The organism is Stutzerimonas xanthomarina DSM 18231 (assembly GCF_900129835.1).
GTDB classification, from domain to species: Bacteria; Pseudomonadota; Gammaproteobacteria; order Pseudomonadales; family Pseudomonadaceae; genus Stutzerimonas; species Stutzerimonas xanthomarina.
The window spans coordinates 1-56,734 of the sequence record NZ_FQXA01000010.1 but is presented as its reverse complement, the minus strand read 5'-3'; the positions used below and the strand labels follow the sequence as shown (position 1 = coordinate 56,734).

Genomic DNA, 56,734 nt, shown 5'->3' with positions numbered 1-56,734 from the left:
ACCTCTTCCTGGAACAGCGCACCGTCGATGGCGACGTGGCGAATGTTCGGGTTGAGCACGGCCATCAGATTGAGCGCCTGTACCACGTCCGGGCAATTCTGGCAGGACAGCGAGAAGTAGGTTTCGAAGTTGTACTCGCCGTCGAGGTCTTTGATCTGCTCGATGATCTCACGCGCAGTCTTCGACGGATGACCGCCTACTTGGAGCAAGGCCAGTACCAGCGAGGTGAATTCGTGACCCATCGGGATGCCGGCGAAACGCAGGCTGATATTGCCACCGATGCGGTTGAGTGCGAACGAAGGCCTGCGCACATCCTTGCCGTCGGTACGCAGGGTGATCTTGTCGCTCAGGCTGGTAATGTCTTCCAGCAGGCTGAGCATTTCCTGGGATTTTTCGCGGTCATCGAGGGACGCGACGATCTCGAACGGCTGGGTGACCTTTTCCAGGTAGGTTTTCAGTTGCGCTTTGAGATTGGTGTCCAACATGAGCAGCGATCCCCAACTTGCAGAATTCAGTTAATAAAACGCCCGGACGGTTGGCGCCCAGGCGTTTAGTTTCTCGGAGCAATACTCTGCCCGAGAACGGTGCTGAGGCGCTGCGCCTAGGCGCAGCGCTCGTCGACCGTTTAGATCTTGCCAACCAGATCCAGAGAAGGAGCCAGGGTCTTCTCGCCTTCTTTCCACTTCGCGGGGCAGACTTCGCCCGGGTGCGCGGCGGTGTACTGGGCAGCTTTCAGCTTGCGTAGGGTTTCGCCGACGTCACGTGCGATTTCGTTCGAGTGGATTTCCAGGGTCTTGATCTGGCCTTCCGGGTTGATGATGAAGGTGCCACGCAGCGCCAGGCCTTCTTCAGCGATGTGTACGCCAAAGGCGTTGGTCAGCTGATGAGTCGGATCACCGATCAGCGGGAACTGGGCCTTACCGACGGCTGGCGAGGTTTCGTGCCAAACCTTGTGCGAGAAATGGGTATCGGTAGTGACGATGTACACCTCGGTACCGGCCTTCTGGAACTCAGCGTAGCTGTTGGCAGCGTCTTCGATCTCGGTCGGGCAGTTAAAGGTGAAGGCTGCCGGCATGAAGATCAGTACCGACCACTTGCCCTTGAGGGACTCTTCGGTGACTTCGATGAACTTGCCATTGTGAAAAGCGTTAACTTTGAATGGCTGGACTTGGGTGTTGATCAGAGACATTTACTAACTCCTTTTGGGATTCAGAATTTAACGACGCCTAAGATAGCGCACGAAAACGGATACGGTTAATTGATTGAGGAAATAGCAACAATAGGCTCAGCCTATCAATGCATCCTCAGTTTCGGCGGCAACTATGACACCTGTTGGTCCTTACAATTCGAATGTAAGGCCTGACGTAAGCCCGGCAGCCGCTACGGCCAGAACGCCCGAATGCCTGCAACGCCTTGCGCGCCGATCTGCGCAGCCCTCTCCGCATCCCTCGGACCAAGGCCGCCCAGCAGATAAGCGGGCTGAGCAAAGCCTAGCAGCATATCGGCGGCGCGCTGCCACCCCATGGGTCTCGCTTCGGGATGCGAGGCGGTAGCAAGTATCGGCGAGAGAACAATGAAATCAACCCCCATCTGGTTCGCAAGATCCAGCTCGGCCATATCGTGGCACGACGCGGCGAGCCAGCGTCCCGTCTCGATCGGTCTACCCGCGTCGGTGTGCTCGCGCAGTTGCGACGCCGTCAGGTGCCAGCCGGCATCCGGAAAATCCTGCGCCCACTCCAGGGGCCCTTTAAGCATGACCTGCGCACGCCCGGCACAGAGTTCCAAGACTTCAGTCGCCAGCGTGCGGTACTGAGCATCCGCCAAAGCAGGGCAGCGTAGCTGCAACAGCCGGACGCCTGCATCCAGTGCACAAGCCACACCGCAAAGCAGTTCCTGTGGTGCCAGGTTATCCGGTGTGATCAGGTACGACTTTGGTAGGCGAGCAGCAGAGATTATTGGCCGGTTCGCCGCCGGAAATTCATAACGGGGCAGATCCTCCGCTGTCACCCAAGCTAACGGTTGGCCTTCAGCGCCGTGCGGCTCTCCGTCAAACTCAAGCACTTCCCATACATCGAGCAGCACCTGTTTATCCGGATAGTCGTGACGTACCTGAATCAGGGGCCTTGCAGCATTCACGGCAATGCCCAACTCCTCGGCCAGCTCCCGCGCGAGCGCGCCCTCTGCAGTCTCGCCAGGCTCGACCTTACCGCCCGGAAATTCCCAGAGTCCGCCCTGGTGCTTGTCCACGGGACGCTTTGCGATCAACACATGGCCAGCGCCGCCACGGATCACGCCAGCGGCGACGTGGAGGCGTTTCATATTCCGGCACCAAGCGGAAGTCCGAGCGTATCCGGGACCTGTCGGAGCAGTTTGTTCAACTTGCCCACAGCCGAGGGATCAGGTGCGGTATTCGGCATTGATCCGCACGTATTCATGAGAGAGGTCGGTGGTCCAGATCGTTTCGCTGCAATCACCGCGACCAAGCTCGATACGAATCTCGATTTCCTCCTCGGCCATCACCGCGGCGCCCTGCTCTTCCGTGTAGTTCGGCGAACGTCCGCCCTGGCTGGCGATGCACACGGCGCCCAGGTAGACGTCGATCTTGCTCACGTCCAGTTCGGGAACGCCTGCACGACCGACTGCCGCCAGAATGCGGCCCCAGTTGGGGTCAGAGGCAAACAGCGCCGTCTTGATCAGCGGCGAATGCGCGACGGCATAGCCCACATCGAGGCATTCTTGATGGTTGCACCCTCCATTGACCTGAACGGTGACGAACTTGGTCGCGCCTTCGCCGTCACGAACGATGGATTGCGCCACTTCCATGCTGACGCCGAAGACCGCCTGCTTGAGCTTGGCAAACAGCTCGCCCGCAGCTTCAGTGATTTCAGCAACGGCAGCCTTGCCCGTAGCGATCAGCATGCAGCAGTCGTTGGTGGAGGTATCCCCATCGATGGTGATGCGATTGAACGACTTGTTAGCCGCATCCCTTAGCAAATCCTGCAAAACCGGCTGAGCGACTTTCGCATCGGTGGCGATGTAACCCAGCATGGTCGCCATGTTGGGACGGATCATTCCGGCACCCTTGGAAATGCCGGTGACGGTAACCGTCACGCCATCGTGCTCGAACTGGCGGCTCGCGCCCTTGGGCAGTGTATCCGTGGTCATGATGCCGGTTGCGGCTTCGGCCCAATGATTTTCATCCAAGTCGGCCAATGCGTCGGGAAGCGCCGCCTCGATCTTCTCAGTCGGCAGCAACTCACCGATAACGCCGGTTGAAAACGGCAGGATGGCATCGGCCTCGACTCCGGCCAACGCGGCCAGACTGGCACAGCTGCGGATGGCAGCCTGCATGCCAGGCTCACCCGTGCCGGCGTTAGCATTTCCAGTGTTGGTCAGCAGGTAACGTACCGCTCCCTGAGCGCGCTGCTTAGCAAGAATCACCGGCGCGGCGCAAAACGCATTGAGGGTGAACACACCAGCAACCGTTGAGCCTTCGGCGCAACGCATCACTACGACGTCCTTGCGCCCTGGCCGCTTGATACCCGCCGAAGCGATACCAAGCTCGAAACCGGGAACTGGGTGCAGTGTAGGTAGGGGACCAAGACCGACAGCCATTGATGCGCTCCTTTTGGAAGGATGGATGGCCTTCGGCCACCGAAAATCAGGGAGAAAAACGCCGCGAGCGGCTAGAGCCGGTCGCGGCGCGGGTCAACACAGACCGGCTCCGATTACTGGACCTGTCCGTGGCAATGCTTGTATTTCTTTCCAGACCCGCAAGGGCATGGTTCGTTGCGTCCGATCTTTTGCTCGGTACGCACGGGTGCCGTAGCTGTCGCTACATCGCCCTCGGCTTGCGGGTCATCTTGATCGGCTTCCAGTGCCGAAACCTCGGCATGCTGAAACTGCATACGCTGCGCCAGCTCCTCGGCCTCGCGGCGCAAACGCTGCTCCTCCTCGGCCGGGTCTTCGCGACGTACCTGGACATGGGACAGAACCCGGATGCTGTCGCGCTTGATGGACTCGAGCAGTTCCTGAAACAGCGTGAAGGACTCGCGCTTGTATTCCTGCTTCGGGTTCTTCTGGGCGTAACCACGCAGGTGGATACCGTGACGCAGATGATCCATTGTCGACAGGTGATCCTTCCACAGGTCGTCCAGCACGCGAAGGACGATCTGCTTCTCGAAAGTGCGCAGCGCCTCGGCGCCCGCCAGTTCTTCCTTTTCATTGTAGGCCGCTACCAACGCTTCGAGGATGCGCTCGCGCAGCGTCTCCTCGTACAGCTTCTCGTCTTCGTCAAGCCACTGCTGGACCGGTAGTCGAACCCCGAAGTCGCTATAGAGCACCGCTTCGAGTCCGCTGATATCCCACTGTTCTGGCAATGACTGCGGCGGGATGTGCTGATTAATGGCGTAGTCGAGCGCTTCGCGGCGGAACTCGGCGATCGTCTCACCAATTTCCTCAGCGGCCAGCAAACTGTTGCGCATGTGATAGATCACCTTGCGCTGCTCGTTGGCGACATCGTCATATTCGAGCAACTGCTTACGCATGTCGAAGTTACGACCTTCAACCTTGCGCTGGGCCTTCTCGATAGCGTTGGTCACCATGCGATGCTCGATCGCCTCACCGGACTCCATGCCCAGCGCCTTCATGAAATTCTTCACCCGGTCAGAGGCGAAGATACGCATCAGACTGTCTTCCAGCGACAGATAGAAGCGGCTCGAACCGGCATCACCCTGACGCCCGGCACGCCCGCGCAGCTGGTTGTCGATACGGCGCGACTCGTGACGCTCAGACGCAATCACATGCAAGCCACCCGCCTCGAGTACGGCATGATGACGCTTCTGCCAGTCGGATTTGATCTGTGCCACTTGCTCATCAGTCGGATTCTCAAGGGCTGCAACTTCGACTTCCCAGTTGCCGCCGAGCAGGATGTCGGTGCCCCGGCCTGCCATGTTGGTCGCGATCGTCACCGCACCTGGGCGTCCTGCCTGGGCAATGATCTCGGCCTCCTTGTCGTGGTGCTTGGCGTTGAGCACCTTGTGCTCGATGCCTTCGCTGACCAGCAGGCGCGAGACATATTCCGAAGTTTCGATGGTCGCAGTGCCCACCAGCACAGGACGCCCATTGTTCTGGCAATCCTTGATGTCCGCGATGATGGCAGTGAACTTCTCTTCCTGCGTCAGGTAGACCAGGTCGTTGTAATCCTTACGTGCCAGCGGCTTGTTGGTCGGAATGACCATGACCGGCAGGTTGTAGATCTGCATGAATTCGAACGCTTCGGTGTCAGCAGTACCGGTCATGCCCGAGAGTTTTTTGTACAGACGGAAGTAGTTCTGGAAGGTGGTCGACGCAAGGGTCTGGCTTTCCGGCTGGATCGGCAGCCCTTCCTTGGCCTCGATGGCCTGATGCAGGCCCTCGGAAAGGCGACGACCCGGCATGGTCCGACCAGTGTGCTCGTCAATCAAAAGCACCTGGTTATTCTGGACGATGTACTCGACGTTGCGGTGGAACAGCTTGTGCGCACGCAGGCTGGAATACACGTGGGTCAGCAAACCGAGATTGTGGGCCGAATACAGGCTCTCGCCTTCGGCGAGCAGCCCAGCCTTGGTCAGCATCTCCTCGACAAACTGATGGCCAGATTCGTTCAGCTCGACCTGACGGGTCTTTTCATCGATCGAGAAGTGACCTTCCTGAGTAACGACACCCTCTTCCTCTTCAATGTGCTGCGTGAGGAGCGGGATCAGCTGGTTGATCTGCTGATACAACTTGGAACTGTCTTCGGCCTGGCCAGAGATAATCAATGGCGTGCGGGCTTCGTCGATGAGGATCGAGTCGACCTCGTCGATGACTGCGAAATTGAGTTCGCGCTGATTCTTTTCTTCGAGGCTGAACGCCATGTTGTCGCGCAGGTAGTCGAAGCCGAACTCGTTGTTCGTGCCGTAGGTGATGTCGGCCGCGTACGCGGCGCGCTTCTCTTCCGGCGGCTGAAACGGCGTGACGATACCCACCGTCAAGCCCAAGAATTCATACAGCGGACGCATCCAGTTGGCATCGCGGCGCGCCAGGTAATCGTTCACCGTAACGACATGGACGCCTTTACCTGCCAATGCATTGAGGTACACGGCCAAGGTCGCTACCAGTGTTTTACCCTCGCCAGTACGCATCTCGGCAATTTTGCCTTCGTGGAGGGTCATGCCGCCGATCAACTGCACGTCGAAGTGGCGCATCCCCATGACGCGTTTGCCGGCTTCGCGGCACACGGCAAACGCTTCGGGAAGAATTTGGTCGAGGGTCTCGCCTTGGCCGAGGCGGGCCTTGAACTCATCAGTCTTGCTCCGCAACTGCTCATCGGAGAGAGACAGCATCTGCTCTTCGAGCGCATTGACGGATTGAACCGCCTTGAGCATGCGCTTGACCTCACGCTCATTCTTGCTACCAAAGAGCTTCTTCATTAAAGGCGCAAACATATCGACAAAGTCTTCCATGCTGGGGATGGAGGCACGACCGCAGGGCCACCACGGCTTCGTGCAAAGGGGGCATTCTACTCGGAAACGTACGAGAGGAAAGCTGCCTGCTGCGCAGCTGGGCCAGCCAATGGCGCCAGTAACCAGACGATCCGGCACAGGTTTAACCGGTGGTGGCGCGACCAAAAGGCTATTGCAGGCTTCTGCTAATATGCCGGCTCTTTACTTACGAGCGTCAGCCATGTCGTTTCGCCCTTTGCCGGCCCGAGCATCTGCGTCGCTGCTGCGCGAGGCCAAACCGCTAAAAGCACTGTTCGGCGAGGCGAAACGGCTGGATCGCCTGCAGCAACTGGTCGATAGCCAACTGCAACCTGCAGCCCGTGAGTTCTGTCGCGTGGCCTCGTGGCGCGAAGGCACGCTACTGCTGATTGTTACCGATGGCCATTGGGCAACGCGTTTGCGCTATCAACAACGACGCTTACAACGTCAGCTGCAGTGCATGGATGAATTCAATGGCCTGAGTCGTATTCAGTTCAAGGTGCAGCCCCCGGACGCCCCACGACACAAGCCCGGACCTGCACCAGAACTGTCGGCACGTTCAGCAAACAACATTCAGGAAACCGCCCGTGGCATTACCGACCCCAAGCTCAGGGCTGCGCTCGAGCGGCTTGCCAGCCACGCCCGCTCGGAAACGGATATTGACTAGCATCCTCAGGCACGACCATTTGCGCGGCAGTTGAAAGTCGTACCCAGCGCACGCCAGCGTTAGGATAGCTGCGGAATCACGGTAGAGAGGTTTCAATGGTTAACCATTCACGCGTCCGCTCATCATGCTGATCGGCGCGTTTCTAGTCGTCGCCTGGCTCATCTTGCTGATTCGGTATCCCCTTCGGGCAGTGCCTATTTCGCTGGGAGCGCTACTTGGCCTTGGTGTCGTTGCCGCTTGGGTCATCTGGCAAGAGCAACGTGAAGAACACCTGCTTGGTCAGCTAGAACTACGGATGTCGTATGCACCGACTGGCTGCCCGGCCGGACAGCCGTTGCGCATCATTCTGGATAACCATAGTGCGAAGCCGATGCGCAGCTTGAGCTGGGAAGTGGCCGCCTATTCCCCCGGTTCCAACCTCAACCTGGTGACCTCGAACTACGATGCACCGCAGTACCGTGGCCCAGGCGACCTGCAACCCGGGCAACGCTGGACCTCCTGCGTGCCATTACCACCGTTGCGCTCCGGTTACCGTAGCAACGATGTTGTTTTTCGCGCTGGGCGGCTTCGAGGCCACTTCGGCAATTGAAATTGAACAGTTGATATGCAGAGCTTTTCAATCATCAGCATGCAGCTTATGCTGTATGGATAAACAGCATTAATTCATTTAGCCGAGGTGGCAGATGGCCGTCGAAGTTGTGTACCGCAGCAGCCGGGACCTGGAGCGCTTATTCATGGATAAAGCCGAAGCCGATCGTCACGACAAAATGCTTGAGCTTGCCGAAGCCTTGGCTGCAGCACTGCTGAAAGCTACGCCGTCACTGAGCGAACAGCAGGCTGAAGACATCGGCATCTTCATGGCGCGACACCGTGACCTCTTTGCCAAAGCCTTCAAAAACAATCCCGAGGCTCTAGAGGAATTGCCGGCTTCGGCCGACCGATCCTGACTCCATAGCGCCCTGCCCCAGATCTGGCAGCGCTTCGTTTTGCCGCAGGTAACCCGCTCAGCGGGCGAAACTAGTTAATCTGCGTCAGGTCCACTGGGGGCAGTCATCCAATCAGGTACCGGCATGGAAAGTCCTTTCAAGAAAATCAGCGATGTGTTTCAACCAAACTACACCGTCAATTTTAGTATTCAGAAACCCGACGGAAGTATTCTGCTGACCTTGACCGACACTATGGGCGTAGCGGTAAAGCGCTTCATCAGTTCCAGCCAATGGCGAGACCAGCAGCAGCTTGAACGCTTGATTACCAGCCTGCAGTTCAGCCTCGCTATTGAAAGAGGCGAGCAGGCGAGTTCTTATCGTCTAACCAAGCATTCGCACTCAGCATCGCAATAGCGGTCAACTTTAGCCGGTAGGCTTTGCGCGCCGACCGTCCTCTTCCGACAACAACAAGAAATTGCCAGTTTCGCTCCGCCGGTGCAGCACAGGCTGCGCCTTTCGTAGCGCTGGGCAAGTATCTGGCCCCGCCTCCACCAGCTCACAGCCAGGCCAAAGCTTTAGCACGCGCCACCGCCTGCGTACGTCTGGCTACTCCGAGCTTGGTATTGATTCGCCGCGCATGAGTCTTGACAGTGTGCAGCGAGATAAACAGCTGCTCGGCGATCTCCTGATTCGAACACCCCTGGGCGATGAGCCGCAGGACCGTAAGCTCGCGGTTGCTCAGGATGACCTCATCGCCTGAGACAGCGCTGTCTTCAGGCTCTCGCTCAAATTGCAGCAACCGGTCACGCAGACTTTCCCCCTTCCCCGCTGGTAACACCCGGGCAAGCCATTGCGGCTGGCGATGCTGCAATTCGTACAACGGCTTGACCAGATGCTGCCTTGCTGCCTCACAGAGCGCCTTGCGTAGCTCCAGTTCCGCATCGTCATGCTGGCCTTCCATTTGAAGCGCTTCGGCAAGCGTAAACCGACACTCGCAGGCCAGGCCTAACCGCTGCGAACGGAGGTTCTGCTCGATCAGTTCGCGCAGCGTTTCGATGGCGAGCGAGCAACGACCGGACAGGAGGTCGACTACCGCAAGATAGCGCTGAGCCCGTGGCAACAGCTCGTAAAATCCGGAAGGCGCGATAAACGTATGCCCTTCATACTGTTCCAACACCTGTATGAATATAGCTCTAGCCTTCTTTAGCTGCCCCTGGTGCAGCCAGGTCACACCCGTTATCAGCGGTAGAATGCCGCGAAAGCGCGCTTCCGGAACATGTCTCCATTGAGCCAGCCGCTCGGCTTCACGCAGCCAATGATATGCCGCAGGAAACTCCTGGCTGCGTGCGGCCAGCTCCGCCAGCCCGGCATAGCCAAAGAATACGTATGAATCACCACAGGTTTCGGTCTCGACTCGACCCTGTTGATATGCCTCATGCGCCAACTCGTCGAGCCCTTGGTAGGCCAGCAGATGACCGCGTAGCAGTTTCAGCCGACCTATAATCGGGCTGTGGCCGACACCGTCGCGTAACACCATCAGAGACTCTTCGAGAACTCCAACGGCTCGCTCGAACTCGCCGGTAATTTCCAGCAGTTGGATTCGATCAACGCTCAGCATCGCTTCATACAGAACGCTGCCCTTGAGCCGAGCAAGCTTCATGCCTTCGCTGTTGTAGTGCTGGGCCAACTCGAGCTGGCTTTCGGCTATCGCCTGCTGGGATAACGCCTGATAACAAAGCACCCGCTGGGCCCAGGCATGATCAGAAAGGACTTCCAGAGCTTGGAGACAATAGTCCCTGGCTTCAGGTTCGCCGCGTAAACGCGCTAGAAAACCTCGCAACGCTTGCCACTGGGCAAGCAGCTGCGCCTGACGTCGAGCATCGGGTTGAGGAAAGAATTTCGCCAGATCGGCGAGGCAATCATCCACCTCGTCTAACCGAGCCGAGATGATCAAAGCCCAGCCATGCAGGACGATCAGCCGAGTGGTGCTGTTGAATAAATCCTGCGGGAGTTCACTGCGCCACTTCATAAAATGCGAAACGTTGTCGCCTATAAGCAACTGCTCCTGCCCATAGCGCTGCAGGAAGTTGGCTGCGACTTCAGGCTGCCCCGCCCACAGCGCATGCTCTACCGCCTCACGCATTTCACCGCGATTAGCAAACCACTGGCAGGCACGAAGGTGCGTCTGGGTGGGCGATGCTGTGCCTGGCATGCGCCGCAACATCAACGCGAGCGGCCGCCACAGGCGATACCATTCACCACAGTTGTCAGTCTGGCGGATGAACAGCTGGGATGTCTTGAGCACATCGAGAAGGTCGTTTCCTATGCCGTCGAGGACATGTTCACACAGCTGCGATGAAAAGCGCGGCATGCGCGCCAACGCGAACAACGCGCGGCAAACGTCCTCGCTCTGCCCTTCAAGCACTTCGCGCTGCACGTAATCCCGCAACAATGACGTACCGGCTATCAAGCGCTCACGAATCGCCTGTTCATCAGCATTCAATAGCAGCAAGCTGACACCGGCCAACCATCCCTCGCTGCCCGCCAACAATTGCTTGAAGGTGTCATCTGCGATCTCCAGGCGGTGCGCTTTGAGCAGCAGCCGTAGCTCACCAGGCGTTAGCGCCAGCGCCTCGGCTTCAAGCTCGAACAAATCACCTTGCAGTAATAACCTGGGCAATTTCCAAGCAGGTTGTCGACGACTGCTTACCCACCAGCTGACGGATTCAGGGCCCCTCTCGATGAGCAAGTCGAGGCAGGCGTCGAAAGGCGCGGTGACCTCTCGTGGATAATCGTCCAACATGATCCAAAGCGGACGCGGAAAGTCGTTCAGCAGATTGATGAGATCTTGCTGAACATCGCCGCTCTCCAGCGTAGTGCCGCTCAATACCCGGCGCAGCTGGGAATACAGCGCTTCAGCAGAGAAGGCCCTGCCGCCAAGATCAAGCCAGACGAGGTGCGTATCGGCCGGTACCAGCCGCGCGCACTCGTTCATCAGCACGCTCTTGCCAAAACCAGCGGGTGCGCAAATCAAACGTAATCGACAACGGGCCTCGAGTAGAGCATCGACGAGTCGAGGCCTTGATATATGCAGCGGAGGCAGACGTGGGATAGTCGCAACTTGAACCTGCGAGGCGGCTTCTGTGCTGAGGGCACCCGGGTTGAAGCGTACGGACATAGCGAGGTTTCTCTTATTCGTATCAGTCCATTGAGGAACGCATGGAGCGCTGCCGTCAGTACCCACTCCGGGACTAGCTGGCTTGGTCATATCGATGCGCTTGCGCCTTAATAACCTGCACGATCGCGAATCTTTTGTCGACTCACCTATAAGCAAACCGCCCCATCAGGACGGATACCAGTCTTTCTGATGGCCGAAAAGTATCACTCCTGATGTACCGAGAATAAAAAAGGCGGCCAACTGGCCGCCTTATTCACCATACAGATGCTATCCGATCAACGCACCCCGGCATTACGTAATGCAGCAGGCGTAAAGTCGCGGGCTGAGGCCTTGTAGCCGAACTCGTGCGCCGGCTCTTCGTTGCTCAGGCCGATGGCGATATAACGCCCGGAGATAATGTCGTACAGCGCCTCGAAGGCATAGGCAGGCACCTTGTGCTGATAGTACTGCAACATGTGGGCCTCACCGACGCGCCACAATTGACCGCGGCCGTCGTATAGCTCCGATTGCACGATGGTCCAGGTATCTTCATCTACGAAGAAGCGGCGCTTGGCGTAAATGTTGCGCTCACCCTCCTTGAGATTGGCTTCGATCTCCCAGACACGATGCAATTCGTAGCGAGCCAGATCCTGATTGACGTGACCGGCTTTCAGGATGTCGTTGTACTTTACGTCGCTGGAGTTGATGTCGTAGCTGTTGTAGGGGATGTAGAGCTCTTTCTTACCAACCAGCTTCCAGTCGTAGCGATCAGGGGCACCGCTAAACATATCGAAGTTGTCCGTAGTCCGCATGCCATCCGCCGCGGTGCCTGGCCCGTCATAGGCAACCTGAGGCGCACGGCGCACACGACGCTGACCAGCGTTGTAGATCCAGGCTTGACGTGGCTCTTTAACCTGGTCCAGCGAGTCGTGCACCAGCAGGACGTTACCGGCGAGGCGTGATGGGGCTGTTACCCGCTGCTTGAAAAACAGCAATGCGTTCTTGGCGCGCTCCGCATCCAGGTCCGACATGTCGCTCGGGAATGCCACCTCATCCTCGAAGTGCACCAACGTGTAGCTACCGTTTGTTTGAGGCGTGGCTTGAACGATATTGCGTCGTACGTTACCGCCGCGATAGCGCGTGATGTGGTTCCACACGACTTCCAGGCCGTTCTTCGGAATAGGGAACGCGTAGTAGCGGCTATCAGAAAAATTAGCGATACCGTTACCGCCATCAACCAGCTCTGTGTTCAACGCGCTCTTTTTGGCTGCTTCGTAGATGCGGTCCGGCACTGCCGCGGTGCGGTGAGTCGGAAATACCCGAATCTTGTACGTTTCCGGATAGCGCTTGAACATCGCCAGCTGGCCTGCTGTCAGCTTGTCTTTATATTGATCGACATTCTGCGCGGTGATTACAAACTCAGGCTGCTCGTCTTTGAACGGATTAGTTAGATGCCCATCATCGAGCGGTGCGGCATCGGTGGATAAACCGCCGGTCCAGGCGGGAATCGTTCCGTCGGCGTTGCCCGCCTTCTCCGCACCGAGTGGAGTCAGAGTATTACCGAGCTTTGCGGCTTCCTCTGGAGAGACTGCAGCCATCACGCTGCTTGCAAGCAGCGAAAAGGCCAAGACACTGAATAATTTTCTTGTTGTTTTCATACGCTTCCAGTTCCTCTTGATCTTGTTTTGGCCGGAGGCCTTGTATATAGACTGGCGCGTAGCGGAGCCCTCAACGGAGCTCCGTACGGCGATACTGAAATAGCCTCCTTAGAAGTTCACACCCATGCTGAGCGCAAGAAAGTCGCGATCGACCAGCGTGTTGTAGTCGCCACCGAAGAAGTCGGTGTAGGACAGGCTGGCGGTGTAGCGGTTCTGATAGACAGCGTCGACGCCAACGCTTACAGCCTTGGAGCCTTCGTTGAACAGACCGTTCGGTCCGTAACCATCCACGTCGTGAGAGAAGGACACGTTTGGCGTTAGGTTTACGCCTGCGAATACGTTGCTGTAATCCGCTAGGGCGCGCAGACGGTAGCCCCAAGAGTTGGCTGTTACGAAACCGTCATTGCCGTATTCCGGCGTATCCAGTCCATAAATGGAGTCACGACCGTAGCGAAGTTCGCTTTTGCTTTCGAGTCCGCCGACATGGGCGTAACCAATCTCACCGACCACTGTGACACGTCCAGCGCCGAGCACTTGGTCGAAGAAGTGCGTAAAGGTAGTTTGGATCTGGGTCACTTCCTTGCGGTTGTAGCCTTTGTGCTCCACGCCTCCCTGTGCAAGCGCACCGTTCACATTACCTACCGCGATGGCACCGCCTATGCCCGTCGCAAGCAGGCCTGTGGTGTAGGTCGAGTTGAGCGACACCGGCAAGTTGGGCCGATAGCTGATCTCGCCCGACCACGCAGTACCGGTCGGAAGCGTCGTCGCGAAACTAGCACCGTATAGGCGAATATCTTCCGGATACTCTAGAAAGTACTCGCCGTTGCTCAGCAAAGCAGGAGAGGCCAAAGCGCTAAAGGCCGTGCCTGGCGGTGTGGGACCGCCTAGGGACGGCGTCCCCAGCAAGCCCAACAGCGCCCCGATTTCGGAGGCCGATGCATTTTTATACCCTACTGTTGGCGTGCGGCTGTGATAGTTCATAAAGTACACGCCGTACTCAGCTGCATCCGCTAGCCAGCGGAAGGCAAAACCGTACTGGCCGGAATCGCGTGCGTCCCGGTCTCCGCCGCGAGGAACAGTAACGCCTTCAGGACCTACGATGATGCCTAGATCGTCAAGGCCAGCGTAATAATCGGCCCCGATCAGCGCATTCAATTGCTCAATCGAAGCGCCCGCACCAATGATCGCGTCACGCTGAGCAGCCGACAGAACAGTGTAGTTATCATCGCAACCATCAGCAGCTACGTCATTGCTGGCGAAAAACGTCCCGCAGTTGTCGATGATCGTTTGATCCCATTCAAGCTGGTAGAACGCCTCCATGCTGAGCCGGTCACTCAGGCTCTGGGATACGTAAAGCATATTTACCGGAATCAGACCTTCCTTGATTTCTGCACCAGGTCGGCGAAACGCGGCGGCATCAAGAGGGTTAATCGAGTTGATTGAGTTACCGATAAAAGTACTTTCCCCCCAGCTGACCACTTGCTTGCCAATTCGAACAGTTCCTGGCAGATCGCCCAGGTAATAGTTGTGATAGAGGAATGCGTCAAGGATTTGAGCGCCTGAGGATTGCGCAGCTTCCTTACGATTGCTGTCGCTAATGTCTTTGAAGAGACGGTTTTCATCCTTGAGCTCGAAGTCATACCAGTACTTGCCACGAATAAACGCACCGCTATCGCCATAGCGCAGCTCAAGGTCGTGGATACCTTTGAAAATCTTGGAAAAGGTCTCGCCTTTCTTGAAGTTCAAGCGACCGTCGTCACCTGTCTGGGTATAGCCAGTGCCGCCATTTGCAAGCCCCACCAGGTCCATATCCCGGTCCGTCGTCGACCAGCTCGCGCCGATCGACATGGCCGAGTCCAGCTGGCCCTCCACCTCCCCGATATTGAACGTGACAGCATAAGCGGGTGACGCAATGCCCAACGCGACCGCGAGGGCCAGGGTTTTGGGCTGGAAGATTCCTTGCCTTGTTGTTTTTGTCATGAGGCGCTCCTGGTTGGTTCGAAGTACGTTCACCCTACCCACACGAAGGTAGAGGGTTAAGCGCACTAAGGTTTGATTTGCTTTGTAATTCTTTAGTATGAAAAGCATTCCCAGCGCTGGTCTACAGCCGCATACCGGGCTGTTCGCAGCATAGGCGTTCATGAGGCTATCCGAGAGCTTAGTCGTCAGCAATAGAGACGCAACCCTCTAAATAGAGCAGTTGCGATGCCTTTCGCGAGAATTTGGCGGAGCTACGCGTCGTTAGCCATTGTTTGCTCGGAGAGCCGGGCCTTGGCTACGCGCCAGCGCGATGAGTCTTAGTCAGCAGGCAGGCAGTGATGCACCGGAGCGTTACCAAAACGCAACGCGTGAGGTGAAACGAAACAGATGGTGGTGTGGATTGGTGGAGCTTGGACGTTCGAGGCGGGCGTACGGGGCTGGCCACCCTGCACCGTGCGCCCCCGTTACTCGTTACATGCCTTTAACAGCGTAGATGCCAGGCGCGTTGCGCCAGTAGCCCTTGTAATCCATCCCGTAGCCAAACACGTAGCGATCGACGCAGCTGAGCCCAACATAATTTGCCTTCAGATCTGGGCGAGCCTTGCGCTGATGATCCTTATCGACAAGCACAGCGGTATGTACGGCGGCGGCACCGGCATGCCTGCAGAAATCAATGATTGCGCCGAGCGTATGCCCCTCATCGAGGATGTCGTCGATGATCAATACATCGCGATCCATGAACGAGATCTCTGGCTTGGCCTTCCAGAACAGCTCTCCGCCGCTCGTTTCGTTGCGGTAACGTGTCGCATGGAGATAGGAAAGCTCAAGCGGGAAATTCAGCTTCGTCACCAGCTTGCCGGAGAAGATCAACCCTCCATTCATCACACAAAACACCACAGGGTTTCGGTCGGCCAGCTCAGCATTGATTTTCGCGGCCACCGTATCGATTGCTGCTTCAACCTCAGCGTCGGGGTACAGGCAGTCGGCTTCAGCCATGATCTGGCGAATGTGTGCGAGATCGACGGACATGGCGATGCTCCAAGACAGTTAGAAGATGAAGCAGCCCACGGCCGCCCCCTAAATTAAGGGGCGCGACGATACCGATGAGGCCGGGCACAGGGCAAGCCCTCACCTTACACATCAATAGCCGGTAACACGTCGATGCATTAATCTACGCCGGTTTATTCGACCGCCGGAGCCAGCCATGACCACTCGAGAAATTCGCCACCCGCTTATTCGCCACAAACTTGGGTTGATGCGCCGTGCCGATATCAGTACCAAGAACTTTCGCGAACTGGCGCAGGAAGTGGGCTCGATTCTGACGTACGAAGCGACCCGGGACCTGCCCCTGGAAAACTACAGCATCGATGGTTGGTGCGGCCCAGTCCAGGTAGAAAAGATTTCCGGCAAGAAAATCACCGTTGTACCGATTCTTCGCGCGGGCATCGGCATGCTAGACGGTGTACTCAGCTTGATACCAGGCGCCAAGGTCAGCGCGGTCGGCATTGCTCGCAATGAGGAAACCTTGCAGGCGCACACCTACCTCGAGCGTCTGGTTGATGATCTTGATCAGCGCCTGGCGATGATCATCGATCCGATGCTGGCCACCGGCGGATCGATGGTTGCAGCCATCGACATGCTGAAAAAAGCCGGCTGCAAGGAAATACGCGCGCTGGTCCTGGTCGCCGCGCCGGAAGGCATAGCGGCGGTCGAAAAGGCACATCCGGACGTCACCATCTATACCGCCTCCATTGATGACCGCCTGGACGAGAACGGCTACATCATGCCCGGCCTGGGCGACGCAGGAGATAAGATCTTCGGCACCAAGCAGAAGGACATCTGAGCATGTCGCAACCCATGGAAGAACCGCTCGCGCGCCAGGTATTGGCCGGCGCTCAGATGCTGTTCGTCGCCTTTGGCGCGCTGGTGCTGATGCCGCTGATTACCGGGATGGATCCCAACGTCGCGCTATTTACCGCGGGGATTGGCACCCTGTTGTTTCAACTGGTCACCAAACGCCAGGTGCCTGTATTCCTGGCATCGAGTTTTGCCTTCATCGCCCCCATCATTGCGGCAAAGGGAGACTTCGGTCTACCTGCCGTACTTGGCGGCGTTGTCGCGGCCGGTATCGTCTACATGTTCCTTGGCTTTGCGGTTCGCCTGAAAGGCCCTGGCTTCATCGACCGGCTACTGCCACCGGTAGTGATCGCACCGGTGATCATTTCCATTGGCCTGGCTCTGTCGCCCGTCGCGGTCAACATGGCGATGGGCAAGGCCGGTGACGGCAGCGCTCAGCTGGTCCCATATGCGACGGCCATGATGATTTCGATGCCCGCACTGCTCACCACCCTGCTGGTGGCGGTACTGGGCAAAGGCTTGTTCCGACTCGTGCCAATCCTCGCTGGCGTCGCGGTGGGCTATGGCCTGTCGTTCATGTTTGGTGTCGTGGATACAGCCGGGATCGCGGCGGCACCCTGGCTGGCCGTTCCGAACTTCGTCACGCCGGAATTTCATTGGGGTGCCATTCTGTTCATGGTCCCGGTCGCGTTGGCGCCTGCCATCGAACACATTGGTGGCGTTGTAGCCATCGGCGGCGTGACGGGCAATAACTTCATCAAGAAGCCTGGCCTGCACCGCACATTGCTCGGCGACGGCCTGGCGACTTCCGCCGCAGGCTTGTTCGGTGGCCCGCCAAACACCACCTACGCGGAAGTGACCGGCGCGGTGATGCTGACCAAGAACTACAATCCGAAAATCATGACCTGGGCAGCCATCTTCGCCATCGTTCTGGCATTTATCGGCAAGTTCGGAGCTGGGCTGCTCAGCATTCCAGTTCCGGTCATGGGCGGCATTCTTTGCCTGCTGTTCGGCTCGATCGCCGTGGTTGGCTTGAGCACCCTGATTCGCCATCAGGTGGATCTGGCGGAAGCACGCAATCTCATCATCGTTTCCGTCACCTTGGTGTTCGGTATTGGCGGCATGGCGTTCGGTTACGGAGAGTTCAGCCTGTCCGGTATCTCGCTGTGCGCCATCATCGCGCTGCTGCTCAATCTGATGCTACCCGGCGGCGAAGGCTGGAAGAACAAACAGATCGAAGACAACAGCTAACCTGTTAAGCCAGCACGCCCGTGCTGGCTTTTACCCTTTCGCGGCGCTCGCGGTTTGCAGCTATCCCGATGCAAGGCGCGTAGACTGCCGCGATGACTCAATCTGCCATCCCCCACCGCCAATTGCCTGACGATACGGTCAGTTGCAGCAGCTGCGCCGCGTGCTGTTGTCGCCTTGAAGTATTGCTACTGACGGACACTGGCGTCCCGGAACGCTTCATCGATGAAGATGACTGGGGCGGCCAAGTGATGCGCCGCCTGGACGATGGGTGGTGCGTAGCGCTCGACCGGGACAGCATGCGCTGCACCATCTACAGTCGGCGTCCGCTTATCTGTCGAGAATTCGAACTGGGCTCGGATGACTGCCTGGAAGAGCGCAAGGGCTCAGCAAATGCTTATATGGAAGGCTGACGACAGCGCCATCAGCCTCCATGGCTTCGACGTTCAGCGATCAGAACGAGGCTCGATAATGCACTGCGTAGCTTTCGATACCGTCGTTGGGATTCTTGATGCCTGCGTTGGAATAATGGATGGCTCGCACGCCAACCTCATGCCCACCAGCGAAGCGCAGGCCAGCACCGAAGCGGTCCTCGAACTGAAAAGACGAGCCCAGGTCGTTGTTTTCCACTTCGGTATTCTCGAATGCTGCGATGCCGATGCCCGCTTCGAGATAAGGCGTCACTGACCCGGCGTTGAATTCATAGACGAAGACCGGTGCGAGCGAAATGCTGTGGTTGCTAGAGCTCTCGTCGCCCTCCCAGTAGGTATAGCCTGCATCCCAGTATCCCGTTAGCCGACCTACACTGGTCTGGAACCAGCTACGGTTGAAGTCGAATTGCGCGCCCAGCCGATAGGTCGTCGTCGACTCGCCGGTGCGGCCAACGGCAGCAGTCAGGTCGAGTGCATGTACGGCACCCACCTGCCCCAAAGAGATAGCCGCAACTGCAGCGAGGGAGATCAGTTTTTTCATACGGAATGTCCTTATTGGAACGTTGGCATCGCTTGTCTTTGCTAAGTATCACCCAATACAGAGGCCTGCCTGCGTTGGGAGTTCCTAAACAGAACAGTGTGAAACTGTACCGTTTTCGCCCCAAAGTACCGGTAGAACGCAGGCCAATCGCCGGGGATCGCCACTGCTCCAGAAGCGCACGATGGCTTTACCGTCGCTTAGCTGGCCGCTGGCCGCTAGCAAGGTCTCGAGATGCCGGGCGACCGCAGCACCGGTATCGACCAGTGCGACCGCGGGGGGAAGTATCTCGCGCAGCAGCGGCTTTACGAAAGGATAGTGGGTACAGCCGAGAATCAGCGTATCGCAGCCCTGCTCGATCAATGGCTGAACCAGGCTCTCAAGCAGCGCGCGGGTGCCTGCCGTAGCGAGGTCGCCCGCTTCGATACGCTCGACAAGGCCCGGGCAAGGCTGTGTGATAACGCGAACATCACTGGCGAAACGATCGAGCAACGCCGCAAATTTTGCGCTCTTCAGCGTGCCAGTCGTGGCCAACACCCCAACCACGCCACTGCGAGTGGCCCGAGCGGCAGGTTTGACCGCAGGCTCCATTCCAACCACGGCAAGCTGCGGATACTGCTCTCGCAAGTCAGCCACCCCGGCCGCCGTCGCGGTGTTGCACGCCAGCACCAGCGCTTTGGCGCCTTGCTCAAGCAAAAACGCAGCGATGGCCCGACAGCGCTCGCGGATGAATTCCGGACTTTTCTCACCATAGGGAACGTGACCACTGTCCGCCACATACAACAACGACTCATGGGGCAGACGCGCACGAATCTCCCGGAGCACCGATAGCCCACCCACACCGGAGTCGAAAACCCCTATCGGTCGGCTGTCAGTCACGGCTGTGGCCACAGACGGTGCAAGCCGGGTCGCGCTTGACCTTGAGCTCGCGGAATCGACTGCAAAGCGCATCTACTAGTAGCAGACGGCCAATCAAAGGCTCACCGAAGCCGACCAGCAGTTTGATCGCTTCAAGCGCCTGCAAACTACCGATCATCCCGACGACCGGACCAAGAACACCGGCTTCGCTGCAGGTCAGCTCGGCCTCGGAACCATGGCCGTAAAGGCAGTGGTAGCAGGGGCTGGTCTCGACTCGAGGGTCGAACACCGACAGCTGACCCTCGAGTCGGATAGCGGCGCCACTCACCAGCGGCTTTTTCGCGGAGACACAGGCCGCGTTCACCGCTTCTCGAACCGCAAAATTATCCGTGCAATCCAGCACCAGATCGATCGCTGATACGGCGACTTCAAGCGTGTCGACATTCATCGCGGCACGGTGCGGCACCAGCTTGACCAGCGGATTAAGCGCAGATAGCCGGGCCATGGCCGAATCCACCTTGTGCAACCCCACCGACGAGGTGTCGTGAGCAATCTGTCGCTGCAGGTTGGTCAGATCGAGCCGATCGAAGTCTGCCAGATGCAGTTCGCCGACCCCGGCCGCAGCAAGATACAACGCGACGGGCGAACCAAGCCCGCCAAGCCCGACAATCAGCACACGGCTCTGCTTGAGCTTGAGCTGCCCCTCTATATCGACCTGCCTCAGCAAGATCTGCCGGCTATAACGCAGCAGCTCGTCGTCGCTCAGCATGCACATTTCCTCACTTGGTTCATGGCAGTCGCCCGAGGCTGACACGTTCGTGGCCACCGAAGTCCCTGCAGCTGACGACATCGACGAAACCGCCGGCGCTCAACAGGTTCCGCACCGCCGACGCCTGATCGTAACCGTGCTCAAGTACCAACCAGCCGGACGAACTCAGGTGACCTGGCGCCTGAGCAATGATCAGGCGAATGTCGTCCAGCCCGTCAACACCCGACACCAGCGCACTGCTCGGCTCGAAACGCACGTCGCCCTGCGACAGATGGGGATCACTGGCGGGGATGTACGGCGGGTTGGAGACGATCAATTCAAAACGCTGGCCTGCAATCGACGAAAACCAGTGGCTCTCGAGAAAGGCCGTATTGCCGAGCCCGAGCCGCTGAGCATTACGTGTCGCCAGCGTAACGGCTTCGGTGACGCGGTCCACACCGGTGACCCACCAGGCCGGATGCTCACTGGCAAGCGCCAGGGCAATCGCGCCGGTCCCCGTACCCAGATCGAGCACACTCGCCGGGCTGGCAGGAAGCAGTTTCATTGCTGTCTCCACCAACAGCTCGGTGTCCGGCCGCGGAATCAAGGTATGCGGGGCCACTTCAAGCTCAAGGCTCCAGAATCCCTGGCGACCCAGGATGTAGGCCACCGGCTCGCCCTGGCGACGACGTTCCATATGCGCGGCAAAAAGGGCCTCGACCTCGGGAAGCACCTCGCGGTCCGGCCAGGTGCGCAGGTAGCTCGGCGCCTTACCCAGCGCAGCGGCAAGCAGCCACTCGGCATCGAGCTTAGCGCTCGGCGAGTCGGGTAATTGAGCGGCACGCAGCAGGAAGTCGATTGTCGCCATGCTCGAGGTTTCCAGGACTCAGTTGTATCGCAGCCAGCGAACCAAGCCGGTACGCCGATGAAAAGAGCAGTCAATCACCCAGCGCAGCAAGCTGATCGGCTTGATACTCCTGCAACAGTGGTTCGATTACCTGCTCCACGGCCCCGCCGACCACCTCGTTGAGGGAGTACAGCGTCAAGTTGATACGGTGGTCCGTAACGCGACCCTGGGGGAAGTTGTAGGTGCGAATACGTTCAGAACGATCACCCGAGCCCACCAGCAGCTTGCGCGTATCAGAAATTTCCTTGTGCGCCGCGCTGTCCTGCACGTCTTGCAGCTTGGCTGCCAGCCAGGACATGGCCCGCGCACGGTTCTTGTGCTGCGAGCGCTCTTCCTGACATTCGACGACGATACCGCTGGGCATGTGGGTGATGCGCACCGCCGAGTCAGTCTTGTTGATGTGCTGACCGCCCGCACCCGACGCCCGGTAGGTATCGACGCGCAAGTCAGCCGGGTTGATTTCAATCGCGATCTGCTCGTCCGGCTCCGGCAGAACCGCAACGGTGCAGGCCGAGGTGTGAATTCGCCCCTGAGACTCGGTTTCCGGAACGCGCTGGACCCGGTGCGCGCCTGACTCGAACTTGAGTTTGGCGAAGACGTTATCGCCCTCGACCCGCGAGATCACTTCTTTATAGCCGCCATGCTCGCCCGGGCTTTCAGACAGAATCTCGACGCGCCAGCCTTGCCGTTCGGCATAGCGGGAATACATACGAAACAGGTCACCGGAGAAAATCGCCGCCTCATCGCCGCCGGTGCCGGCGCGAATTTCGAGAAACACGTTACGCCCATCCTTGGGATCCTTCGGCAGAAGCATGCGCTGCAGCCGAGCCTCAATCGCCTCGAGCTTTCCGCGCGCCTCGGCGACTTCTTCTTCAGCCATCTCGCGCACGTCCGGGTCGTTGTCCTTGAGCAGTGCCTGAGCCCCATCAAGATCGGACTGCATCTTTATGAAGTCGCGGTAGGCGGCGATGACCGGCTCGACCTCGGCGCACTCACGTGAATAGGCGCGAAAACGGGTCTGATCGCTGATTACCTCGGCGTCACCCAGTAACGCTGTCAGCTCTTCGAAGCGGTCCTGCAGGGTGTCGAGTTTGTTGAGCAGCGACGCTTTCATGATTTATCCGTACTGTCTTGCAGGGCGAAAAGATCCTGGACGATGCTCAGAGCCTCCACACGCCCTTCGGCAGAAAGTTTTTTCAACTGAACGCTGGGCGCGTGCAGCAACTTATTGGTCAGTCCCCGCGCCAACTGCGCAAGCGCATCCTCGGGGGTGCCGCCATTGGCCAGCAAACGCTGTGCACGCAGCAACTCCTCGTCACGAATGCGTTCGGCGTGTTGCCGATAGGCCTTGAGCACATCCACGGCCGCCAGCTCACGCAGCCGCGCCATGAAATCGTCAGTCCCGACCGCAACCAGCTCTTCGGCGGCCTGAGCAGCGCCCTGGCGGCTCTTGAGATTCTCGGCCACAACCTCATGGAGATCATCGACGGTATATAGGTACACGTCATCCAGATCGGCGACCTGCGCTTCTATATCGCGCGGCACCGCAATGTCCACCATGAACATCGGTTTGTGCTTGCGCTTCTTCAGCGCCTGCTCGACCGCACCCTTGCCGAGAATCGGCAGCTGGCTAGCGGTCGAGCTAATGACGATATCGCTGTTGTAGAGCTCTTGCGGGATGTCGGCAAGCAAGATGGCATGGGCACCGAACTGCTCGGCCAGCGCACTCGCGCGTTCGAGGGTACGGTTGGCAACCACGATGCGCTTGACGCCCTGCTCGTGCAGATGCCTAGCGACCAGCGTGATGGTTTCGCCAGCACCAATCAGCAACGCCTGGCTGCGATCGAGGTTGGCGAAGATCTGCTTCGCCAGGCTGACGGCAGCGAAGGCGACCGAAACCGGGTTTTCGCCGATGGCGGTGTCAGTACGTACAGTCTTGGCGGTGCTGAAGGTCGCCTGAAAAAGACGCCCCAGCAGCGGGCCGACGCTACCGGCCTCGCGCGCCACAGCGTAGGCGGACTTCATCTGCCCGAGAATCTGCGGCTCGCCCAACACCATCGAATCCAGACCGGAGGCTACACGCATCATGTGCCGGACCGCCTGATCGTCGGTATGCACATAGGCACAGGCCTTGAGGTCGTCGACACTCAACCGATGGTAATTGGCCAGCCAGGCCAACACCGTCTCGGCCTCGAGCTGCTCCTGCTCCAGGTAAAGCTCGCTGCGATTGCAGGTCGACAGAATCGCTGCTTCACGCGTGGGCGTGACACGACACAGCTGCTGCAGCGCCTCAACCATCTGTTCGGGCGTGAACGCCACACGCTCGCGCACGTCCACCGATGCGGTCTTGTGATTAATGCCAAGCGCGATGAAAGCCATGCAGGATCGCTGATTCGAAAACGGAGCGCGCGATTCTCCTACTTCGCCTGCCTCAGAACAACCATTGCCAGACATTGTCTGTAACGAACCAAGCCTCGAAATGGCGGACCAAAGCCGAGCCGTGTGCTTGCCTGGCGGCTTGTGTCATCATGCCGCGACCGCAGACCAGCCTAATGTCCCCTATGAAAAAACTCCTCGCCCTCAGCGCCATTCTAGTTCTCGGCGGCTGCCAAAGCTTCATGCAGAGCACCCCCGAAAGCGGCCCGCCAATCGATGAGGTCACCGCGGAGCCTGCGCAAAAAAGTCGAAGTGAGTATGGCTCGTTCAGCGGCGACACTCTCTATGCATTGCTGGTCGCGGAACTGGCTGGCCAGCGTAATCGCTTCGATATCGCCTTGGGCAGCTATGTCCAACAGGCCAACGCAACCCAGGATGCCGGCGTCGCGGAGCGCGGATTCCGTATCGCCGAATACCTAGGCGCCGACCAGGCGGCGCTGGATACGGCCATCATCTGGGCGAACAACGCACCGGACAATCTCGACGCTCAGCGAGCCGCAGCCATTCAGCTGGCGCGCGCCGGGCGTTACGAAGAATCCCTGTCGTTCATGGAAAAGGTGCTGCGGGGTCAAGGGGACACGCATTTCGACTTCCTCGCGCTTTCAGCAGCCGAAACCGATCCGGACACGCGCAGCGGCCTGCTCAAGAGCTTCGACCAATTGCTGGCCAAGCATCCCGACAACCCCCAACTGAAGTTCGGCAAGGCAGTACTGCTGCAGCAGGACGATCGCCCCGAAGAAGCACTGGCGCTGCTAGAGGAGCAACCTGCCAGCGAGCAGGAAATTCCGTCGATTTTGCTCCAGGCTCGCCTGTTGCAGATTCTGGAGCGCGGCAGCGAAGCCATGCCGTTGTTGGAAAAAGGCCTTCGCCTGCATCCCGAAGACAAGCGCTTGCGCCTAACCTATGCGCGCCTTCTGGTGGAGCAGGATCGATTCGAGGACGCCATGGGCGAATTCGCTACGCTGGTTCAGCAGCACCCCAGCGACGATGACTTGCGCTTCTCATTGGCGCTGGTATGCCTTGAAGCACAGGCCTGGCGTGAGGCGATCGTCTATCTCGAAGAATTGATCGAACGCGGCAGCCATCTCGACGCTGCGCACTTCAATCTGGGCCGCGCCTACCGCGAACTGGGCAAGGATGAGCAAGCGCTGGCTGCGTTCGCCAAGGTCGGGCCCGGCAATGAGTATCTGCCGGCGAAACTCATGCAGGCGGAGCTGCTATTTGCCCTTGACCGCAACCAGGAAGCTTCGAAACTGCTGGCAAGCGCTCGTGACGAGCAACCCGACTACGCTATCCAGTTGTACCTCATCGAGCTGGAAGCGCTCTCCGGGCAGCAGCGGATCGAAGCTGCATGGACCCTGGCGGAACAGGCGCTGGATGAATTTCCCGGCGACCTGAACCTGCTCTATACCCGCGCCATGATCGCCGAAAAGCGCGGTGACCTGGCTCAGCTGGAGCGAGACCTTCGCCACGTCATTGAACGCGAACCCGACAACGCCATGGCGATCAACGCGCTCGGCTATACCCTGGCTGATCGTACCGATCGATACGATGAGGCCTTGGAACTGATCGAGCAGGCCTACCGGCTCAACCCCGATGATGCCGCCATCCTCGACAGTCTCGGCTGGGTCAATTACCGGCTGGGCAATCTTGCGGAGGCCGAAACCCAACTGCGCAAAGCCTACGAGCGCTTCGCCGACCATGAAGTCGCCGCCCACCTCGGTGAGGTGCTCTGGACTTCGGGTCACCGGCGAGAGGCGCGGGCCATCTGGACGAAAGCCTTGAAGCGACAACCGGACAGCGAAGTGCTGCGCGAGACCATCAAACGTCTGACAGGCTCGGAGAAACCCTGACCCATGAAGTTGATGCGTAACCTGCTCATCCCAACGCTTACCCTGCTCCTGACCGGCTGCGCCGGCCTCGGCCCGCAGGAGTCGGTGGAAGGCCCCGGTAATGCCGAGGACTGGAAAACCCATAAAGCCCACGTCAGTGAGGTCGATGGCTGGCAGATCAGCGGCAAGATTGGTATTCAGGCGCCCCAGGATTCCGGCAGCGGCACTTTGTTCTGGCTGCAGCGCCAGAACTACTTCGATATTCGTCTCTCTGGCCCACTGGGGCGCGGCGCGACGCGCCTCACCGGTCGCCCCGATGCAGTAATGCTGGAAGTCGCCGGCCAGGGACGCTTCGAGGCCGATTCGCCAGAAGCATTGGTTGAAAGCCAGTTGGGATGGCAATTGCCTGTCTCCCACCTCCTCTATTGGGTACGCGGCCTTCCGGCGCCGGATAGCCGCAGCCGCATCGCTCTTGACCCCAACGGGCGACTGGCCAGCCTGCAACAGGATGGTTGGGATGTGCAGTACCTGAGCTACACCGAGGAGGACGGGTATCCACTGCCAAACCGCATCAAGCTGGCAGGCCGTGACCTGAAAATCACACTGGTGGTGAAGGACTGGCAACCGCGCCGGCTCGGCCATTAATGCTCAGACTGACCCTTCCCGCGCCGGCCAAGCTCAATCTCATGCTGCATATCCTCGGTCGACGCGCCGATGGCTACCATGAGCTGCAGACGCTGTTTCAGTTCCTCGATCATGGTGACGAGCTGACCTTTACAGCGCGGACTGATGGACAGATCCGGCTGCACACAGACCTTCCCGGCGTCGACCATGACAGCAACCTGATCGTGCGCGCTGCGCGCCTGCTGCAGACGCACAGCGGCTGCGCGCTGGGCGCCGATATAGAACTGATCAAGCGCCTGCCCATGGGCGGCGGTATTGGCGGCGGAAGCTCTGACGCGGCCACCACTCTGCTCGGCCTCGATTACCTCTGGCAGACCCACCTAGGCGAAGATCGACTGGCGAGTATCGGCCTGACCCTTGGGGCCGACGTTCCGGTTTTCGTCAGAGGCCACGCGGCCTTTGCCGAAGGGGTCGGTGAGCGTCTGCAAGCGGTCGAATTGAGCGAACCCTGGTACCTCGTAATCGCTCCGCAAGTCTCTGTTAGTACAGCGGAAATATTTTCCGACCCAGAGTTGACACGCAATACCCCGGCCATTACAGTTCGCAGCCTTCTTGAAGGGGGCGGTCATAACGACTGTCAGCCGGTGGTCGAGAAGCGTTATCCAGAAGTTCGTAACGCTTTGAGCTTGTTGAACAAATTTGTTCAAGCAAGGATGACCGGCACTGGAGCTTGTGTGTTTGGGAGCTTCCCAAACAAAGGTGAGGCTGATAGAGTTTGCCGCCAACTTCCAGCCGATTTACCAGCATTCGTTGCTCAAGGCCGCAATATTTCGATGTTGCACCGAAAGCTCGCGCAGCTGGCACAGGAAGTAAGTGGTTAGAGGTTGTACGTTACAGGGGCGTCGCCAAGCGGTAAGGCACCAGGTTTTGATCCTGGCATGCGTTGGTTCGAATCCAGCCGCCCCTGCCATAACCTTTCGGGGTTGGTACAGCTGCACAAGCACTTTCAGGGTTACATCTACAGGGGCGTCGCCAAGCGGTAAGGCACCAGGTTTTGATCCTGGCATGCGTTGGTTCGAATCCAGCCGCCCCTGCCAAACATCACGAGAGCTGTTCAAGACGCCTGGCCTTTTGAACAGCTTTTTGTTTCATCGGATCCACCCTCAGGCAGGTACTGCGCGTGTCCAAGATGATGGTCTTCACGGGGAATGCCAACCCCGACCTGGCCCGGCGTGTTGTACGTCAGCTGCATATTCCTCTCGGTGATGCCTACGTCGGTAAATTCTCCGACGGCGAAATCAGTGTCGAGATCAATGAAAACGTTCGTGGTAAGGACGTATTCCTGATTCAGCCGACCTGTGCTCCCACCAATGACAACCTGATGGAACTGGTGGTGATGGCAGATGCCTTCCGCCGGTCCTCCGCCACCCGCATCACAGCCGTCATCCCCTACTTTGGTTATGCCCGCCAGGATCGCCGTCCGCGCTCCGCACGTGTGCCGATCAGTGCGAAAGTAGTCGCCGACATGCTCGATGTAGTGGGCGTCAATCGCGTCCTCACGGTTGATCTGCACGCCGACCAGATCCAGGGTTTCTTCGACATGCCAGTAGATAACATCTACGGCTCGCCAGTCCTGGTCGATGACATCCAGGCTCAGCGCTTCGAGAACCTGATGATCGTGTCCCCCGATATTGGTGGTGTGGTGCGCGCTCGCGCCGTTGCCAAATCACTGGGTGTGGATCTGGCGATCATCGACAAGCGTCGTCCGAAAGCCAATCAGTCCGAAGTGATGCACATCATCGGTGATATCGAAGGCCGTACCTGCATCCTCGTAGATGACATGGTCGATACCGCCGGCACACTCTGCCACGCCGCAACTGCTCTGAAAGACCATGGTGCATCCAAGGTCTTCGCGTATTGCACTCACCCGATTCTGTCCGGTCGCGCCATCGAGAACATCGAAGGCTCGGTGCTCGACGAACTGGTCGTGACCAATACCATCCCGCTGTCCGCAGCGGCGCAAGCCTGTACACGTATTCGCCAATTGGACATCGCGCCAATGGTGGCTGAAGCGGTTCGCCGCATCAGCAATGCTGAATCGATCAGCGCGATGTTCCGCTAGGCCGCAAGCCTGGCCCTTCGCGCCGAACGAAAATGTGCCTCGCCCCGTTGCGAGGCTTTTGTCCAACCGCCCGATAGTGCTGGTCGCAAGCACATCGGGCGCGTTGCTACCTGGAGAAACACAATGACTGACTTCAATCTGGATGCCCAAGAGCGCTCCGACCTGGGGAAAGGTGCGAGCCGCCGCCTGCGTCGTAACGCCAACCTCGTACCGGCCGTGATCTACGGTGGTGAAGCTGCGCCGCAATCGATCAGCATTCTGGGCAAAGATCTGGCCAAGATGCTGGAAAACGAAATCGCCTTCAGCAACATCATCAAGCTGAGCGTCGATGGCAAGAGCCAGGACGTGGTGATCAAGGCGCTGCAGCGTCATCCGGCCAAGGGCTTCGTACTGCACGCTGACTTCCAGCGCGTCGTTGCCGGCCAGAAGCTGACCGCTACCGTTCCGGTGCACCTGATCAACCAGGAAAGCTCCATTGGCGTCAAGCAGCAGGGTGGCGAAATCTACCTGAACCTGCCGGATGCCGAAGTGACCTGCCTGCCGCAAGACCTGCCGGACTTCATCGAAGTCGACATCGCCAAGATGGAAGTCGGCCAGGTTCTGCACATGAGCGATCTGAAGCTGCCGCAAGGCGTTGCTTTCGTCGCTCTGCAGCACGGCAGCGACCTGCCGGTCGTCAACATTCACGCCCCGCGCGTGAACAAGGATGACACTCCGAAAGAAGAAGACGCTGCCGAGTAATCTGCTCGCAAGCATCTGAGGAAGGGCCTCTGTCGTGACTGCCGTGAAACTGATCGTCGGCCTGGGTAACCCAGGCCCCGAATACGACCAGACCCGGCATAACGCAGGGGCCCTTTTCGTTGAGCGCTTGGCTGCCCACAAGGGCGTCAATCTCAGCGTAGATCGTAAGTACTTCGGCCTGGTCGGCAAGTTTCGCCATCAGGACGAAGACGTCCGCCTGTTGATTCCCACCACCTACATGAACCGCAGCGGTCAGGCGGTGGCGGCACTGGCCGGATTTTTCCGAATTCCCCCCGAGGCCATCCTGGTTGCCCATGATGAACTCGACATACCTCCCGGCGTCGCCAAGCTCAAGCAGGGCGGCGGCCATGGCGGGCATAATGGGCTGCGCGACATCATCGCCAGGCTCGGCAATCAGAACAACTTCTACCGCCTGCGTCTGGGCATCGGCCATCCGGGGCATAGCAGCCTGGTGACCGGCTATGTGCTGGGCCGCGCGCCACAGACCGAACGCGAGAAGCTCGACGCCAGTATCGATTTCACCCTCGACGTGCTGCCCGAGATTCTGGCGGGTGACTGGACACGTGCCATGCAGCGGTTGCACAGCCAGAAGGCCTGAGTGCCAGTACGCAGCGACGGCATACGAGACAAGGCAACGACTGACTGGGCACCAGGCCCGACGCTTCAGTCGTTTAACGCAGTTTGGCCAAGCCGGTAGCGCAGCGCTGCCAGCCAATACCGAGGCAAGACACCATGGGATTCAATTGCGGCATCGTCGGCCTGCCCAACGTCGGCAAGTCCACCCTGTTCAACGCGCTGACCAAATCCGGTATCGCTGCGGAAAACTTCCCCTTCTGCACCATCGAACCAAACAGCGGCATCGTGCCGATGCCCGATCCGCGTCTGCAGGCTCTGGCTGACATCGTCAAGCCCGAGCGCATCCTGCCAACCACCATGGAATTCGTCGATATCGCCGGCCTCGTCGAAGGCGCCTCCAAGGGCGAAGGCCTGGGCAACAAGTTTCTCGCCAACATCCGCGAAACCGATGCCATCGCCCACGTGGTGCGCTGCTTCGACGATGACAATGTCATTCACGTCTCCAATTCGGTCGATCCCAAGCGCGACATCGAGATCATCGAGCTGGAGCTGATCTTCGCCGACCTCGACAGTTGCGAGAAGCAGCTGCAGCGCGTCACCCGTAACGCCAAGGGCGGCGACAAGGAAGCAGTCGCACAGAAAGCGCTGCTGGAAAAACTGATCCCCCACTTTACCGAAGGCAAACCGGCACGCACGCTGCTGAAGAAGCTGGGCGACGACGAGATGCAACTGGCCAAGGGCTTCCACCTGCTGACCAGCAAGCCGGTGATGTACATCGCCAACGTTGCCGAAGACGGCTTCGAGAACAATCCGCACCTGGACGTGGTCAACGCCATCGCCGCCGAAGAAGGCGCGGTGGTGGTACCGGTGTGCAATAAGATTGAAGCGGAAATCGCCGAGCTGGACGATGGCGAGGAAAAGGACATGTTCCTCGAATCCCTCGGTCTCGAAGAGCCTGGCTTGAACCGCGTAATCCGTGCCGGTTACGAACTGCTCAACCTGCAGACCTACTTCACTGCAGGCGTGAAGGAAGTCCGCGCCTGGACTGTGAAAATCGGCGCCACCGCCCCTCAGGGTGCAGGCGTGATCCACACCGATTTCGAGAAAGGCTTTATCCGCGCCGAAGTGGTCGCCTATAACGACTTCATTCAGTACAAGGGCGAAGCCGGCGCCAAGGAGGCTGGAAAATGGCGCCTGGAAGGCAAGGAATACATCATCAAGGATGGCGACGTGATGCACTTCCGCTTCAACGTGTAAGAGAAACCGCCAGCTCGGTAATCGCTTGATGCAATGCAAAAAAGCCTCGCTCACGCGGGGCTTTTTGCATTTCCGAGCCGCAGATTTGGCCTGCTGAGCAGCTAGGGGAAGCGTCTGCGCCAGGCATCTGACTGACGACCGGTACGGAATCTGGCCATCCACTGCGGAATATTCGCCCCGCTTGTGCGGTCGGAACAGGCAGACCTGCCAAAGCCGGAGCCCTGATGAACAGCCTCACCGAACCACCGCTGCAGCACCTCGACGACGCCTTTTTCGACCGGGACGCGCAGATCGTCGCCCAGGATCTACTGGGAACCGTAATTCGTCATTGTGTCGACGGGTTGTGGCTGTCGGCGCGCATCATCGAGACCGAGGCTTACTACATCGATGAGAAAGCCAGCCATTCCTCGCTCGGTTTCAGCCCCTCGCGGCGCGCCATGTTCATGCCGGCCGGCCACCTCTATCTCTATTATTCGCGTGGCGGGGACTCGCTCAACTTTAGCGTACAAGGGGACGGCAACGCCGTCTGCATCAAGGCCGGATATCCCTGGGTCGACTCGCTATCATGTGAAGCGTCCATCGAACGCATGCGCACCAAAAGCCCCGCGGCCGCAGGCGGCCCACGTCCCCTGACCCGCCTCTGCTCGGGCCAGACGCTGCTGTGCAAGGCGCTCGGCCTGACCGTGACGCAATGGAATGCGCAGCGTATGGACCCCGCCCGGCTGCGCGTGGACGATATCGGCGCACGCCCGGATATCGTCCAGGCCACACGGCTCGGTATCCCCACCGGCCGCGACGAACACCTGCCGTACCGCTTCGTCGATGCGGGCTTTGCCGCACATTGCACGCGCAATCCGTTGCGCCGCGGGCAGCAGGAAGGTCAGGACTACAGGCTGCTGCGCCGCGAGCTGCTGGCCAGCTAGCGTTCGATTCAAGCGGCGCTGATCAGGCGAATATGGGTGATTTCCGACGGCGCCCCAAAGCGCAGCGGCGGCCCCCAGTAACCGGTGCCACGGCTGATATAGATCTGCATTTCACCGACGCGCTGCAACCCCGCCACCCACGGTTGCTGCCAGCGCACAAAGTGCATCCAAGGCCAGAATTGCCCGCCGTGTGTATGGCCGGACAACTGCAGATCGCAGCCCACCTCCAACGCGGCCTTGGCCGAACGGGGCTGGTGCGCCAGCAGAATGCGCGGCACGTCGTCCGGCGCACCGGCAAACGCTGCGACCGGATCGCTTCGATGACTGGGCCGGAACAGCTCAGCCGAATAATCGGCAATGCCTGCTAACACCATGCGAGCATCGCGGTGTTCGAGCTGAACATGACTATTGAGCAGCACAGCCATGCCCAGCCGCTCGAATTCGGCGATCCAGCTGTCCGCACCGGAGTAGTACTCGTGATTGCCGGTCACCACATAGGTGCCATGGCGCGCACTTAGTTGCGCCAACGGGGCAATGTCATCGGCCAGATCGGCAACGCTGCCATCTACCAGATCACCGGTAATCACGATGAGGTCCGGCGAAAGCCCATTGACCCGCCTGACGATCGCATCGATGTAACCCTGCTTGATCGTCGGCCCCACGTGAATGTCGCTGAGCTGCACGATGCTGAAGCCCTCCAACCCTGGCGGAAGATCTCGCAGCGCGATGGTGCGTTCAACCACACGAGCCGTGCGCCGCGCATTAAGCACACCGAACAGGGTGACCGCTGCGACCGCAACGATGACGGCCAACGCCGAGTCACGCCCAATAGCAGCCGACTCCCAACCGAGCAGCGAGGCCAACACCAAAACAAAGGCGCGCAGTAATGCGAAAATCGCCATGCTCGAAAAGATACCTATCGCCAACAACCCGGACCACGCCAGCAGCGCACTTCCCGCGCCGCGCACCAGCACGCCGAAACGCATCAGCACAGCCGAGAGCACAAGATAGCCCCACGCCAAGACGCTGCCGAACAGCCGGAAGGAAAGATCTGGAATCAGCGTGACACCGACGAACACATGCAAGCCAATCAGCAGCGCTACAACCGACAAACGCCTGTTCATGCGTTAGCGTCTCTTGAGCAAGGAGGGACATATTCTTACGCACCCTGGCCGCAGGCGGCGTAACGGAACCGAAAAAGAATCTGTAGCGCGCTTATGCCTGGGACGCCCTCAACGCCCCTATGCCAGAGCATGAAAAAGCGCGCTGCATGGGACATGGCCATAGACGTTCCGGCCAGCGCCAACAGTGATAGACGTTGGCCATCACTAGGATTTACCGACCCGTTCTAATCCGATCCGCTGATGAGGCCGGATTGATTAGGCGCCCAGCGCGACTGGACTCGCGGGTAGGCGCCGCAGCAGATGGCTACTCTATCGCGCCAAAACGGCGGTAGCCCACATACGTTGATGCGGAGCCGGAGCGCGCTACCTTTACAGCTGCACCGCTCCGGCATGGCTACCCATCGACAAGCACAACTTAACCGCTACATCACGCCGGGATCAGGCATCGGATCAGGGGGTGGCGGTTCCTTTTCCAGCTGCTCGAGCACTTCATCCGGCAGAACGCCGCCATCGTCCAGTTCGGTGTCACTCTCGGCATCGTCGAGGTCGTTCATCGGCGATTCGTCCAACAGCCAGGGATGCAGCGGCGGATCGCTTGGAAGGGTAATGCTGAGCATGATTGGTCTCCTCGCCTAAGTGCCTGAGGGATTAGGCAGGCCCTGCACTGCATCGTTCGGACCGGTCATCCGTGCCCCGTCCGGGCCTGCTCGCTCAGGTATTTACCAAAATAGGTGATCCGCGCAGCCAGCGCGGTATTGCTAGTAAGCCGACTTCCCGGCTGGAACACCCTGGCGTTCGACTCGCCCTGCAACCAGTGTGAACATCTCGCTGCCAGCCTCCAGCGCAAGCGCTGCGAATGACAGCAACAGACCGCCGCGCTGGACCGCAACGAGCGGCTGGCCAATCCAGGTTTCGCACAAAAATAGGATTGATCGACAGCGCACCGGCAACGGTCGGACCGGCGGCATAAGCATTTGAAAAAGCAGGTAGAAAAAGCGCTCCCGGAGGGTTGACACACAACCGCGCGGCGCGAATAATGCGCGCCACTTGGCTACGTAGCTCAGTTGGTTAGAGCATAGCATTCATAATGCTGGGGTCCGGGGTTCAAGTCCCTGCGTAGCCACCAAACAAAACAAAGGCTTACCGAAAGGTAGGCCTTTTTTTGTTGCGCTCGATGACTACAGGATGGCTACACCGCGCCTTCGCGGTTAACCAGTAGCTCGCAGCGGCTCGATTTCATGCTCGATCTCTTCGCCATTCGCTGCATAGGTAGTCGCTAGAGCGTAGTCCGACTGCAGGTTCATCCAGAACTGTGCGGATGTGTCGAAGTAGCGGCCCAGGCGAATTGCGGTATCAGCCGTTATCCCGCGACGCTCACGCACGATGTCATTAATGGTCGGGGCCGAGACACGTAGCGCACGAGCAAGCGCAGCGGGAGTGATGCCCAGCGGCTCTAGAAACTCTTCGCGCAACACTTCACCCGGGTGAACGGGGCGCATGCCGTTAATTGCCATGTAGCCACCTCCTCAGTGGTAATCGACTATTTCAACCTGCGTGGGGCCTGCGTCTGTCCAGACAAAGCAGATTCGCCGTTGGTCGTTGATCCTGATGCTATGTTGCCCTGCCCGGTTGCCTTGCAATGCTTCCAATCTGTTGCCCGGCGGGGAGCGTAGATCTCGCAGCTCCGTTGCCGCATTGAGCATCGCGAGCTTTCTAGTCGCGACGTTCAGGATGTTTCCCCAACGGCGGGAGCTCCTGACTCGAACAACGTCCGGGTTTCATCACACCTGAAACTCAGAATCAAGCTTTAACCCTTAACGTTAAGCGTTAATGAACCATATACCAATTGGTAAGTCGTCAAGGACGGTCAACTGTTCGAAGCCCGGATGGCAGCCGCGACCATGAAACAGCCGCCGGACTTATGAGCAACATTGGCCAGTGCGTCGGGCAGATAGCGTTGCAGAAATAGACAGGTTTCCGAGCGTCATGGGCGAGCATCGTCGGCAGCGTTACCGTACATTACAACGCTGCTGCCGCCGATTCATGCCTTAGATATCCAGGCAGATCTTGCCGAAGTGCTGGTTGGTTTCCTGGTAACGGAACGCCTCGACGATATCGTCCACCGCGAAGTGCTTGTCGATCACCGGGCGGATGCCGTTGGCATCGATGGCGCGGATCATCTCTTGCTGGTGCGCACGGCTGCCCACCAGCACGCCTTGCAGACGCAGCTGGCGCACCAGCGCCGGTACCAGCGGCAGCTCGCCGGCAACACCGGTGAGGATACCGATGACCGAGATATGCCCGCCGATGCGCGCGGCTACCATCGACTGCTCCAGCGTTGCCGGGCCGCCCACTTCGATCACGTGGTCGACGCCGCGGCCGTCGGTGAGCTGACGCACCGTCTCGCCCCAGGCCGGTGTGCTGCGGTAGTTGATCAGGTGATCAGCGCCCATCTCGCGCAGGCGCTCCAGCTTGGTATCGCTGGACGAGGTGGCGATGACCGTGGCGCCGGCCATCTTGGCGAACTGCAGGGCAAAGATGGAAACGCCGCCGGTTCCCTGGATCAGTACGCTGTCGCCGGGTTTGAGCCTGCCGTCGGACATCAGCGCACGCCAGGCAGTGACGCCGGCGGTGGTCAGGGTTGACGCCTCGGCATGGCTGTAGCCCTTGGGTGCATGAGTGAACGAGGTGGCACGAGCGGAGACCATCTCACGGGCATAGCCATCGACGCCATCGCCAGGCACCGTGGCGAAGCCTTCGATCAGCGGGTCACCGGCCAGCCAGTCGGGGAAGAAGGTGCTGACCACCGCATCACCAACAACGAACTCACTCACGCCCGCGCCCACCGCCACTACTTCACCCGCACCATCGGCCATGGGAATGCGCGGCTCGCTCGGCCCCCACATGCCGCTGACCACCGCGAAGTCGTGGTAGTTGAGCGAGTTGGCGCGCAGGCGCACGGTAATCTCGCCGACCTCTGGCCTGGGGGCCTCGCTGGTGCCGACGATGACCCGGTCATAACCGCCGCCGGGCTGTACGAATATGGCTTTGTGGCTCATTGGAATTCTCCTCTGGTAACGGGATGACGTGCATGGGAACGGCCGGCAGCGGCATCGTTCGACCTGCCGAAGCCTGCTGCGCATCGCTGCCTCCGCCCGGATGCGCGACAGCATAGCCAATCCGCCATTGGGCGTTACGGGGCAAACTAACCTCCTGCGGTATTGTTGAAAGCGCGTTCGCCAATTGTCCACGGCTCGCCCGCAGGCAGCCGCACGAAACTGCCCAGCGCATCCGGAACAACTTCATGCCCCATCGCCCTGATCAACCGACGATCCTGCACAGCACCCTCGCCGCCGCACTCCTGCTCGCCCTGGCCACGCCTAGCCTGGCGACCGAAACAGAGGCGCAGCTGGCCGCCCGCGGCGCCGAGAACAAGCGTTGACCGCTGAGCTCCTGGCCAAGCCGAACGAGCTGACCCAGCCGCTGGAAAGCAAGTACAACCACATCATCACCTACCGCCAGTCGCTCGCCTCCGCCGCCGAAGGCTGGCCAGCGCTCTCGGTGGCACCGCGCTACGACAACCTCATGCTCGGCCAGTCGCCACGCTCGGCTGCGTTCAGCGGCGCGGCGTTCAAACCGGTGGGCGAAGCGGCCTTCACGCCGTTGCGCGCCGTGGTTCAGCAGAAGAGCAACGCGGCCGTGGTGCTCGATGCAGAAAAGGTCGGCAAGCTCGCGCCGCAGGCGCAGGAAGAAGGCGAATCGGTGAAAGTCGGCGCGCTGAACATGGCACGCCGGCTCTACCTGCACCACCTCGGCCGCGACACCGATCCGGATCACCTGTTCGTCGCCAGCAACGCCTCGACCTCGGGTCGCTCCATCGCCCAGCTCTCGAAAAGCTGTTCGGCCCGGTCTACCCCTCCACCGACAAGGGCGTGCACCTGTCGGCGAACGGCTATCGCTGGTTCGGCCAGATGCTCGGCAAGGTCTACCATCGCGTCGTCATCGAGCGTAAGGGCTGGACTCCGCTCGCACCGCGCCAGGCCACGGTGGACGGCCGCGACGTGCTGATCGATTACCACGTGCCGCACCCGCCATTGGCGTTCGACCAGCCGTACCTCGGCCATCAGGCCCGCGATGTGAAGAACAAGGGTTTCGTGCTGCGTGACGACAACGGCGAAGTGCCCGTCGAAGCCGTCGACATCGTCGTGCGCCTGCACGCCGGTCGCGGTCTCAGCGGTCAGCCACGCATTAGCTACGCCAGCCACCAGGTCGGCGGCGCTGGCCAGCCGCGCGACAGCGACCCGATGCGCGCCGACGCCACCTACGAATACCTGCCCGACCTCATGCCTGCCGAAGCCAACATCAAGGCACTGGTGCACCAGCCCTACCCACTGCACAACAGGAGCATCGCCTTCGATATCGCCGCTGAAAAAGCCTCGCCGGCGGAACAGCCGGTCAGCGAGTAGAGCCCTGGCGCCAGTCATACCGGCGCTTCGATCCCCAGCACGCGCATGCGCCGGTACACCGTCGGGCGCGACACGCCCAGCTCCCTAGCCACCGCGCTGACATTCCAGCGATGCCGGCGCAGCTGCTCGCGCAGTGCCGTCACCGACTCGGGTTCGGACGGAGCCGCCGACTGACGACAGCGCGCCAGAATCGGTGGCAGACATTCATCCGGCAGGTCCTGCACTGTGATCTCGTCATCCTCACAGGTCGCCAGCGCGTACTGCAATGCGTTACGCAGCTCGCGGATGTTGCCCGGCCAGGGATAAGCCAGCAGTGCACTCATGGCATCGCCACGCAGATGCGGATTGCCCGGCCGGCCCTCGGCGAGTTCGGCGAACACCCGCTCGATGAGAAAGCCCTTGTCGGCACGCTCGCGCAGCGGAGGCAGCTTCAGCGACGCGCCGTTCAGGCGGTAGAACAGGTCCTCGCGAAACGCCCCGCTCTCGACCATCTGCCGCAGGTCGCGGTGGCTGGCGGCGACCACGCGGATATCCACCTTCACCGGTTTCTCGGCACCCAGCGGCATCACTTCCTGCTCGGCCAGCACCCGCAACAGCCGGGTCTGCAAGTGCAGCGGCATGTCGCCAATTTCGTCGAGGAACAGCGTGCCGCCATCGGCCTGCTGGATCAGCCCGCACATGCCCTTGCTGCGCGCGCCGGTAAAGGTGCCGGGGGCGTAGCCGAACAGCTCGCTCTCGATCAGAGACTCGGGCATCGCGCCGCAGTTGATTGCCACGAAGGGTTCGCTGCGCCGGCAACCGCTTTCATGCAGCGCCTTCGCCAGCCGTTCCTTGCCGGTGCCGGTTTCGCCATTGAGCAGCACGTTCAGCGGCTCGCTGCACAGTCGCTTGGCGCGGGCGAGCATCTTGCGCATCACCGGGTCGTCGTCGGCCAGCGCATCGAGCGCGGCATGCCCACCGGGCGCGCTACGCTCGACGGGCTCCGCTGCCTGGCGCCGCGGCTCCATCAATGCAGCAAAGAACAGCTGGTGCCGATGGGTACGAAACGCGCGGACCTGATCGTGACTGCCGTAGGGAATGCTCAGCACATCGCTCAGCTCGCAGTCGAAGAGCTGATCGATCCGCGCCTGCGCCAGGGTGCCGAAGGGCCCCGGTGTCATCAGCCCGTGTTCGGCCAGCAGACCGCGGGCGGCGGTGTTGCCGGCAAGCAGCTCGCCATCGTCACCCAGCGCCAGCAGGTAGCGGCGGTTGATCAGGACAAACTCGCGGGAACCGTCGAAACAGAGGATCGGCCGCTCGCGATAGACGCGCATGAAATAGGCATCCTCGATCATCCGCGCGTACTGCTTGACCAGCTGCAGGGCGAAGGTCTGGGAATCCTTGGTCGGTGGTGAGTGCAGCGCCGAAATATCCAGCACGGCCAGCAACTGCCCGTGCGGGTTGAACATGGGCACAGCGGTACAGGTGAGATTGGTGTGCCAAACGCTGAAATGATCCTGCTGGTGACAGGTGAGCGCCAGCTGCTCCTTGATGCAGGTGCCGACTGCGCAGGTGCCGGCATGGTCTTCGCCCCAGTCCGAACCGAGGAACAGACCGGTCTTGCGATGCGCCTTTTCGTCTGCCGGGTCACCGAGAAACTGCACGGCGATGCCGCGGTTGTCGGTCAGCAGGATCACGTAACCCAGTTCGGCGATCTGCCGGTAGAGCTGCTCGACGCCGGCGCGGGCGACATTGATCAGCTCGTCGGCCTGATCCTGATGTTCGCGCAGCACCTGCCGCGGGACGAATCGGGCTTCGGCAGGTCGCGCCGGATCCAGGCCGTAGTCGTGCACACAGCGGTGCCAGGAGCGCGCGATGATCGGATCACGATCACCTGGCAGGTGCGGCGCATTGGCCAGCGAAAGCACCGCGTCGATATGGCTGACCGGACCGGATAGCAGATTCATGCCTCCTCCTCGAAGTGCTCGCGCCAGACCGAGCGCAGGCGACTCCAGTGAAACGCTTTATTGTTTTGCAATAAACGAAGGATAAACCATTGACCCGGACAGACCAGCCTGAACTTTAGAAGTACTTTGTCTGTGCATATTGTTTGTCGCGGTACTGTAAAACGCTTTACAGCGCTTTACAGGTGTAACGCCTAAAGCGCTTTACACATTAAATACATAAGCACCGTAGAGTTAACAAAAAACCATATTTATCAATCTATTACAAACATCTGAAGCTCTCACTAAAAGTTGGCATGACAACTGCTCCTACTGTTTTGCGGAACAAACTCTTCGCATAACAAGATCGCCAGCATTCCGAGCACCACGGAACTGCCGGTAATAATCAGGAGCTATGTCATGCACGATTCAGCTCGCCCGCAGGGCACGCTAAACCGGCGACGCTTTCTTTCCATTTCCGGCCAGTCCTTGCTGGCACTCAGCCTGTCGCAACTGATCCCGGTGAACCTGCTCGCCGAGGAACGCCTGCCAGACCTGCCCGATGGCCTGCTGCGCATGGGCCGTGACGTCTTCCCCCACACGTTCATCAGCGACCACCACTACGTGCAGCCCCTGCTCGGCCTGGTGGACGAGCAGCCGGCCCTGGTCGCTCGCGGCCTGGACGGACTGCAGCAGCAGGCGCGCCAGGTCCATGGTTCGCCATTCGAACAGCTCGACGAGGCCGAGCGCGTGGCCCTACTGACCGACATCGAAAACACCCCCTTCTTCAAGGCCGTGCGCAGCAGCCTGATGTTCGGCCTGTACGACAACAAGGCGCTATTCCCGCTGTTCGGCTACGAGGGTTCGTCCTGGGAATACGGCGGATACGTCAACCGCGGCTTCAACGACCTGAACTGGCTCTGAGCACCCCGCCCACGCGGGATAACAACAAGAACAAGACGAGGAATATCCCATGGCAACTTTTGCCCAGGACGACGATGGCGTCGTGGTGATCATCGGCTCCGGCGCAGGCGGCGGCACGCTCGCCAACGCGTTGGCCAAACAGAAGATTCGCAGCGTGGTGCTCGAAGCTGGCAAGCGCTTCAGCCTCGACGACATCGAAAACGACGAATGGGCGATGTTCAAGAAGATCTCCTGGCTCGACAAACGCCAGGCCGCCGGTGGCTGGCACCTGGCCGAGAACAACCCGACGCTGCCCGCGTGGATCGTCAAGGCGGTCGGCGGCAGCACGGTGCACTGGGCCGGCATCGCCCTGCGCTTTCGCGACTTCGAATTCAAGATGCAGAGCATCAACGGCGACATCGCCGGCGCCAACCTGCTCGATTGGCCGGTGACCCTGGAAGAGATGGCGCCCTGGTATGAGAAGGCCGAGAAGCACATGGGCGTGACCGGGCCGAGCACCGGCATGGCCTATCACCCCTGGCACAACTCCTTCAAAGTGCTGGCCACCGGCGCCAAGCGGGTCGGCTACAAGGAAATTCTCTCCGGGCCGATGGCGATCAACACCGAGCCCTACGACGACCGCGCCGCCTGCCAGCAGATCGGCTTCTGCATGCAGGGCTGCAAGATGGGCGCGAAGTGGTCGACGCTCTACACCGACATTCCCCGCGCCGAAGCCAGCGGTTATTGCGAGGTGCGCCCGCAGTCGATGGTGCTGCGCATCGAACACGACGCCAAGGGCCGCGCCAGTGGCGTGGTCTATGCCGATGCCGACGGCAACATCCAGCGGCAGAAGGCCCGCGTGGTCTGCGTGGCGGGCAACTCCATCGAGTCACCGCGCCTGCTGCTCAACTCTGCCTCCTCCATGTTCCCCGACGGGCTGGCGAACTCCTCCGGCCAGGTCGGGCGCAACTACATGACCCACACCACCGCCGGCATCTTCGCGGTGATGCCCAAGCCGGTGCACATGTACCGCGGCACCACCTGCGCCGGAGTCATCTCCGACGAATCCTACAACGACCCATCGCGCGGCTTCGTCGGCGGCTATCGGCTGGAAATCCTCGCCCTCGGCCTGCCCTTCCTCTCCGCCTTCCTCGACCCGACACCGCAAGGCTGGGGCCGCCAGTTCACCTCGCGGATGGAGAAGTACGACCACATGTCCGGCGTCTGGCTGTGTGGCGAGGACCTGCCACTGGAAAGCAACCGCATCACCCTGCACGCCAGCGAAAAGGACCAGTACGGCCTGCCGATTCCGGTGGTGACCAAGAGCGACCACCCGATGGATGCCGCCATGCGCAAGCACGGCGTTGCCGCCACCGCCAAGTGCTACGAGGCCGCCGGCGCCACCGACATCATCGAGCTGCCGCCCTACCCGGCCAGCCACAACATGGGCACCAACCGCATGAGCGCCAAGGCGCGTGACGGCGTGGTGAACAAGTGGGGCCAGAGCCATGACATCCCCAACCTGTTCGTCTCCGATGGCAGCCAGTTCACCACCAGCGGCGGCCAGAACCCCACCCTCACCATCGTCGCGCTGGCCCTGCGCCAGGCCGAGCAGATCGGCCGGCTACTCAACGAACGCGCGATCTGACCCGCCACTACAAGGGAGTCCCCCCATGACCCAGCCCAACAACTCGCAGCGCCTGTGGATGTACGAGCAGATGCTGACCAGCCGCTACATGGAGGAATCCATCGAGCGCATCTACATGGAAGGCAAGACGCCGGTATTCAACATGGCCAAGGGGCCGATCCCCGGCGAGATGCACCTTTCCAACGGCCAGGAGCCCTGTGCGGTGGGCGTCTGCGCCCACCTCGAGGCTGCGGACATCGTCACCGCCACCCACCGCCCGCACCACATCGCCGTGGCCAAGGGCGTCGACCTCAACGAGATGATGGCCGAGATCTTCGGCAAGGCCACCGGGCTTTCCGGCGGCCGCGGCGGCCACATGCACCTGTTCGATGGCCGGGTGAATTTCTCCTGCTCGGGGATCATCGCCGAAGGCATGGGCCCGGCGGTCGGCGCGGCGCTGTCGCGGCAGCTGCAGGGCAAGCCCGGTGTGGCGGTCGCCTTCATCGGCGAGGGCGCGGCCAACCAGGGCGCCTTCCACGAAACGCTGAACCTCGCCGCGCTGTGGAAGCTGCCGGTGGTGTTCGTCATCGAGGACAACGCCTGGGGCATCTCGGTGGCCAAGGCCAGCGCCACCTGCATCAAGCAGCACCACGTACGCGCCGTGGCCTACGGCATGCCCGGTGTGTTCGTCGAGAACAACGACCCGGACGGCGTGTTCCGTGCCGCCGGTGAAGCCATCGAGCGCGCCCGCGCCGGCGGCGGCCCGACCCTCATCGAGATCGAAACCTACCGCCTGGCCGGCCACTTCATGGGCGACGGCGAAACCTACCGCCCCGAAGGCGAGAAGGACGGCCTGATGAAAAAGGACCCGATCCCCGGCTACCGCCAGCGCCTGATCGACGAGGGCGTGATGAGCGAGGCGCAGGCCGAAGACATCGCCGCACGCGCCCGCGGCCGTATCGACGAAGCCGTGCAGTTCGCCCGTGAAAGCCCTTACCCGCGCCCGGAAGAAGCGCTGGAGAAGGTGTTCGTCTGAGCCCATCCGAGAACAACAAGAGGAACACCTCATGAACAGCCAAGCCACCATGACCGCCGCCGTCTGGCACGGTCGCAAGGACATCCGCCTGGAACAGGTACCGCTGCCCGGCGCGCCGCAACCGGGCTGGGTGCAGATCCGCGTGCACTGGTGCGGCATCTGCGGTTCCGACCTGCACGAATACCTCGCCGGCCCGGTGTTCATTCCGGTGGACGCGCCGCACCCGCTCACCGGCATCAAGGGCCAGTGCATCCTCGGCCACGAGTTCTGCGGCGAGATCGTCGCCACCGGTGAAGGCGTCGAAGGCTACGCGCCCGGCGACAAGGTCGCCGCGGACGCCTGCCAGCACTGCGGCCAGTGCCGTTTCTGCAAGACCGGCCAGTACAACCTCTGCGAACAGCTGGCCTTCACCGGCTTGATGAACAACGGGGCCTTCGCCGAACTGGTCAACGTGCCGGCCGAGCTGCTCTACCGCCTGCCGGAAGGATTCCCAATGGAAGCCGGCGCGCTGATCGAGCCACTGGCGGTGGGTATGCACGCGGTGAAGAAGGCCGGCAGCCTGCTTGGCGAAACCGTGGTGGTGGTCGGCGCCGGCACCATCGGCCTGTGCACCATCATGTGCGCCAAGGCTGCTGGCGCCGGCCAGGTGATCGCCCTGGAGATGTCCGCTGCACGCAAGGCCAAGGCGCTGGAAGTCGGTGCCAACCGGGTTATCGACCCCAGCGAGTGCGACGCCATCGCCGAAATCAAGGCGCTCACCGGCAGTTACGGCGCCGGCGTCTCATTCGAGTGCATCGGCCACAAGGCCACCGCCAAGCTCGCCATCGACGTGATCCGCAAGGCCGGCCGCTGCGTGATGGTGGGCATCTTCGAGGAACCCTCGGAATTCAACTTCTTCGAGATCGTCGCCACTGAAAAACAGGTGATCGGCTCGCTCGCCTATGCCGGCGAATTCGCCGATGTCATCGCCCTGATCGACGACGGGCGCATCAACGTCACCCCGCTGATCACCGGCCGCATCGGCCTGGACAACATCCTCGAACAGGGCTTCGAGGAGCTGGCCAACCACAAGGACCGCAACGTCAAGATCATCGTCAGTCCCGGCGCGCTGGCCGGCTGAGCAGGAGAAACCCATGACCACAGCAGTAAAAGAAAGAAAGCTCACCGTCGCCCGCGCCATGGCCGAAGCCGTGGCGCAGGAAATGCGCCTGGACCCGAAGGTGTTCGTGATGGGCGAGGACATCGGCCAGCTCGGCGGCGTATTCGGCAACACCCGCGGGCTGTATGACGAGTTCGGCAAGACGCGCATCCGCGACACGCCGATCTCCGAAACCGCCTTTATCGGCGCCGCCGTCGGCGCTGCCTCGGACGGCATGCGGCCGATCGTCGAGCTGATGTTCGTCGACTTCTTCGGTGTCTGCATGGACGCCATCTACAACCTGATGGCGAAGAACACCTACTTCTCCGGCGGCAAGGTGCCGGTGCCGATGGTGCTGATGGCCTCCACCGGCGCCGGCTACTCGGACGCCGCCCAGCACTCGCAATGCCTCTACGGCACCTTCGCCCACCTGCCGGGCATGAAGGTGGTGGTGCCGAGCAACGCCTACGACGCCAAGGGCCTGATGACCGCGGCGATCCGCGACGAAAACCCGGTGGTCTACCTCTTCCACAAGTCACTGCAGGGCATGGGCTGGCTGGGCACCGAGAAAGGCGCCACGGTGCCGGTGCCGGAGGAGCCCTACATCGTCGAGATCGGCAAGGCCAAGACCGTGCGCGAGGGTCGCGACGTCAGCCTGGTCAGCCTCGGCGCCGGCGTACACCACGCCCTGCGCGCCGCCGCACAGCTTGAGAAGGACGGCGTCAGCGCCGAGGTCATCGACCTGCGCAGCCTGGTGCCGCTGGACCGCGAACATGTCATCGCTTCGGTACGCAAAACCGGCCGGCTGATTGTCATCGACGAGGACTATCACAGCTTCGGCGTCAGCGGCGAAATCATCGCCAGCGTCGTCGAGCATGACATCGGCATGCTCAAGGCACGCCCGCAGCGGGTGGCCTTCCCCGACATCCCCATCCCCTTCACCCCGGTCATGGAGCAATGGGCCCTGCCCAACGCCGACAAGATCGTGGCCGCCTACCACGCCATGCATAAGGAATGACGTTTATGAGTACCCCCATCGTGATTGCAGACGACCTCTGGGAAGGCGACGCCGAAGCGGTGATCACCTCCTGGCTGGTCAGCGACGGCGCCGAAGTGGCCGCCGGTGACCTGGTCGCCGAGGTCATGTCGGAAAAGGCCCAGTTCGAGATCGAAGCCCCGGTTGCCGGGGTGCTAAAGATCATCGAGGAAGAAGACGCGGTGATCGCCAAGGGTGCGGTCATCGGCCAGGTGAATTAGCCATGACTCGACTGGAACTCCTGCCCGAGCGCGCACCGGAACGGGTGCCGCTCAAGGGCATGCGCAAGATGATCGCGGCGAAGATGCACGAAAGCCTGCAGACCACCGCGCAACTGACCCACCACAGCGAATGCAGGCTGGATGCGCTGAAAACCCGCCGCGCCGAGCTGAAGGCCGAGGGCAGCGCGGTGTCCGTGCAGGACCTGTTGCTGCTCAAGGTGATCGAGACGCTCAAGGCCCACCCCAGCCTCAATGCCACGCTGGAAGACGAGGTGATTCACCAGCACGCGGCGGTGCATCTGGGCCTCGCCATCCCACTGCCGGGCGACCTGCTGGTCGCCCCGGCGCTGTTCAGTGCCGAACAGCTGGACGGCGAAGGCCTGTGCCAGGCGCGCAAGGCGCTGGTGGACAAGGCCCTGGCCGGCAAGCTGTCGGTCAAGGAACTGACCGGCGCCACCTTCACCGTCTCCAACCTGGGGCTGTCGCGGGTGCATCACTTCACGCCGATCCTCAATCCGCCGCAGGTAGCGATTCTGGGTGTCGGTGGCATTCAGCGGCGGCTGGAACTCGGGCCGAGCGGCGAGCTGATGGAAGTCGAGTGGATGGGCCTGTCGCTGACCTTCGACCATCGCGCCGTCAACGGCTCGCCTGCGGCGGAGTTTCTCGATGATCTGTGCCGGCGTATCGAGGAGCACGCGGTATGAACGGCATCGCCCGGTTCAGCGTGGCAGCCGGTCTGAATGCCGAGCGGGCCTTGCTGCAGCGCGTCTGCGACGGACTGTTCGACTGCCAGCTGCTGCTCTGGCGCCCCACCGGCCAGGCGCTGGTGATGCCCGGCAGCTTCGAGCGCCGGCCCGGCTTCGCTCTGGCCAGCCAACGCTGCGCAGCGCAGGGCTGGCCGATCCTGCTGCGCGATACCGGCGGCGAACCGGTGCCGCAATCACCGGCCGTGCTCAATGTCGCCCTGGCCTGCGCCCTGCCGGCCAGCGACGAGATCGACAGGCGCATCGTCGTCGCCTACGAGCGTCTCCTCGATCCCCTGGCGCTGTGGCTAGCCGAACATGGCCTGCGGGCCGGAGTCGGCGCGGTGCCGGGTGCCTTCTGCGACGGCCGCTACAACCTGACGCTGGAGGGCCGCAAGCTGGCCGGCACCGCGCAGCGCTGGCGGCGCAGCCGCGACGGCCGCCCGGCAGTGCTCGCGCACGCGGCCCTGCTGATGGACGACTGGCGCGAGCCGATGGCCGAAGTCGTCAACCGCTTCTATCACGCCTGCGCCAGCGACCTGCGCTGCCAGGCCGACAGCCATCTGGCGCTCGGTGAGCGGCTGCCAGGCGCCTGGAGCGAAGCCGAGTCACTGTCCGACCGCTATCAACGTGTGCTGGCCTGGCAGGGTCTGGAGCTCGGCGCCCGCCCCTTGCCGTGCCCGGTCGCAAGCACGGTCGCCGGTCCACCCTCCCCCTTGCTTTGAACAACAACACGGCCGTCAACCGATCCGGCCATACATCGGAGGAAACACCATGAGCTACCCCACCCCCTCCCCGCCCAAAGGCAGCCTGCCCGGCCAGCGCGGGTATCCAACACTTCGCCCTGCCAGTCCAGGCGAAGCGGTGACATTTTTCCGTGGCTCGTCACCGCAGCGGGTCACAACGGCGAAGCAGGCCATATAAAAGTTTAAATAAATAATTTGAAAAGCCGTGATATGCGCATGCCATTACGCGCTATCACGGGGCGCAATACCGATACCGACTTAACAACAAAAGAAACACCACAAGAGCCTTTATTCATAAATGCTCGTTGTACCCACGCACGCCTGAAACCCTAAACAAGGAATAATAAAAATGAAATCCAAACAGTCAAACCTAAGGGTGCACCTAATCATGGCTGCCTCGCTTTTTGCGATCACGCCGCTGCATGCATCAGACAGAGTCATTACCGACAAGGAATTATCTGATGAATCAAATACTGCTGATTGGCTGGCTTATGGGCGAACGCACTCCGAGCAGAGGTTCAGCCCTCTCAAAGACATCAATGTAGATAACGTCAGCCAGCTCAAGCCTGAATGGTACGCGCCGCTGCCGGACCGTTCCGATATGGTCGGGACGCCCTTGGTGGTCGATGGCGTCATGTATTACGTGGGTGAAATGAGCAGAACCCGTGCATTCGACGCTCGCTCGGGCAAGATGCTTTGGGAATATGATCCGCAAGTTTCCAAAGAGATCCTCGACAACAACATGAAGAAGGTCTTCTGGAAGCATAATCGCGGCCTTTCAACCTACGGCGACAAGTTATTCATTGCCACCTGGGATGGCCGCCTGATTGCAATCAACCGAAAAGACGGCAAGGAAGTCTGGCAGACCCGTACCTTCGATCACGACCAGCCGTTGAATATCACCGGTCATCCCAAGGCCTTCGATGGGAAAGTATTCGTCGGCAATGGCGGAACGGAACTTGGTCCGATGCGTGGGTATGTGACCGCTTATGATGCCGAAACGGGTAAGCAGGTCTGGCGTTTCTATATCGTCCCTGGCAACCCTGCCGATGGATTCGAGGATGCCGCTCAGGAAATGGCGGCCAAAACCTGGAGTGGCCGGTGGTGGGAAAACGGCGGCGGCGGTAATGCCTGGCACGGCTGGACCTACGACGCCAAATACAACCAGCTCATCTTCGGTACAGGTAACGGTGGGCCATGGAATATCAAGGTGCGTAGCCCGGAGGGTGGCGACAACCTGTTCCTGTGTTCTGTCGTAGCGGTAGATGCGGATACCGGCGAATACAAATGGCACGTACAAACTGCCCCAGGCGACACCTGGGACTACAACTCGAACATGGACATCGTGCTGGCCGATTTGAAAATCGATGGCAAGGATGTTGATGCGGTACTGCATGCGCCGAAGAACGGCTTCTTCTATACGATCGACCGCTCAAACGGCAAGGTACTGTCCGCCGAGAAATTCGCAGACGCCAACTGGTCAACCAAATATGACCTGAAAGAACAGCGCCATATTGTTGCTGAAGGCGCGAGATATCCTGATGGCGAGAAGAATATCTACCCCTCGGCATTCGGTGCGCACTCATGGCATGCGATGTCTTACAACCCCGAGTTGAATCTCGCCTTCATCCCCACCAACCACTTGGGCAACACCTTCAAGGACAATGGCAAGGACACGAAGCCTGGCCACAAGATGGCGAGTCACAAACTCTACCTGGGGCTGACTGGTTGGGAATTGACCAAAGACCCGCATGAATCACGCGGCTCCCTACAGGCCTGGGACCCGGTCAAGAATGAGCGTGTGTGGCAAGTCAACCAGAAGAGCCCATGGGGTGGCGGAACCTTGACCACCGCCGGCAACCTGGTTTTCCAGGGCCAGCCTGACGGCCTGTTCAAAGCCTACGATGCCCGCACCGGCGACGAACTCTGGTCCTATGACGTGGGCCTCGGTATCTCTGCGCCACCGATTACCTACAAGCTCGATGGCAAGCAGATGGTTTCCCTGCTGGTAGGCCCCGGTGGTGCATTGGCCTCCAACTTCGGCGGCTCCGGTGAACTGGGTTTTGAAAGCCATGGCTGGAAATATGGTGCGCATGAGCGCCGCATCATGACCTTCTCGCTGGACGGAAAAGCGGTTATCCCCAAACAGCCGGCACCGCAGCTTGCCAAGCCCATCATCGATGAGAAGTTCGAGGTCGACGCCAAGAAAGCGGAGGCAGGCGCGGGCGTTTTTGCGGAGAACCTCTGTGTCGGCTGTCATGGCGCCGGAGCGGTTGCCGGTATGAAGGCACCCGATCTACGGGAGTCGCCGATATTGCTCACAGGCAGTGAGAAGGCGTTCGAGAGTGTCGTGCGCGGCGGCGCGTTACTTGCCAATGGCATGCCCAAGTTCCCGGATCTGACCGATGCCGAGCTGGAAAGCATCCGTCACTTCGTTCGCCGGCAAGCACACGACGGTGTGAAGTCTGGTGGCGGACATTAGGCCGGCAACTTTCGATCACCAACCAAACAGGTGAACCGGTAACGCCTGAGTAGCCAGGCGTTACCAATAGCGGAAACGCACGCGAATACCGTGAATGCCCACAGGCATTGCGGCTAACGGTATTCGCTGCACGCGCACCGTTACATCCCAAAGGATCAGAACAATGACAACAAGCCTGCGCTTCGGCAGCGGCCTTCTCGCCGCCTGCCTGTTCACTTCTGCCCAAGCGGCCGAGTACTCACCCGATCAGTTCCTGTTCGGCGACTGGAACGGCAGCCGCACCCGCCTGCATGAGGCCGGCGTCGACCTGCAGATCACCTACGTCAACGAGCTGGCCTGGAACACCCAGGGCGGCGATGACCACACCGGGACCTACTCCGATCAGCTGATGTTCGACGCCGCGCTGGACCTGGACAAACTGCTGGGCTGGTCCGGCGCCGGATTCCGCTTCACGGTGGTCAACCGCAACGGCGAAAACCTCAACGCCGAGGCTGACCTCGGCGTGCTGCTGCAACCGCAGGAAATTTATGGCTACGGCAGCACCACACGGCTGGTGCAGTTCTATTACCAGCAGGCGCTGCTCGATGACCGCCTGCTGATCAAACTCGGCCGTTTGCCCATGAGCGGCGAGATATTCCCCTTCGCCTGCCCGTTCCAGAACCTCGGTTTCTGCGGCACGGTGCCCGGCTACATCACGCCCAACTGGTACACCTGGCCGATCAGCCAGTGGGGCGCCACTGCGCATTATCAGTTCAATCAAGAATGGTCGCTGCAGACCGCCCTGTATCAGGTCAATCCGCGTTTCACCGAGCGCGAGCAGGGCCTGAACTTCGGCAGCCCGTCGGGCACCACTGGCTACCACGCGGTTGCCGAACTGGGCTGGACGCCGACCTTCTCTGGCCAGCCCGGCGCCTATCGGCTGGGCCTGTGGCGCAATACCGGCGACTTCGAGGACGTCTACCGTGACGCTGCGGGCCGGCCGATGGCGCTTTCCGGTGCGCCTGCCGCCGAACACGACCAGGCCACCGGCGGCTACCTGATGGCCGAACAGCAGCTCTGGCAGAGCAGCACGGTGGCCGAGCGACGGTTGAAGCTGTTCGCCAACTTCATCCAGTCCGACCCGGACGTGACCTATATCGAGCGCATCTGGCAGGTTGGCGGCATCCTCTCCGCCCCCTTCGCCTCGCGCCCGAACGACGAGCTCGGCCTGGGCCTCGGCCGCCTGGAAATCAACGACGACGCCCGCAAGCACCTGCGCGAGCAGGGCGAGCCGGTGCCGGACGTCGAATACCCCGCCGAACTCTACTACCGCGTCGCCCTCACGCCGGCCATCTCGCTGACGCCGAACATCCAGTACTTCCACCGCCCCGGCGGCTTCGACGAGGCGGAGGACGTGGTGGTCGTCGGGCTGAAGACGGTGGTCAGCTTCTGACCGGCGCATGAAGCGCGGCGACCGGGCGCAAAGCCGGTCGCCGCCTGCGCTTCGCTCAAGCGCCACTCCCCACAACTGCCCCCACCCTTACCTCGGTTTGCCTGTCCGCCTGCTTGCCGAGCTGCCAGCCGAGATAACCCCATAGTAGCGCGCAGAGTGCGCCGGCCACGGCGACCAGGCCGGCACCCTGACCGAACATGTCCAGTGCGGTCTTCCCCCAACCGCTGACGGCATCACCCGCGCGGTAGACGACCGTGTCGATGACGTTCTTCGCCTTGTATTTGCTTTCCGCATCCAGCGGCGCGAAGAGCATTTCCCGCCCAGGCCGGACGAACGCGTACTCGCCGATGCGACGCACAATCATCAGCGCCGCGAGCATGGCGAAACTGGGCATCAGCGCCAGGCCAACAAAGCCGACGCAGACCAATAGCGGCACGATCGCAAGCAACACGCGCACGCCGAGCTTCTGCGCCAGCCGTCCGGTGATGAACAGCTGAGACAGCAGTGCCCCGGCCTGGACGACCACATCGATAGTGCCGAACACCCGAACCTGAGCCGCCCGATCGGGGAACAGCTCGGCCACAAGGCGCGCCTGCTCGAAATAGAGAAAGGTCGTCACGGTCGCCAGCAGTACCACGAAGCCGGCGATGCCAAGCAGATAAGGCGACTGCAGCACCCGCGTCATCCCGCTGAACGGGTTGCCCGGCACCGGCTTGCGCGTGCTCTCCGCCGGGGTCGCGCCAGGCCGCCCTGCTCCGCCGACTTCACGCCAGCGCATGAGCGAGAACTTGAGTGCCAGCGCGCCGCCCAGTAGCAGCGCGGCGAGCAGCATCAACCCCGCCTCTCCCAGACTGCCGATCAGCAACGCGCTGAGCGCCGGCCCGACCAGCCCGCCGACGCTCGCCCCGGCGGCAATGAAGGCAAACAGCCGCTTGGCCTGGGCGCTGTCGAACACGTCCGCCATCAGGCTCCAGGCCACGGACACGACGAACAGGTTGTAGACCGAGATCCACACGTAGAACACCCGCGCCAGCCAGGGGTTTTCGCCCTGCAGCAGAAACAGTACGGAGAACAGCAGCAGGTTCAAACAGAAGAAGCCGTACACCCAGTCGACGAAATGTAGCCGCGGTACGCGCGAGCTGAGCCAGGCGAACAACGGAACGGCCGCCAGCATGACGAAGAAGGTCGCGGTAAACAGCCATTGCAGGTTCTCCACCCCCGCCGCGATGCCCATCGACTCGCGGATCGGGCGCAGCATGAAGTAGCCGGCAAACAGGCAAAAGAACAGTAGGAAACCACTCAGTGCCGGACGCAGCTCGTGCTCCTCGGCATTGATCGCGGTGCTCAGGCGATGCACAACGGATGGCGTGCTCATGGGCGCGCTCCTGAAAAAGGAAGAGAGGTAACAGGGCGCGAGCGCAAAGCCGCGCCCGAGGGTTCAGGGATAGCGTACGCCGGTCAGGCGTTCCGACAGCTGCCACAGTTCGGCGGCATCGGCCTGTTTCGCGGCAGCCTCCGGAACCCTGGCAAAACCCAGCGGGCCGCGTTTCTCCTCCTCGCCGGTCGGCCCGTAATAGGCGCCGCCGACCGCTTCCTGCGCGGTCGCCGCATACAGGGTCGGCAGTGCACCCTGGGCGGCTGAGTGGTATTCGTCGCGGTCCTTGGCCCAGTTGGCGGCGAACTCGCTATCCAGCCCCGGTCCGCGCTCGACCAGTTCGGTGACCGCGACTCCAGGGTGCGCGGCAATGCTGCGAATGCCCCAACCGGCGGTATCGCTGTGGCGCTGCAACTCCATTGCCCACATCAGCACCGCCAGTTTGGATTGCGCGTAGCTGGCGTAGGGGTCGTAGCCCTGCTCGGCCTGCAGGTCAGCGAAGTTCAAGCGACCTCGCCCCGCCGCGATGCTCGACAGGCTGACCACCCGCGCATCGTCGCTTTCCAGCAGCAGCGGTATCAGCAATGCGGTCAAGGCGAACGGGCCTAGGTAGTTGGTCGCCAGCTGCAGCTCGTGGCCATCGGCCGAGGTGCCGCGCTCCGGCGGTGCCATGATCGCGGCGTTATTGATCAATACATCCAGGCGCGGCAAGCGCTCCTGAAGGCGCTCGGCGAGGTTGCGCACCGAGGCGAGGTTGGCCAGATCGACAGCCTCGAACTGCACGCGGGCATCCGGCACCTGCTCACGTATCCGCTCGATGGTCTCCTGCCCGCGCTCGGCGTTGCGCGCGGCGATGATCACCTCGGCGCCGGCGCGTGACAGCGCCAGCGCATCTTCGTAGCCCATACCGCTGGTGCCGCCGGTGACCAGCACGATGCGGCCCGTCTGGGCAGGCATGTCGGCCAGGCTCCAGTCAGGTTTCGGCGCCGGTCGGTTGCCGGCTTCGACGGTCAGCGTTCCAGCCAGCGCCACCCCGGCGATCAGCGTTCTGGCCAGCTTCATCAGAGGCCAAGCATTACTGCCCGGCTCGGTTGCGTTTCTCTGCGCCATGATCTTTTCCTCGTCGTCGTGAATGGCCTGCCTCAGGCAGAGGCGGCCGACGGAGGAAGTATCAGCGTACGATCACAGGCTGATAATCCAGGCAAACATGGACGGGCTGTTCGGCCAATCGTACAGTTCGATCATTCAAGGAGGTCCCATGCGTCAACCCAACCTGAGTGATGTCGCCCTGTTCGCCGCCGTGGTCGAAGCCGGAGGGTTTCGCGCCGCGGCGCAGAAACGCGGCATGTCGGCGTCCTCGCTGAGCGATTGCATGCGTCGCCTGGAAAGCGATCTGGGCTTGCGCCTGCTCAACCGCACCACCCGTAGCGTCACCCCGACCAGCGCCGGCGAACGCCTGCTGGAACGGCTACGGCCGGCGCTCGACGAGATCAGCGCCGCGTTCAACGACCTGGACGATGATTCCCACCGACCGGTCGGCACTCTCAAACTCAACGTGCCGGTGCCGGTGGCGCGCTTCCTGTTGCCGGACCTGCTGAGCCGCTTTCTCAAGGTCTACCCGGCAGTGAACGTCGAAGTGGTGATGGAGAACACCTTCATCGACGTCATCGGCGCCGGTTACGACGCCGGGGTGCGCTACGAGGAAAGCCTCGCCAAGGACATGATCGCCATCCCCATCGGCCCGCGCCGGCAACGCTTCGTCGCCGCCGCCGCGCCTAGCTACCTCGCCGCCCACGGCACACCGCGGCACCCGTCCGAGCTGACCGAGCACCAGCTGCTCGGTCACCGTTTCGAGAGCGGCAAGGTGGGTATTTTCGAGTTCGAGAAAGATGGCCGAACCCTGCGCATACCGCCACAAGGCCAACTCGTGACCTCCTCCCATGACCTGAAGACCAGCGCCGCGATCAACGGCCTCGGCATCATCTACACCTTCGAGGACTTCATCCGCGAGCCGCTCGCCGATGGCCGCCTGACACCCATCCTCGAAGACTGGTGGCAGTCATTCGACGGCCCCTATCTCTACTACCACGGCCGCCGCCACATGCCCTCACCGCTCAGGGCCTTCGTAGATTTCCTCAAGGCCGAGGGGCAAGAGCGACGTTGACTCCACACCGTCAGGGCTTGGGCAGATAACCCGGCAGCGCCTCCAGCCGCTTCATCCAGCGCGCGACGTGGCTGTATGGCGTGAGATCCACACCCCCTTCCGGCGCCAGCACCACGTACGGGTAGACCGCGCAATCGGCGATGGTCGGCCGGTCGATCGCCAGCCAGTCGTGGCGCTGCAGATGATCGTCCAGCAGCTTGAGCACCGCCGGCGCCTTCGCCAGTGCCGCGGCCTTGTCCAGTGGATAGCCGAACTTCTGCACCAGCCGCGCCGCATTCAGGCTCTGCTGGATCTCGTTCGCGGTGAACGACAGCCACTGCACGATCTCCGCCTGCCCGCGCGGGTTGTCCGGCCACCAGGCCAGGCCGCCGTATACGCCGGCGAGATACACCAGAATGGCCTGCGAGTCGCGGACGATATGCCCGCCATCATCCAGAATCGGCAACTGCTCCAGCGGGTTCAGCTCCGACAGCGGCGGCTTCTTGTGCGCGCCATTGGCGAAATCCACGGCGACCAGTTCAAGGTCGATGTTTGCCAGCGCAGCGAACAGCCGCACCTTGTAGCAATTGCCGGATGGACCCAGGTCGTACAGTTTCATTGCGCACCTCCTCTGATGAGCTGATTGAATTCCAGAACGTTGCCGTCCGGGTCGCGGATGAACAGCGCGATCCGCCGCGGGCCGATGGGATGCGGCCCCTCGGTGATGACGATGCCCTGCGCTTCGAGCCATTGCTGGAGCGCCGCAAGGTCATCGACGATAAAGGCCGGATGGGTCATGCCGGGCCGCTTGACCGGCGCATCCAGCAGCACGTTGTGCGCGTCAGCGGCACGCGCACCGTTGAAGATCAGGTTGATGCGCACGCCATCCGGGCTGAGCATTTCGTTCGCTTCGAACAGCGGAAAGCTGGCGCTCTCGACGAAGCCCAGCGCCTGGTAGAAGGCCATCGCCCGCGGCCGGTCGCTGACACGAATGCCGATGTGGTCATAGGCGAGAATGCGGGCGGGGCTGGCTGACTGATTCATGTACGAAACTCCAAAAGACCTCAGTCCCTGAAGTGTCAGCCGCCCTGCGGGTTTCACCTATGCCGCCGGCCTGACAACATCTATGCAGCAATCGCACAAATCCCGGGGTGGCAATGGACAAGCTCAAAGCAATGGCCAACTTCGTTCGCATCGTCGACAACGGCAGCCTGAGTTCGGCCGCCGATGCCACCGGGCAGTCCGTGGCGTCGGTGGTGCGCTCACTGGCCGCGCTGGAACGCCACCTCGGCGTGCGCCTGCTGAACCGCAGCACCCGGCGCATGGCACTCACCGACGAAGGCGCTGAGTACCTGGCCTGGAGCCGGCGCATGCTGGCGGACTTCGCCAACATGGAGCAGCGCCTGGAAGCCAGCGACGGAGCCGTCCGCGGCCTGCTGCGCATCACCGCGCCGGTGGAGTTCGGCCAGCGTTACGTTGCGCCGCTGGTGAACGAATTTCTCAAGGAACATGCTGAGATCCGGGTCGAGCTGAACCTGAGCGACCAGATCGTACCGCTGCTCGACGAACGCCTCGACCTCGCCCTGCGCATCGGCCACCTCCCCAACTCGGCCATGGTCGCCCGGCAGATCGGCAGCACCCGGCTGGTCACCTGCGCCAGCCCCGACTACCTGAACACCGCCCCCGCCATCGACACCCCGGCGGCACTGGAGGACCACGCCTGCATCCTTTTCGCCGCCCAGGGCCGCCACTGGTACTACCGCCACGGCGAGAAGGAACAGGCCGAAGAAATCACCCCACGCCTGACCTGCAACCAGATCCGCACCGCCAGCCTGGCCTGCGTGCAAGGCCTCGGCATCACGCGGTTGATGCACTATCAGGTCGCCGATGAACTGGCTGATGGTCGTCTGGTAAGGGTGCTCAGGGATTACGAGCCGAAGGATTTACCGATCCAGCTGGTCTACCCGCACGCCTTGCAGCTATCGCCAAGGGTGCGGGCGTTTGTGGAGTGGGCTTGTCCGAGGTTGGAGGGGGGTATGCCGGGGTTGGGTTAGCAATTAGAGGCTGGCTGCTTTCGGCCAGAAGCGGCCAATCGCTTACGACCAGCTCGTGGTAACCACCCACAACCAGCGTTCCCACATCTCTTTAGCAGGGATACACCGGCCTGGCCATATGCCATTATCAGTAGAGCGCTTACCATAGCGGAGGGTTATGGTGAAGGCTTCCGGAACCAGCTGGACTTGCCCCTATCAAACCGGACACCGCAACCCTGTTAAGTTGATGTTACAGCCAACCGCCTGAACTCCCGAGGCGAGCGGTACTTCAGTGCG

At 60.8% G+C, this 56,734-nt stretch carries 50 protein-coding genes, 3 tRNA genes and 3 pseudogenes; 31 read left to right on the top strand and 25 right to left on the bottom strand.

Annotation, left to right across the window (positions count from 1 at the left end):
* The 5 genes and pseudogenes from BUE09_RS19480 to secA form a co-directional block, all read right to left on the bottom strand.
* Positions 1-485 (bottom strand): annotated as a pseudogene (locus tag BUE09_RS19480) (alkyl hydroperoxide reductase subunit F); the annotation flags it as partial.
* 140 nt (positions 486-625) lie between these two features.
* Entirely contained in the window at positions 626-1,189 is a 564-nt protein-coding gene (gene ahpC / locus BUE09_RS19475; RefSeq protein ID WP_019341772.1) for an alkyl hydroperoxide reductase subunit C, read from the bottom strand.
* 191 nt (positions 1,190-1,380) lie between these two features.
* Complete coding sequence (locus BUE09_RS19470; protein WP_073303709.1) at positions 1,381-2,319, bottom strand: Nudix family hydrolase; 939 nt, start codon at positions 2,317-2,319, stop codon at positions 1,381-1,383.
* 78 nt (positions 2,320-2,397) lie between these two features.
* On the bottom strand, positions 2,398-3,615 hold the full coding sequence (gene argJ / locus BUE09_RS19465; protein WP_073303706.1) for a bifunctional glutamate N-acetyltransferase/amino-acid acetyltransferase ArgJ: 1,218 nt from the start codon (positions 3,613-3,615) through the stop codon (positions 2,398-2,400).
* 113 nt (positions 3,616-3,728) lie between these two features.
* Positions 3,729-6,467: a preprotein translocase subunit SecA gene (secA, locus tag BUE09_RS19460; RefSeq protein ID WP_073303704.1), complete on the bottom strand. Its 2,739-nt coding sequence runs from the start codon at positions 6,465-6,467 to the stop codon at positions 3,729-3,731.
* A gap of 238 nt (positions 6,468-6,705) precedes the next feature.
* Between secA and BUE09_RS19455 the strand changes: the two genes are divergently transcribed.
* The 4 genes from BUE09_RS19455 to BUE09_RS19440 all read left to right on the top strand — a co-directional run bounded on the left by BUE09_RS19455 (position 6,706) and on the right by BUE09_RS19440 (position 8,510).
* Positions 6,706-7,170 (top strand): DUF721 domain-containing protein, encoded by a 465-nt coding sequence (locus BUE09_RS19455; protein ID WP_073303702.1) that lies wholly within the window; start codon positions 6,706-6,708, stop codon positions 7,168-7,170.
* Positions 7,171-7,294: 124 nt separating this feature from the next.
* Complete coding sequence (locus BUE09_RS19450) at positions 7,295-7,759, top strand: multidrug transporter (protein WP_073303699.1); 465 nt, start codon at positions 7,295-7,297, stop codon at positions 7,757-7,759.
* A 94-nt stretch (positions 7,760-7,853) separates the two neighbouring features.
* Complete coding sequence (locus BUE09_RS19445; protein ID WP_073303697.1) at positions 7,854-8,117, top strand: YebG family protein; 264 nt, start codon at positions 7,854-7,856, stop codon at positions 8,115-8,117.
* 123 nt (positions 8,118-8,240) lie between these two features.
* Positions 8,241-8,510, top strand: a complete 270-nt coding sequence (locus BUE09_RS19440; RefSeq protein ID WP_073303695.1) for a DUF3509 domain-containing protein — start codon at positions 8,241-8,243, stop codon at positions 8,508-8,510.
* Positions 8,511-8,652: 142 nt separating this feature from the next.
* On the opposite strand, the gene BUE09_RS19435 is transcribed toward BUE09_RS19440, so the two are convergent.
* The 4 genes from BUE09_RS19435 to BUE09_RS19420 all read right to left on the bottom strand — a co-directional run bounded on the left by BUE09_RS19435 (position 8,653) and on the right by BUE09_RS19420 (position 15,920).
* Entirely contained in the window at positions 8,653-11,274 is a 2,622-nt protein-coding gene (locus tag BUE09_RS19435) for a LuxR C-terminal-related transcriptional regulator (RefSeq protein WP_073303693.1), read from the bottom strand.
* A gap of 275 nt (positions 11,275-11,549) precedes the next feature.
* The gene (locus BUE09_RS19430; protein WP_073303691.1) at positions 11,550-12,911 is read right to left on the bottom strand and encodes a DUF1329 domain-containing protein; all 1,362 of its coding nucleotides are present in this window, start codon (positions 12,909-12,911) and stop codon (positions 11,550-11,552) included.
* 108 nt (positions 12,912-13,019) lie between these two features.
* Positions 13,020-14,891: a DUF1302 domain-containing protein gene (locus BUE09_RS19425; protein WP_073303689.1), complete on the bottom strand. Its 1,872-nt coding sequence runs from the start codon at positions 14,889-14,891 to the stop codon at positions 13,020-13,022.
* Between the two features lie 471 nt (positions 14,892-15,362).
* Complete coding sequence (locus BUE09_RS19420) at positions 15,363-15,920, bottom strand: hypoxanthine-guanine phosphoribosyltransferase (RefSeq protein ID WP_073303686.1); 558 nt, start codon at positions 15,918-15,920, stop codon at positions 15,363-15,365.
* 175 nt (positions 15,921-16,095) lie between these two features.
* Here BUE09_RS19420 and upp point away from each other — a divergent pair, with 175 nt between their 5' ends.
* The 3 genes from upp (at position 16,096) to BUE09_RS19405 (ending at position 18,409) form a co-directional block, all read left to right on the top strand.
* Positions 16,096-16,734 carry a uracil phosphoribosyltransferase gene (gene upp / locus BUE09_RS19415; protein WP_019341784.1) on the top strand — a complete coding sequence of 213 codons (639 nt, stop codon included), beginning with the start codon at positions 16,096-16,098 and terminating at the stop codon, positions 16,732-16,734.
* Between the two features lie 2 nt (positions 16,735-16,736).
* Positions 16,737-17,999 (top strand): uracil-xanthine permease family protein, encoded by a 1,263-nt coding sequence (locus BUE09_RS19410; RefSeq protein ID WP_073303684.1) that lies wholly within the window; start codon positions 16,737-16,739, stop codon positions 17,997-17,999.
* Between the two features lie 92 nt (positions 18,000-18,091).
* A complete protein-coding gene (locus BUE09_RS19405; protein ID WP_073303682.1) occupies positions 18,092-18,409 on the top strand; it encodes a YkgJ family cysteine cluster protein in 318 nt (105 codons plus the stop codon).
* A 40-nt stretch (positions 18,410-18,449) separates the two neighbouring features.
* On the opposite strand, the gene BUE09_RS19400 is transcribed toward BUE09_RS19405, so the two are convergent.
* The 6 genes from BUE09_RS19400 to hemA all read right to left on the bottom strand — a co-directional run bounded on the left by BUE09_RS19400 (position 18,450) and on the right by hemA (position 23,857).
* A complete protein-coding gene (locus BUE09_RS19400; protein WP_073303679.1) occupies positions 18,450-18,968 on the bottom strand; it encodes an acyloxyacyl hydrolase in 519 nt (172 codons plus the stop codon).
* Positions 18,969-19,052: 84 nt separating this feature from the next.
* Complete coding sequence (murI, locus tag BUE09_RS19395; protein WP_073303713.1) at positions 19,053-19,844, bottom strand: glutamate racemase; 792 nt, start codon at positions 19,842-19,844, stop codon at positions 19,053-19,055.
* Entirely contained in the window at positions 19,837-20,592 is a 756-nt protein-coding gene (locus BUE09_RS19390; RefSeq protein ID WP_073303677.1) for a molybdopterin-synthase adenylyltransferase MoeB, read from the bottom strand. Before BUE09_RS19390 ends, murI begins: the two co-directional genes overlap by 8 nt.
* Before the next feature lie 19 nt (positions 20,593-20,611).
* Complete coding sequence (gene prmC / locus BUE09_RS19385) at positions 20,612-21,439, bottom strand: peptide chain release factor N(5)-glutamine methyltransferase (RefSeq protein ID WP_073303675.1); 828 nt, start codon at positions 21,437-21,439, stop codon at positions 20,612-20,614.
* Between the two features lie 70 nt (positions 21,440-21,509).
* Entirely contained in the window at positions 21,510-22,592 is a 1,083-nt protein-coding gene (prfA, locus tag BUE09_RS19380; protein ID WP_073303673.1) for a peptide chain release factor 1, read from the bottom strand.
* Entirely contained in the window at positions 22,589-23,857 is a 1,269-nt protein-coding gene (hemA, locus tag BUE09_RS19375; protein ID WP_073303670.1) for a glutamyl-tRNA reductase, read from the bottom strand. Before hemA ends, prfA begins: the two co-directional genes overlap by 4 nt.
* A 182-nt stretch (positions 23,858-24,039) precedes the next feature.
* Between hemA and BUE09_RS19370 the strand changes: the two genes are divergently transcribed.
* The 10 genes from BUE09_RS19370 to BUE09_RS19325 all read left to right on the top strand — a co-directional run bounded on the left by BUE09_RS19370 (position 24,040) and on the right by BUE09_RS19325 (position 32,010).
* Positions 24,040-25,767 carry a tetratricopeptide repeat protein gene (locus BUE09_RS19370; protein WP_073303668.1) on the top strand — a complete coding sequence of 576 codons (1,728 nt, stop codon included), beginning with the start codon at positions 24,040-24,042 and terminating at the stop codon, positions 25,765-25,767.
* A gap of 3 nt (positions 25,768-25,770) precedes the next feature.
* A complete protein-coding gene (lolB, locus tag BUE09_RS19365; RefSeq protein WP_073303666.1) occupies positions 25,771-26,391 on the top strand; it encodes a lipoprotein insertase outer membrane protein LolB in 621 nt (206 codons plus the stop codon).
* The gene (gene ispE, locus BUE09_RS19360) at positions 26,391-27,251 is read left to right on the top strand and encodes a 4-(cytidine 5'-diphospho)-2-C-methyl-D-erythritol kinase (RefSeq protein WP_073303664.1); all 861 of its coding nucleotides are present in this window, start codon (positions 26,391-26,393) and stop codon (positions 27,249-27,251) included. Before lolB ends, ispE begins: the two co-directional genes overlap by 1 nt.
* A gap of 14 nt (positions 27,252-27,265) precedes the next feature.
* A tRNA-Gln gene (locus BUE09_RS19355) sits at positions 27,266-27,340 on the top strand.
* A gap of 52 nt (positions 27,341-27,392) precedes the next feature.
* Positions 27,393-27,467, top strand: a tRNA-Gln gene (locus BUE09_RS19350).
* Between the two features lie 83 nt (positions 27,468-27,550).
* Positions 27,551-28,492, top strand: coding sequence for a ribose-phosphate pyrophosphokinase (locus BUE09_RS19345; protein ID WP_019341796.1), 942 nt, complete (start codon positions 27,551-27,553; stop codon positions 28,490-28,492).
* A gap of 123 nt (positions 28,493-28,615) precedes the next feature.
* A complete protein-coding gene (locus BUE09_RS19340; protein WP_073303661.1) occupies positions 28,616-29,233 on the top strand; it encodes a 50S ribosomal protein L25/general stress protein Ctc in 618 nt (205 codons plus the stop codon).
* Positions 29,234-29,267: 34 nt separating this feature from the next.
* The gene (gene pth, locus BUE09_RS19335; RefSeq protein WP_073303659.1) at positions 29,268-29,852 is read left to right on the top strand and encodes an aminoacyl-tRNA hydrolase; all 585 of its coding nucleotides are present in this window, start codon (positions 29,268-29,270) and stop codon (positions 29,850-29,852) included.
* A gap of 134 nt (positions 29,853-29,986) precedes the next feature.
* Positions 29,987-31,087, top strand: a complete 1,101-nt coding sequence (gene ychF / locus BUE09_RS19330) for a redox-regulated ATPase YchF (protein ID WP_073303657.1) — start codon at positions 29,987-29,989, stop codon at positions 31,085-31,087.
* Positions 31,088-31,311: 224 nt separating this feature from the next.
* Positions 31,312-32,010 (top strand): DNA-3-methyladenine glycosylase, encoded by a 699-nt coding sequence (locus BUE09_RS19325; protein WP_073303655.1) that lies wholly within the window; start codon positions 31,312-31,314, stop codon positions 32,008-32,010.
* Between the two features lie 8 nt (positions 32,011-32,018).
* Here BUE09_RS19325 and BUE09_RS19320 read toward each other — a convergent pair whose 3' ends face one another.
* Together BUE09_RS19320 and BUE09_RS19315 are read right to left on the bottom strand one after the other, a co-directional pair.
* On the bottom strand, positions 32,019-33,134 hold the full coding sequence (locus tag BUE09_RS19320; RefSeq protein WP_073303653.1) for a metallophosphoesterase: 1,116 nt from the start codon (positions 33,132-33,134) through the stop codon (positions 32,019-32,021).
* 422 nt (positions 33,135-33,556) lie between these two features.
* On the bottom strand, positions 33,557-33,751 hold the full coding sequence (locus tag BUE09_RS19315) for a hypothetical protein (protein ID WP_073303651.1): 195 nt from the start codon (positions 33,749-33,751) through the stop codon (positions 33,557-33,559).
* Between the two features lie 432 nt (positions 33,752-34,183).
* On the opposite strand from BUE09_RS19315, the gene BUE09_RS19305 reads away from it, so the two are divergent.
* Positions 34,184-34,260, top strand: a tRNA-Met gene (locus tag BUE09_RS19305).
* An 82-nt stretch (positions 34,261-34,342) separates the two neighbouring features.
* Here the strand turns inward: BUE09_RS19305 and BUE09_RS19300 are convergent.
* The 3 genes and pseudogenes from BUE09_RS19300 to BUE09_RS19290 all read right to left on the bottom strand — a co-directional run bounded on the left by BUE09_RS19300 (position 34,343) and on the right by BUE09_RS19290 (position 36,193).
* The gene (locus tag BUE09_RS19300; RefSeq protein WP_073303647.1) at positions 34,343-34,648 is read right to left on the bottom strand and encodes a HigA family addiction module antitoxin; all 306 of its coding nucleotides are present in this window, start codon (positions 34,646-34,648) and stop codon (positions 34,343-34,345) included.
* Between the two features lie 12 nt (positions 34,649-34,660).
* Positions 34,661-34,938 (bottom strand): annotated as a pseudogene (locus tag BUE09_RS19295) (type II toxin-antitoxin system RelE/ParE family toxin).
* A 244-nt stretch (positions 34,939-35,182) separates the two neighbouring features.
* Entirely contained in the window at positions 35,183-36,193 is a 1,011-nt protein-coding gene (locus tag BUE09_RS19290) for a zinc-dependent alcohol dehydrogenase family protein (RefSeq protein ID WP_073303644.1), read from the bottom strand.
* A gap of 245 nt (positions 36,194-36,438) precedes the next feature.
* Between BUE09_RS19290 and BUE09_RS19285 the strand changes: the two are divergent.
* Positions 36,439-37,600 (top strand): annotated as a pseudogene (locus BUE09_RS19285) (phosphate ABC transporter substrate-binding protein).
* 14 nt (positions 37,601-37,614) lie between these two features.
* On the opposite strand, the gene BUE09_RS19280 reads toward BUE09_RS19285, so the two are convergent.
* Positions 37,615-39,546 carry a sigma-54-dependent Fis family transcriptional regulator gene (locus BUE09_RS19280; RefSeq protein WP_073303642.1) on the bottom strand — a complete coding sequence of 644 codons (1,932 nt, stop codon included), beginning with the start codon at positions 39,544-39,546 and terminating at the stop codon, positions 37,615-37,617.
* 396 nt (positions 39,547-39,942) lie between these two features.
* On the opposite strand from BUE09_RS19280, the gene BUE09_RS19275 reads away from it, so the two are divergent.
* From BUE09_RS19275 to BUE09_RS19230, 10 genes are all read left to right on the top strand, one after another.
* Positions 39,943-40,446 (top strand): gluconate 2-dehydrogenase subunit 3 family protein, encoded by a 504-nt coding sequence (locus BUE09_RS19275; RefSeq protein ID WP_073303639.1) that lies wholly within the window; start codon positions 39,943-39,945, stop codon positions 40,444-40,446.
* 49 nt (positions 40,447-40,495) lie between these two features.
* Complete coding sequence (locus tag BUE09_RS19270) at positions 40,496-42,073, top strand: GMC family oxidoreductase (RefSeq protein ID WP_073303636.1); 1,578 nt, start codon at positions 40,496-40,498, stop codon at positions 42,071-42,073.
* Between the two features lie 25 nt (positions 42,074-42,098).
* Positions 42,099-43,088, top strand: a complete 990-nt coding sequence (locus tag BUE09_RS19265) for a thiamine pyrophosphate-dependent dehydrogenase E1 component subunit alpha (protein ID WP_073303634.1) — start codon at positions 42,099-42,101, stop codon at positions 43,086-43,088.
* A 49-nt stretch (positions 43,089-43,137) separates the two neighbouring features.
* Positions 43,138-44,208 carry a 2,3-butanediol dehydrogenase gene (locus tag BUE09_RS19260; RefSeq protein WP_073303711.1) on the top strand — a complete coding sequence of 357 codons (1,071 nt, stop codon included), beginning with the start codon at positions 43,138-43,140 and terminating at the stop codon, positions 44,206-44,208.
* 13 nt (positions 44,209-44,221) lie between these two features.
* Entirely contained in the window at positions 44,222-45,244 is a 1,023-nt protein-coding gene (locus BUE09_RS19255) for an alpha-ketoacid dehydrogenase subunit beta (protein WP_073303632.1), read from the top strand.
* Positions 45,245-45,249: 5 nt separating this feature from the next.
* Positions 45,250-45,483: a lipoyl domain-containing protein gene (locus tag BUE09_RS19250; RefSeq protein WP_073303630.1), complete on the top strand. Its 234-nt coding sequence runs from the start codon at positions 45,250-45,252 to the stop codon at positions 45,481-45,483.
* Positions 45,484-45,485: 2 nt separating this feature from the next.
* Positions 45,486-46,187, top strand: a complete 702-nt coding sequence (locus BUE09_RS19245) for a 2-oxo acid dehydrogenase subunit E2 (RefSeq protein WP_073303628.1) — start codon at positions 45,486-45,488, stop codon at positions 46,185-46,187.
* A complete protein-coding gene (locus BUE09_RS19240) occupies positions 46,184-46,951 on the top strand; it encodes a lipoate--protein ligase family protein (protein ID WP_043295727.1) in 768 nt (255 codons plus the stop codon). The genes BUE09_RS19245 and BUE09_RS19240 overlap by 4 nt, the downstream gene beginning before the upstream one ends.
* Before the next feature lie 370 nt (positions 46,952-47,321).
* A complete protein-coding gene (locus tag BUE09_RS19235) occupies positions 47,322-49,454 on the top strand; it encodes a PQQ-dependent dehydrogenase, methanol/ethanol family (protein WP_073303626.1) in 2,133 nt (710 codons plus the stop codon).
* Positions 49,455-49,617: 163 nt separating this feature from the next.
* On the top strand, positions 49,618-50,886 hold the full coding sequence (locus BUE09_RS19230) for a carbohydrate porin (protein ID WP_073303624.1): 1,269 nt from the start codon (positions 49,618-49,620) through the stop codon (positions 50,884-50,886).
* 55 nt (positions 50,887-50,941) lie between these two features.
* On the opposite strand, the gene BUE09_RS19225 is transcribed toward BUE09_RS19230, so the two are convergent.
* Entirely contained in the window at positions 50,942-52,261 is a 1,320-nt protein-coding gene (locus tag BUE09_RS19225; protein WP_073303622.1) for an NTP/NDP exchange transporter, read from the bottom strand.
* A gap of 63 nt (positions 52,262-52,324) precedes the next feature.
* The gene (locus tag BUE09_RS19220) at positions 52,325-53,371 is read right to left on the bottom strand and encodes an SDR family oxidoreductase (protein WP_073303620.1); all 1,047 of its coding nucleotides are present in this window, start codon (positions 53,369-53,371) and stop codon (positions 52,325-52,327) included.
* Between the two features lie 148 nt (positions 53,372-53,519).
* On the opposite strand from BUE09_RS19220, the gene BUE09_RS19215 reads away from it, so the two are divergent.
* Complete coding sequence (locus BUE09_RS19215; RefSeq protein WP_073303618.1) at positions 53,520-54,425, top strand: LysR family transcriptional regulator; 906 nt, start codon at positions 53,520-53,522, stop codon at positions 54,423-54,425.
* Positions 54,426-54,435: 10 nt separating this feature from the next.
* On the opposite strand, the gene BUE09_RS19210 is transcribed toward BUE09_RS19215, so the two are convergent.
* Together BUE09_RS19210 and BUE09_RS19205 are read right to left on the bottom strand one after the other, a co-directional pair.
* On the bottom strand, positions 54,436-55,023 hold the full coding sequence (locus BUE09_RS19210) for a glutathione S-transferase family protein (RefSeq protein ID WP_073303616.1): 588 nt from the start codon (positions 55,021-55,023) through the stop codon (positions 54,436-54,438).
* A complete protein-coding gene (locus BUE09_RS19205) occupies positions 55,020-55,448 on the bottom strand; it encodes a VOC family protein (protein ID WP_073303614.1) in 429 nt (142 codons plus the stop codon). Before BUE09_RS19205 ends, BUE09_RS19210 begins: the two co-directional genes overlap by 4 nt.
* A gap of 113 nt (positions 55,449-55,561) precedes the next feature.
* On the opposite strand from BUE09_RS19205, the gene BUE09_RS19200 reads away from it, so the two are divergent.
* Positions 55,562-56,458, top strand: coding sequence for a LysR family transcriptional regulator (locus BUE09_RS19200; RefSeq protein WP_073303612.1), 897 nt, complete (start codon positions 55,562-55,564; stop codon positions 56,456-56,458).
* Positions 56,459-56,734 lie beyond the last annotated feature (276 nt).

Coding starts and splice junctions, on each gene's coding strand:
- ahpC (WP_019341772.1), bottom strand. CDS start 1,189: ATGTCTCTGATCAACACCCAAGTCCAGCCATTCAAAGTTAACGCTTTT.
- BUE09_RS19470 (WP_073303709.1), bottom strand. CDS start 2,319: ATGAAACGCCTCCACGTCGCCGCTGGCGTGATCCGTGGCGGCGCTGGC.
- argJ (WP_073303706.1), bottom strand. CDS start 3,615: ATGGCTGTCGGTCTTGGTCCCCTACCTACACTGCACCCAGTTCCCGGT.
- secA (WP_073303704.1), bottom strand. CDS start 6,467: ATGTTTGCGCCTTTAATGAAGAAGCTCTTTGGTAGCAAGAATGAGCGT.
- BUE09_RS19455 (WP_073303702.1), top strand. CDS start 6,706: ATGTCGTTTCGCCCTTTGCCGGCCCGAGCATCTGCGTCGCTGCTGCGC.
- BUE09_RS19450 (WP_073303699.1), top strand. CDS start 7,295: ATGCTGATCGGCGCGTTTCTAGTCGTCGCCTGGCTCATCTTGCTGATT.
- BUE09_RS19445 (WP_073303697.1), top strand. CDS start 7,854: ATGGCCGTCGAAGTTGTGTACCGCAGCAGCCGGGACCTGGAGCGCTTA.
- BUE09_RS19440 (WP_073303695.1), top strand. CDS start 8,241: ATGGAAAGTCCTTTCAAGAAAATCAGCGATGTGTTTCAACCAAACTAC.
- BUE09_RS19435 (WP_073303693.1), bottom strand. CDS start 11,274: ATGTCCGTACGCTTCAACCCGGGTGCCCTCAGCACAGAAGCCGCCTCG.
- BUE09_RS19430 (WP_073303691.1), bottom strand. CDS start 12,911: ATGAAAACAACAAGAAAATTATTCAGTGTCTTGGCCTTTTCGCTGCTT.
- BUE09_RS19425 (WP_073303689.1), bottom strand. CDS start 14,891: ATGACAAAAACAACAAGGCAAGGAATCTTCCAGCCCAAAACCCTGGCC.
- BUE09_RS19420 (WP_073303686.1), bottom strand. CDS start 15,920: ATGTCCGTCGATCTCGCACACATTCGCCAGATCATGGCTGAAGCCGAC.
- upp (WP_019341784.1), top strand. CDS start 16,096: ATGACCACTCGAGAAATTCGCCACCCGCTTATTCGCCACAAACTTGGG.
- BUE09_RS19410 (WP_073303684.1), top strand. CDS start 16,737: ATGTCGCAACCCATGGAAGAACCGCTCGCGCGCCAGGTATTGGCCGGC.
- BUE09_RS19405 (WP_073303682.1), top strand. CDS start 18,092: ATGACTCAATCTGCCATCCCCCACCGCCAATTGCCTGACGATACGGTC.
- BUE09_RS19400 (WP_073303679.1), bottom strand. CDS start 18,968: ATGAAAAAACTGATCTCCCTCGCTGCAGTTGCGGCTATCTCTTTGGGG.
- BUE09_RS19390 (WP_073303677.1), bottom strand. CDS start 20,592: ATGCTGAGCGACGACGAGCTGCTGCGTTATAGCCGGCAGATCTTGCTG.
- prmC (WP_073303675.1), bottom strand. CDS start 21,439: ATGGCGACAATCGACTTCCTGCTGCGTGCCGCTCAATTACCCGACTCG.
- prfA (WP_073303673.1), bottom strand. CDS start 22,592: ATGAAAGCGTCGCTGCTCAACAAACTCGACACCCTGCAGGACCGCTTC.
- hemA (WP_073303670.1), bottom strand. CDS start 23,857: ATGGCTTTCATCGCGCTTGGCATTAATCACAAGACCGCATCGGTGGAC.
- BUE09_RS19370 (WP_073303668.1), top strand. CDS start 24,040: ATGAAAAAACTCCTCGCCCTCAGCGCCATTCTAGTTCTCGGCGGCTGC.
- lolB (WP_073303666.1), top strand. CDS start 25,771: ATGAAGTTGATGCGTAACCTGCTCATCCCAACGCTTACCCTGCTCCTG.
- ispE (WP_073303664.1), top strand. CDS start 26,391: ATGCTCAGACTGACCCTTCCCGCGCCGGCCAAGCTCAATCTCATGCTG.
- BUE09_RS19340 (WP_073303661.1), top strand. CDS start 28,616: ATGACTGACTTCAATCTGGATGCCCAAGAGCGCTCCGACCTGGGGAAA.
- ychF (WP_073303657.1), top strand. CDS start 29,987: ATGGGATTCAATTGCGGCATCGTCGGCCTGCCCAACGTCGGCAAGTCC.
- BUE09_RS19325 (WP_073303655.1), top strand. CDS start 31,312: ATGAACAGCCTCACCGAACCACCGCTGCAGCACCTCGACGACGCCTTT.
- BUE09_RS19320 (WP_073303653.1), bottom strand. CDS start 33,134: ATGAACAGGCGTTTGTCGGTTGTAGCGCTGCTGATTGGCTTGCATGTG.
- BUE09_RS19315 (WP_073303651.1), bottom strand. CDS start 33,751: ATGCTCAGCATTACCCTTCCAAGCGATCCGCCGCTGCATCCCTGGCTG.
- BUE09_RS19300 (WP_073303647.1), bottom strand. CDS start 34,648: ATGGCAATTAACGGCATGCGCCCCGTTCACCCGGGTGAAGTGTTGCGC.
- BUE09_RS19290 (WP_073303644.1), bottom strand. CDS start 36,193: ATGAGCCACAAAGCCATATTCGTACAGCCCGGCGGCGGTTATGACCGG.
- BUE09_RS19280 (WP_073303642.1), bottom strand. CDS start 39,546: ATGAATCTGCTATCCGGTCCGGTCAGCCATATCGACGCGGTGCTTTCG.
- BUE09_RS19275 (WP_073303639.1), top strand. CDS start 39,943: ATGCACGATTCAGCTCGCCCGCAGGGCACGCTAAACCGGCGACGCTTT.
- BUE09_RS19270 (WP_073303636.1), top strand. CDS start 40,496: ATGGCAACTTTTGCCCAGGACGACGATGGCGTCGTGGTGATCATCGGC.
- BUE09_RS19265 (WP_073303634.1), top strand. CDS start 42,099: ATGACCCAGCCCAACAACTCGCAGCGCCTGTGGATGTACGAGCAGATG.
- BUE09_RS19260 (WP_073303711.1), top strand. CDS start 43,138: ATGACCGCCGCCGTCTGGCACGGTCGCAAGGACATCCGCCTGGAACAG.
- BUE09_RS19255 (WP_073303632.1), top strand. CDS start 44,222: ATGACCACAGCAGTAAAAGAAAGAAAGCTCACCGTCGCCCGCGCCATG.
- BUE09_RS19250 (WP_073303630.1), top strand. CDS start 45,250: ATGAGTACCCCCATCGTGATTGCAGACGACCTCTGGGAAGGCGACGCC.
- BUE09_RS19245 (WP_073303628.1), top strand. CDS start 45,486: ATGACTCGACTGGAACTCCTGCCCGAGCGCGCACCGGAACGGGTGCCG.
- BUE09_RS19240 (WP_043295727.1), top strand. CDS start 46,184: ATGAACGGCATCGCCCGGTTCAGCGTGGCAGCCGGTCTGAATGCCGAG.
- BUE09_RS19235 (WP_073303626.1), top strand. CDS start 47,322: ATGAAATCCAAACAGTCAAACCTAAGGGTGCACCTAATCATGGCTGCC.
- BUE09_RS19230 (WP_073303624.1), top strand. CDS start 49,618: ATGACAACAAGCCTGCGCTTCGGCAGCGGCCTTCTCGCCGCCTGCCTG.
- BUE09_RS19225 (WP_073303622.1), bottom strand. CDS start 52,261: ATGAGCACGCCATCCGTTGTGCATCGCCTGAGCACCGCGATCAATGCC.
- BUE09_RS19220 (WP_073303620.1), bottom strand. CDS start 53,371: ATGGCGCAGAGAAACGCAACCGAGCCGGGCAGTAATGCTTGGCCTCTG.
- BUE09_RS19215 (WP_073303618.1), top strand. CDS start 53,520: ATGCGTCAACCCAACCTGAGTGATGTCGCCCTGTTCGCCGCCGTGGTC.
- BUE09_RS19210 (WP_073303616.1), bottom strand. CDS start 55,023: ATGAAACTGTACGACCTGGGTCCATCCGGCAATTGCTACAAGGTGCGG.
- BUE09_RS19205 (WP_073303614.1), bottom strand. CDS start 55,448: ATGAATCAGTCAGCCAGCCCCGCCCGCATTCTCGCCTATGACCACATC.
- BUE09_RS19200 (WP_073303612.1), top strand. CDS start 55,562: ATGGACAAGCTCAAAGCAATGGCCAACTTCGTTCGCATCGTCGACAAC.